54 protein-coding genes, 2 tRNA genes and 1 other RNA gene (2 of these 57 running past the window's edge) are annotated in these 56593 nt (G+C 70.8%); 32 read left to right on the top strand and 25 right to left on the bottom strand.

Annotated elements, in window-relative coordinates; all coding sequences use genetic code 11:
• Both O7601_RS05350 and O7601_RS05345 read left to right on the top strand, forming a co-directional pair.
• A protein-coding gene (locus O7601_RS05350; RefSeq protein WP_281565130.1) for a hypothetical protein crosses the window boundary here: on the top strand, window positions 1-1363 show its 3' portion. It extends 356 nt beyond the left edge of the window; 1363 of the gene's 1719 nt are visible here — the last part of the coding sequence; its start codon lies off the left edge, out of view; its stop codon occupies window positions 1361-1363.
• Entirely contained in the window at window positions 1360-1521 is a 162-nt protein-coding gene (locus O7601_RS05345) for a hypothetical protein (RefSeq protein WP_013736401.1), read from the top strand. Before O7601_RS05350 ends, O7601_RS05345 begins: the two co-directional genes overlap by 4 nt.
• A 126-nt stretch (window positions 1522-1647) precedes the next feature.
• Here the strand turns inward: O7601_RS05345 and O7601_RS05340 are convergent, their stop codons facing one another.
• Window positions 1648-2808: a glycosyltransferase family 4 protein gene (locus O7601_RS05340; protein ID WP_281565129.1), complete on the bottom strand. Its 1161-nt coding sequence runs from the start codon at window positions 2806-2808 to the stop codon at window positions 1648-1650.
• A 245-nt stretch (window positions 2809-3053) separates the two neighbouring features.
• Between O7601_RS05340 and O7601_RS05335 the strand changes: the two genes are divergently transcribed.
• From O7601_RS05335 to O7601_RS05320, 4 genes are all read left to right on the top strand, one after another.
• Window positions 3054-4721, top strand: coding sequence for a substrate-binding domain-containing protein (locus O7601_RS05335; protein ID WP_281565128.1), 1668 nt, complete (start codon window positions 3054-3056; stop codon window positions 4719-4721).
• Window positions 4718-8983 (top strand): alpha-(1->3)-arabinofuranosyltransferase, encoded by a 4266-nt coding sequence (locus O7601_RS05330; protein ID WP_281565127.1) that lies wholly within the window; start codon window positions 4718-4720, stop codon window positions 8981-8983. The genes O7601_RS05335 and O7601_RS05330 overlap by 4 nt, the downstream gene beginning before the upstream one ends.
• On the top strand, window positions 8980-9801 hold the full coding sequence (locus tag O7601_RS05325; protein ID WP_281565126.1) for a class I SAM-dependent methyltransferase: 822 nt from the start codon (window positions 8980-8982) through the stop codon (window positions 9799-9801). The genes O7601_RS05330 and O7601_RS05325 overlap by 4 nt, the downstream gene beginning before the upstream one ends.
• Window positions 9802-9869: 68 nt before the next feature.
• A complete protein-coding gene (locus O7601_RS05320) occupies window positions 9870-11012 on the top strand; it encodes a DUF3068 domain-containing protein (protein WP_281565125.1) in 1143 nt (380 codons plus the stop codon).
• Window positions 11013-11096: 84 nt separating this feature from the next.
• Here the strand turns inward: O7601_RS05320 and O7601_RS05315 are convergent, their stop codons facing one another.
• Window positions 11097-12767: a DUF885 domain-containing protein gene (locus tag O7601_RS05315; RefSeq protein WP_281565124.1), complete on the bottom strand. Its 1671-nt coding sequence runs from the start codon at window positions 12765-12767 to the stop codon at window positions 11097-11099.
• A gap of 49 nt (window positions 12768-12816) precedes the next feature.
• Entirely contained in the window at window positions 12817-13074 is a 258-nt protein-coding gene (locus O7601_RS05310) for a hypothetical protein (protein ID WP_281565123.1), read from the bottom strand.
• 107 nt (window positions 13075-13181) lie between these two features.
• Between O7601_RS05310 and O7601_RS05305 the strand changes: the two genes are divergently transcribed.
• The gene (locus tag O7601_RS05305; RefSeq protein ID WP_281565122.1) at window positions 13182-14165 is read left to right on the top strand and encodes a DMT family transporter; all 984 of its coding nucleotides are present in this window, start codon (window positions 13182-13184) and stop codon (window positions 14163-14165) included.
• Between the two features lie 34 nt (window positions 14166-14199).
• Here the strand turns inward: O7601_RS05305 and O7601_RS05300 are convergent, their stop codons facing one another.
• The 3 genes from O7601_RS05300 to O7601_RS05290 form a co-directional block, all read right to left on the bottom strand.
• Window positions 14200-15264, bottom strand: a complete 1065-nt coding sequence (locus tag O7601_RS05300; protein ID WP_281565121.1) for a PHP domain-containing protein — start codon at window positions 15262-15264, stop codon at window positions 14200-14202.
• A gap of 73 nt (window positions 15265-15337) precedes the next feature.
• Window positions 15338-18256, bottom strand: coding sequence for a glycosyl hydrolase (locus O7601_RS05295; protein ID WP_281565120.1), 2919 nt, complete (start codon window positions 18254-18256; stop codon window positions 15338-15340).
• Between the two features lie 164 nt (window positions 18257-18420).
• Window positions 18421-19176 (bottom strand): M23 family metallopeptidase, encoded by a 756-nt coding sequence (locus O7601_RS05290; RefSeq protein WP_281565119.1) that lies wholly within the window; start codon window positions 19174-19176, stop codon window positions 18421-18423.
• Window positions 19177-19225: 49 nt separating this feature from the next.
• Between O7601_RS05290 and O7601_RS05285 the strand changes: the two genes are divergently transcribed.
• From O7601_RS05285 to O7601_RS05270, 4 genes are all read left to right on the top strand, one after another.
• Window positions 19226-19585 (top strand): hypothetical protein, encoded by a 360-nt coding sequence (locus tag O7601_RS05285; RefSeq protein WP_281566802.1) that lies wholly within the window; start codon window positions 19226-19228, stop codon window positions 19583-19585.
• Window positions 19586-19672: 87 nt separating this feature from the next.
• Complete coding sequence (locus tag O7601_RS05280) at window positions 19673-19840, top strand: hypothetical protein (RefSeq protein ID WP_170863604.1); 168 nt, start codon at window positions 19673-19675, stop codon at window positions 19838-19840.
• 131 nt (window positions 19841-19971) lie between these two features.
• Window positions 19972-20502, top strand: a complete 531-nt coding sequence (locus O7601_RS05275) for a tRNA adenosine deaminase-associated protein (protein WP_281565118.1) — start codon at window positions 19972-19974, stop codon at window positions 20500-20502.
• Between the two features lie 145 nt (window positions 20503-20647).
• Window positions 20648-21142, top strand: coding sequence for a nucleoside deaminase (locus O7601_RS05270; RefSeq protein ID WP_281566801.1), 495 nt, complete (start codon window positions 20648-20650; stop codon window positions 21140-21142).
• 31 nt (window positions 21143-21173) lie between these two features.
• Here the strand turns inward: O7601_RS05270 and O7601_RS05265 are convergent, their stop codons facing one another.
• The 3 genes from O7601_RS05265 to deoD all read right to left on the bottom strand — a co-directional run bounded on the left by O7601_RS05265 (window position 21174) and on the right by deoD (window position 23095).
• The gene (locus O7601_RS05265; RefSeq protein WP_281565117.1) at window positions 21174-21626 is read right to left on the bottom strand and encodes a hotdog domain-containing protein; all 453 of its coding nucleotides are present in this window, start codon (window positions 21624-21626) and stop codon (window positions 21174-21176) included.
• Window positions 21623-22261, bottom strand: a complete 639-nt coding sequence (locus tag O7601_RS05260; RefSeq protein ID WP_281565116.1) for a TetR/AcrR family transcriptional regulator — start codon at window positions 22259-22261, stop codon at window positions 21623-21625. Before O7601_RS05260 ends, O7601_RS05265 begins: the two co-directional genes overlap by 4 nt.
• Window positions 22262-22387: 126 nt before the next feature.
• Window positions 22388-23095 (bottom strand): purine-nucleoside phosphorylase, encoded by a 708-nt coding sequence (deoD, locus tag O7601_RS05255; protein ID WP_099848872.1) that lies wholly within the window; start codon window positions 23093-23095, stop codon window positions 22388-22390.
• A 75-nt stretch (window positions 23096-23170) separates the two neighbouring features.
• Here deoD and O7601_RS05250 point away from each other — a divergent pair.
• Window positions 23171-23257: transfer RNA gene (locus O7601_RS05250), tRNA-Ser, on the top strand.
• A gap of 104 nt (window positions 23258-23361) precedes the next feature.
• On the opposite strand, the gene O7601_RS05245 is transcribed toward O7601_RS05250, so the two are convergent.
• Entirely contained in the window at window positions 23362-23661 is a 300-nt protein-coding gene (locus O7601_RS05245; RefSeq protein WP_281565115.1) for a hypothetical protein, read from the bottom strand.
• A 9-nt stretch (window positions 23662-23670) separates the two neighbouring features.
• Complete coding sequence (locus O7601_RS05240) at window positions 23671-24282, bottom strand: hypothetical protein (protein WP_281565114.1); 612 nt, start codon at window positions 24280-24282, stop codon at window positions 23671-23673.
• Between the two features lie 488 nt (window positions 24283-24770).
• Here O7601_RS05240 and O7601_RS05235 point away from each other — a divergent pair, with 488 nt between their 5' ends.
• Window positions 24771-26000 (top strand): cytochrome P450, encoded by a 1230-nt coding sequence (locus O7601_RS05235; RefSeq protein WP_281565113.1) that lies wholly within the window; start codon window positions 24771-24773, stop codon window positions 25998-26000.
• Between the two features lie 6 nt (window positions 26001-26006).
• Here the strand turns inward: O7601_RS05235 and O7601_RS05230 are convergent, their stop codons facing one another.
• From O7601_RS05230 to O7601_RS05215, 4 genes are read right to left on the bottom strand one after another with little or no spacing between them, the layout of a single operon-like run.
• Window positions 26007-26537, bottom strand: a complete 531-nt coding sequence (locus O7601_RS05230) for a hypothetical protein (protein ID WP_348650228.1) — start codon at window positions 26535-26537, stop codon at window positions 26007-26009.
• Between the two features lie 39 nt (window positions 26538-26576).
• Window positions 26577-27134 (bottom strand): hypothetical protein, encoded by a 558-nt coding sequence (locus O7601_RS05225; protein ID WP_281565111.1) that lies wholly within the window; start codon window positions 27132-27134, stop codon window positions 26577-26579.
• Window positions 27135-27177: 43 nt separating this feature from the next.
• Window positions 27178-27384, bottom strand: coding sequence for a DUF397 domain-containing protein (locus O7601_RS05220; RefSeq protein ID WP_281565110.1), 207 nt, complete (start codon window positions 27382-27384; stop codon window positions 27178-27180).
• The gene (locus O7601_RS05215; RefSeq protein ID WP_281565109.1) at window positions 27375-28142 is read right to left on the bottom strand and encodes a helix-turn-helix transcriptional regulator; all 768 of its coding nucleotides are present in this window, start codon (window positions 28140-28142) and stop codon (window positions 27375-27377) included. Before O7601_RS05215 ends, O7601_RS05220 begins: the two co-directional genes overlap by 10 nt.
• Window positions 28143-28514: 372 nt before the next feature.
• On the opposite strand from O7601_RS05215, the gene O7601_RS29455 reads away from it, so the two are divergent.
• A complete protein-coding gene (locus O7601_RS29455) occupies window positions 28515-28976 on the top strand; it encodes a hypothetical protein (RefSeq protein WP_348650227.1) in 462 nt (153 codons plus the stop codon).
• Complete coding sequence (locus O7601_RS05205; protein ID WP_281565108.1) at window positions 28973-29215, top strand: flavin reductase; 243 nt, start codon at window positions 28973-28975, stop codon at window positions 29213-29215. Before O7601_RS29455 ends, O7601_RS05205 begins: the two co-directional genes overlap by 4 nt.
• A 130-nt stretch (window positions 29216-29345) precedes the next feature.
• Here O7601_RS05205 and O7601_RS05200 read toward each other — a convergent pair whose 3' ends face one another.
• The gene (locus O7601_RS05200; RefSeq protein WP_281565107.1) at window positions 29346-30416 is read right to left on the bottom strand and encodes a hypothetical protein; all 1071 of its coding nucleotides are present in this window, start codon (window positions 30414-30416) and stop codon (window positions 29346-29348) included.
• The gene (locus O7601_RS05195) at window positions 30413-30778 is read right to left on the bottom strand and encodes a PadR family transcriptional regulator (protein ID WP_281565106.1); all 366 of its coding nucleotides are present in this window, start codon (window positions 30776-30778) and stop codon (window positions 30413-30415) included. Before O7601_RS05195 ends, O7601_RS05200 begins: the two co-directional genes overlap by 4 nt.
• Before the next feature lie 152 nt (window positions 30779-30930).
• Here O7601_RS05195 and O7601_RS05190 point away from each other — a divergent pair, with 152 nt between their 5' ends.
• Genes O7601_RS05190 through msrA form a run of 3 tightly spaced genes read left to right on the top strand, consistent with a single transcriptional unit; the run spans window position 30931 to window position 32842 of the window.
• Window positions 30931-31638: a DUF1223 domain-containing protein gene (locus tag O7601_RS05190; protein WP_281565105.1), complete on the top strand. Its 708-nt coding sequence runs from the start codon at window positions 30931-30933 to the stop codon at window positions 31636-31638.
• Entirely contained in the window at window positions 31635-32303 is a 669-nt protein-coding gene (locus O7601_RS05185; RefSeq protein ID WP_281565104.1) for a redoxin, read from the top strand. The genes O7601_RS05190 and O7601_RS05185 overlap by 4 nt, the downstream gene beginning before the upstream one ends.
• Before the next feature lie 26 nt (window positions 32304-32329).
• Window positions 32330-32842 (top strand): peptide-methionine (S)-S-oxide reductase MsrA, encoded by a 513-nt coding sequence (msrA, locus tag O7601_RS05180; protein WP_281565103.1) that lies wholly within the window; start codon window positions 32330-32332, stop codon window positions 32840-32842.
• A gap of 137 nt (window positions 32843-32979) precedes the next feature.
• Here msrA and O7601_RS05175 read toward each other — a convergent pair.
• Window positions 32980-33064 (bottom strand) — tRNA-Ser (locus tag O7601_RS05175).
• An 81-nt stretch (window positions 33065-33145) separates the two neighbouring features.
• On the opposite strand from O7601_RS05175, the gene ffs reads away from it, so the two are divergent.
• Window positions 33146-33235, top strand: an RNA gene (gene ffs / locus O7601_RS05170) — signal recognition particle sRNA small type.
• A gap of 283 nt (window positions 33236-33518) precedes the next feature.
• The gene (locus O7601_RS05165; protein ID WP_281565102.1) at window positions 33519-36245 is read left to right on the top strand and encodes a DNA polymerase III subunit gamma and tau; all 2727 of its coding nucleotides are present in this window, start codon (window positions 33519-33521) and stop codon (window positions 36243-36245) included.
• A gap of 331 nt (window positions 36246-36576) precedes the next feature.
• Here the strand turns inward: O7601_RS05165 and O7601_RS05160 are convergent, their stop codons facing one another.
• Window positions 36577-36840: a hypothetical protein gene (locus O7601_RS05160; protein ID WP_281565101.1), complete on the bottom strand. Its 264-nt coding sequence runs from the start codon at window positions 36838-36840 to the stop codon at window positions 36577-36579.
• 709 nt (window positions 36841-37549) lie between these two features.
• Between O7601_RS05160 and O7601_RS05155 the strand changes: the two genes are divergently transcribed.
• From O7601_RS05155 to O7601_RS05120, 8 genes are all read left to right on the top strand, one after another.
• Window positions 37550-37858 carry a YbaB/EbfC family nucleoid-associated protein gene (locus tag O7601_RS05155; RefSeq protein WP_247674451.1) on the top strand — a complete coding sequence of 103 codons (309 nt, stop codon included), beginning with the start codon at window positions 37550-37552 and terminating at the stop codon, window positions 37856-37858.
• An 8-nt stretch (window positions 37859-37866) separates the two neighbouring features.
• Complete coding sequence (gene recR / locus O7601_RS05150) at window positions 37867-38460, top strand: recombination mediator RecR (protein ID WP_093410030.1); 594 nt, start codon at window positions 37867-37869, stop codon at window positions 38458-38460.
• Between the two features lie 99 nt (window positions 38461-38559).
• Complete coding sequence (locus O7601_RS05145) at window positions 38560-38997, top strand: hypothetical protein (protein WP_210940304.1); 438 nt, start codon at window positions 38560-38562, stop codon at window positions 38995-38997.
• A gap of 262 nt (window positions 38998-39259) precedes the next feature.
• Entirely contained in the window at window positions 39260-40921 is a 1662-nt protein-coding gene (locus O7601_RS05140) for an ABC transporter substrate-binding protein (RefSeq protein ID WP_210940305.1), read from the top strand.
• 77 nt (window positions 40922-40998) lie between these two features.
• Entirely contained in the window at window positions 40999-42003 is a 1005-nt protein-coding gene (locus tag O7601_RS05135) for an ABC transporter permease (protein ID WP_210940306.1), read from the top strand.
• On the top strand, window positions 42000-42968 hold the full coding sequence (locus tag O7601_RS05130) for an ABC transporter permease (protein WP_210940307.1): 969 nt from the start codon (window positions 42000-42002) through the stop codon (window positions 42966-42968). Before O7601_RS05135 ends, O7601_RS05130 begins: the two co-directional genes overlap by 4 nt.
• A 63-nt stretch (window positions 42969-43031) precedes the next feature.
• A complete protein-coding gene (locus O7601_RS05125; RefSeq protein ID WP_281565100.1) occupies window positions 43032-44147 on the top strand; it encodes an ABC transporter ATP-binding protein in 1116 nt (371 codons plus the stop codon).
• A gap of 76 nt (window positions 44148-44223) precedes the next feature.
• Entirely contained in the window at window positions 44224-45327 is a 1104-nt protein-coding gene (locus O7601_RS05120; RefSeq protein WP_281565099.1) for an oligopeptide/dipeptide ABC transporter ATP-binding protein, read from the top strand.
• An 89-nt stretch (window positions 45328-45416) separates the two neighbouring features.
• Here the strand turns inward: O7601_RS05120 and O7601_RS05115 are convergent, their stop codons facing one another.
• Both O7601_RS05115 and O7601_RS05110 read right to left on the bottom strand, forming a co-directional pair.
• A complete protein-coding gene (locus O7601_RS05115; protein ID WP_281565098.1) occupies window positions 45417-45863 on the bottom strand; it encodes a hypothetical protein in 447 nt (148 codons plus the stop codon).
• The gene (locus O7601_RS05110) at window positions 45845-46504 is read right to left on the bottom strand and encodes an HNH endonuclease family protein (protein ID WP_281565097.1); all 660 of its coding nucleotides are present in this window, start codon (window positions 46502-46504) and stop codon (window positions 45845-45847) included. The genes O7601_RS05115 and O7601_RS05110 overlap by 19 nt, the downstream gene beginning before the upstream one ends.
• A gap of 108 nt (window positions 46505-46612) precedes the next feature.
• On the opposite strand from O7601_RS05110, the gene O7601_RS05105 reads away from it, so the two are divergent.
• Entirely contained in the window at window positions 46613-48085 is a 1473-nt protein-coding gene (locus tag O7601_RS05105; protein WP_281565096.1) for an MFS transporter, read from the top strand.
• A gap of 39 nt (window positions 48086-48124) precedes the next feature.
• Here O7601_RS05105 and leuA read toward each other — a convergent pair whose 3' ends face one another.
• The 3 genes from leuA to O7601_RS05090 form a co-directional block, all read right to left on the bottom strand.
• Complete coding sequence (gene leuA, locus O7601_RS05100) at window positions 48125-49882, bottom strand: 2-isopropylmalate synthase (RefSeq protein WP_281565095.1); 1758 nt, start codon at window positions 49880-49882, stop codon at window positions 48125-48127.
• A 238-nt stretch (window positions 49883-50120) separates the two neighbouring features.
• The gene (locus O7601_RS05095) at window positions 50121-50669 is read right to left on the bottom strand and encodes a nitroreductase family protein (protein ID WP_281565094.1); all 549 of its coding nucleotides are present in this window, start codon (window positions 50667-50669) and stop codon (window positions 50121-50123) included.
• A gap of 85 nt (window positions 50670-50754) precedes the next feature.
• Window positions 50755-51570: a hypothetical protein gene (locus tag O7601_RS05090; protein WP_281565093.1), complete on the bottom strand. Its 816-nt coding sequence runs from the start codon at window positions 51568-51570 to the stop codon at window positions 50755-50757.
• A 221-nt stretch (window positions 51571-51791) separates the two neighbouring features.
• Here O7601_RS05090 and O7601_RS05085 point away from each other — a divergent pair, with 221 nt between their 5' ends.
• The gene (locus O7601_RS05085) at window positions 51792-53057 is read left to right on the top strand and encodes an aspartate kinase (RefSeq protein WP_281565092.1); all 1266 of its coding nucleotides are present in this window, start codon (window positions 51792-51794) and stop codon (window positions 53055-53057) included.
• A 5-nt stretch (window positions 53058-53062) separates the two neighbouring features.
• Window positions 53063-54124, top strand: coding sequence for an aspartate-semialdehyde dehydrogenase (locus tag O7601_RS05080; protein WP_281565091.1), 1062 nt, complete (start codon window positions 53063-53065; stop codon window positions 54122-54124).
• A 189-nt stretch (window positions 54125-54313) separates the two neighbouring features.
• Here the strand turns inward: O7601_RS05080 and O7601_RS05075 are convergent, their stop codons facing one another.
• The gene (locus O7601_RS05075) at window positions 54314-55732 is read right to left on the bottom strand and encodes a sensor domain-containing diguanylate cyclase (RefSeq protein WP_281565090.1); all 1419 of its coding nucleotides are present in this window, start codon (window positions 55730-55732) and stop codon (window positions 54314-54316) included.
• Between the two features lie 188 nt (window positions 55733-55920).
• On the opposite strand from O7601_RS05075, the gene O7601_RS05070 reads away from it, so the two are divergent.
• Window positions 55921-56593: the 5' portion of a phosphodiesterase gene (locus tag O7601_RS05070; RefSeq protein WP_281565089.1), read on the top strand. 107 nt of this gene lie beyond the right edge of the window; only the first 673 of its 780 coding nucleotides appear in the window; its start codon is at window positions 55921-55923; the stop codon falls past the right edge of the window.

The following is a 56593-nucleotide window of genomic DNA, read 5'->3' as shown; positions in this document are numbered from 1 at the left end:
GCTGATCGGGCAGTGGGGGCTGCTGGTCGCGTATGCCGCGTTGCCCTGGCTGGTGCGGGCCGCGATCGGGGTGCGGTCCGGCGATCGGGGTGCCCTGCGTCGACTGTTGCTGGCTGCGGCGGCGTCCGCGATCACCCCGACCGGTGGGCTGCTCGCCCTGGTCGTGGTCACCGTGCTGCTGGTCGGGCGGTACCAAGGGACGGCCCGGAGGGCGCTGACCGGGGTGGGTACGACGCTGCTGTTGAACGCGCCGTGGCTGGTGGCCGGGTTCGTCAGCTCGGGTACCGGCCGGTCCGACCCGGCCGGAGTGGCGGTCTTCGCCGCCCGCTCGGAGAACTGGGCGGGGCCGCTGGTGGCACTGGCCGGCACCGGCGGCATCTGGAACGGGCAGGCCACCCCGGCTTCCCGTAGCGGATGGCTGATCCCGCTGGCGACGCTGCTGGTGCTGGCGGTCGCCGGGTACGGCGTGCCGGTGCTGTGGCGTAGCTGGCCGCGGCCGGTCGTCGGTCGGCTCGGGTTGCTGGCGGTCGCCTCGTGGCTGGCCGCCGCGCTCGGGGTGCTGCCCGGCGGTGCAGGTCTGCTGGGCTGGCTGGTCACCGCCGTGCCCGGTGCCGGGTTGCTCCGTGACGGGCAGAAACTGCTGGTGCCGTACGTGCTGCTGCTGGCGGTCGCCGGGGCGCTCGGCGCGGAGCGACTGGCCGGGCGTCTCGCGGACCGGTTCGACCTGGCCACCGGGCGGGTGCTGCTGGTCGGCGCGGCGTTGCTGCCGTTGGCGGTGCTGCCGGACCTCGCCGTCGGCGGCGCGGGACGGCTGCGGCCGGTGGCGTGGCCGGCGGACTGGGACACGGTGGCGCGGCTCGTCGACGAGCAGCCGGGCGAGGTGGTGTCGCTGCCGTTCCAGGAGTATCAGAGCTACACCTGGAACGGTGGCCGGGTGGTGATCGATCCGGCGCCTCGTTACCTCGGCGTGCCGGTCCTGATCGACGACACGCTGCGCGTGGACGGCACCGCGGTCGCCGGGGAGGACCCTCGCGCCGCCCGGCTGCGTGAGCTGCTCGCCGCCGGTGAGCCGGTGGCGGCGGCGGGTCCGCGCTGGGTGCTGGTGCAGCGCGCCGCCGGCCCGCCCCCGGATTCGGCGACGTTGGCCGGACTGCGGCCGGCGTACGCGGGTGATGACCTGACGTTGTACGAGAATCCGGCGTGGCGTCCGGCCACACCGAGGAGCCGCCCCGGCCTTGTGGGCCTGGCGCACCTGTTGGCCGGAACGGTGGTGCTGGTACTCGTTTTTTCGGGCACTGCGCGATGGTGCTACCGCGTGGTAGCGTCCCGGCACGCGAGTCCCGCGGAAGGAGAAGGTGGATGAGGAACCTGCCCGCGTTCGTCGCCGTCGGGGTACTCGGGGTCGTGCTCGGCATGCTCGGCAGCGTCGGTCTGGCGAACGTGCTCAGCCCGTCCGCCAAGGAGGCTGCCAACTCCAAGGTGAGTGAGCAGACCGAGGCCCCGCTGTACGGCACGCGCTGACCTCGAACGGCGGAAAGGCGCCCGCAGCACGCGGGCGCCTTTCGTCGTGCCCAGGATCGATGGCCTGAGCGCAATCGATCGAGCCGGCCGGATCAGCGGGACTGATCGGCCGGCTCGATCGGCTGGTCAGCCGGTGCGAGGAGTGGCCGCCGTGACCAGCTGTGCGAACTGTGCACCGGTCGCCGTCCAGGTGAAACGGGCGGCATGGCTCAGCGCCGCCTCGCCCATCGCCTTGCGCCGGACATCGTCGGCGAGCAGTTCCCGAACGGCCGCCGTGAACTCCTGTTCGTCGTCGACAAGCAGGCCGGTCTCCATGTCGACCATCGCCTCGGCGACCCCGCCCGCGTACCTGAAGGCCACGGTCGGGGTGCTGCGGGCGGCGGCCTCCACGATGGTCAGACCCCAGCCCTCCTTGAGTGACGGGGTGAGTGCGAGCCAGGCGGAGCTGAGCAGGGCGTGCTTCTCCTCCTCGCTGACGAAGCCGGTGAACCGCACCCGGTCGCTGATCCCGAGGGCGGCGCACCGCTCGCGCAGCGGCTCCTCCCACCACCCCTGCCCGGCCACCACCAGCTCCAACTCCGGCAGCTCCGCGGCCAGCTCGGCGACGGCACGCAGGGCGATCTCGACCCGCTTGTGCGGTACGAGGCGGCCGAGCACCAGCAGCGACGGGTTGTGGGTGCGGGGCAGGGACGGGCCGGTCACCGGAGGGGTCCCGTTGGGCACCACGTCGATGCGTTCGGCGTCGACGCCGAGGGTCGCCAGCTCGACGCGGGTCGCCTCGGAGACCGTGACGTAACGGCACCGTCGGTAGAGCCGTACCGCGAGCCACGATTCGATCCACCAGCCGAGCCGGCACATCCACGGCCCGAACACCACCGGCCACTGCTCCCGGTGTACGTGGTGGACCAGCGCGATGACCGGCCGCCCGGCGTAGAGCGGGGCGAAGAACGGCACGCCGTTGCAGACGTCGACGATCAGGTCCGGTCGGCCGAGACCTCGCCGGCTCAGCGGACCCAGGCCGAGCCGGCCGGCGAGGCAGACCAGCGCCGCCCGGAGGTACACGGTCATCCGCGAGCCGCGACGCAGCACGCGTACGCCGGATTCGGTGGTCCCGGCCGGCCCGGCGTTGTCGTGGGCGGCACAGAGCAGAGTCACCTGGTGACCGAAGGTGACCAGCTCGGCGGCGATCCGTTCGATGTAGACCTCCGAGCCGCCGCCCTCGGGGTTGGTGGTGTCTCGCCAGTTGAGGAACAGGACGTGGCGGGAGGGGGTGTCGGTGTTGTCCACGCTGCTCCTACTGGTGAGTAAGTGAGCACGATCGCGCCACCCTAGGGCGGCCCGGCCCGGCTGCGCAATGGGCAGATCTGGCGGCGACGATCCGGTAACGGGTCGTGGACGAGGGGTTTGCCGACGGGCCGAAACCTTGGCAGGGTGTGCAGCGCAACCGCGTGCGATGCCCGATGTCGTCGCGGCAGGTGTTGTGACCTGCGGTGGGACATCGTCCGCAGGCGTGACGAGGAGGTGAGGCGGCGGTGGTTGCCGACCGTCCCGCGCCGGCGCGCGTCCTGTCCCGCCGTTCACCGGTGGTGCTGCTCAGCGCCGCCTTGGTGCTGCTGCTTGCCGGCTGGGCGGCGGTGTCGTACATCCGGGCCGATCGGGGCACCCCGACCTGCGTCGAACAGGTCAGTCTCCGAGTGGTGGCCGCCCCGGTGATCGCTCCGGCTCTCGACCGGGTGGCCCGGGCCAACGCCGGAAGTCAACCGTGCGTCTCCGTCGAGGTGCGGGCCCGGCCGTCGGCGACGGTCGTCCGGGAACTCGCCGACGACGGCGAGGTGGCCGACGCGTGGCTGCCGGAGTCGACGTTCTGGCTGCGTCGGGCCCGCGCCGCCGGTGCTTTCGAGGTGCCCGGACAGGGCACGTCGGTGGCGAGCACCCCGGTGGTGCTGGCCGTCACCGACCGGATCGCGCGTCGATCCGGTTGGCCGGACAAGCCGTTGAACTGGGCGTCGCTCCTGGGTACCCGGGCGAGAGCGGTCCAGGTCGGGCTGCCCGATCCGGCCGCCGACCCGGCCGGGGTCGGTGCCCTGCTCGGCGCCCGGGCACTGGCCGACGACAACCGGGACTCGGCCGCGACCGTGGCGGCCACGATGCGTCGGCTCGCCGAGCGGACCTTCAGCCCGGCCGGGGAAACCAGCTCGTTGACCCCGAACCAGGACCTGCCCGGCCGGGTGAGCGTCGTCGCGGCCAGCGAACAGGCGGTGCTGGAACACAACGCCCTGGCGGCCAGCGGCAAGCTGGTGGCGGCGTACCCGGAGGTCGACGTGCCCTGGCTGGACCTGCCGTACGTGGTGCTGCCCGCCGCACAGGGGCGGGCCCGCGACGCAGCCGGCGCATTCCTCGACAATCTGCTGACCGGCGAGGCCCGCGAGGTCTTCGCCGGTCACGGCTTCCGGACCGCGGCCGGTTTCCCGCCGGCCATGCCGGAGGACGACCGGTTGCGGGCCGAGGAACGCCGGCCGGTGCCGCTGCCCGCCGAGGAGACGGTCAGCGACGTGTTGACCGGTTGGAGCGGCGTCCAGCGCAGCGCCCGAATTCTCACCCTGCTGGACATCTCCGGTTCGATGGCCGCGCCGGTACCGGCCGGTGGCACCCGACTCGACGCCACGGTGCGGGCCGCTCGGGAAGGGGCGGCGCTGCTGCTGGACAACAGCGAACTCGGCATCTGGGCCTTCTCCACAAAGGTCGACGGCGACCGGGACTACCGCGAGGTTCTGCCGGTGCGCCCGCTGGGTGGCCAACGCAAGCAGTTGACCGAGGCGTTGGCTGAGATCCGGGTCAAGCCGCAGGGCGGCACCGGGCTGTACGACAGCACACTGGCCGCGTACCGCGACGCGCGCCGCAACTGGACGCCGGGCCGGATCAACCTGGTGCTCGTGATGACCGACGGGCGCAACGAGGACGACGACAGCATCGGCCGCGCCGACTTCCTGGCCGAACTCAAGCGGTTGCAGGAACCACGCCGCCCCCTGCCGATCATCTTCATCGGTCTCGGCGCGGACATCGACCCGGAGGAGCTGAAGGCCATCACGAAGGTCACCGGCGGGCGGGTCTTCGTCACCGAGCAGCCGGGCGGAATGCGGGGCATCTTCTTCTCGGCGCTGGCCGACCTGAGCTGCCTGCCGCCGGAGTGCCGCCGATGAGCAGAATCCCGGCCCTGCTGCGCCGCTCGCCCGGCACGGTGCTGTCGCTGCTGCTACTCACCGCGATCGCCTTCGGCCAGCGGCCCGGGCAGGTCACCTTCGACACGAAACTCGACCTGGCCGCGAACCCGATCCATTTCATGGCTCGGGCGCTGCACCTGTGGAACCCGGAAGCCACCTCGGGGGAGTTGCAGAACCAGGCGTACGGCTACCTGTTCCCGATGGGGCCGTTCTTCGCCGCCGGGCAGTGGCTGGCGATACCGCCCTGGATCACGCAGCGGCTGTGGACGGCGCTGCTGCTGGCCGCCGCCTTCTACGGGCTGCTGCGGCTGGCCCGGGCGCTGGACATCGGCACCGAACCGACGCGGTACGCGGCGGCACTCGGCTACGCGCTGGCCCCGCGCATCCTCACCGAGGTCGGTGCGCTCTCCTCGGAGACGCTGGCCGCCTCGATGCTGCCCTGGGTGCTGCTGCCGCTGGTGACCGTACGCCGGATCGGTTCTCCACGCCGGGCCGCCGCGCTCTCCGCGCTGGCCGTGCTCGGCATGGGTGGGATCAACGCGGCGGTGGTGCTGATGGCGCTGCTGCTGCCCGGCGTCTGGTTGCTCACCCGACGGTGGGACGCGCAGCACGTACGGCTGGTCGCCTGGTGGTGCGCCGGTGTCGTGGGAGTCTGCCTGTGGTGGATCGTGCCGCTGCTCCTGCTCGGCCAGTACAGCCTCCCCTTCCTCGACTACATCGAGTCGTCCACCACGACCACTGCGGTGGCCTCCCTGTTCCAGGCGGTACGTGGCACCAACCAGTGGGTCGCGTACATCGTGCAGGGCGAGCCGTGGTGGCCGGCGGGCTGGCTGCTGATCGACCATCCGGTGCTTATGGCGCTCACCGCGGTGGTGGCGATGATCGGACTGGCCGGGCTGGCCGGCAACCTGCTGCCGCAGCGGCGTTTCCTGGTGGCCGGGTTCCTCACCGGGCTGACCCTGCTCACCATCGGCTACGTCGGGGCGGTGGACAGCCCGGTCTCCGGGCTGGTCCGCGATCTGCTGGACGGCCCGTTGGCGCCGTTCCGCAACGTGCACAAGCTCGATCCGGTGCTGCGGCTGCCACTGATGCTCGGTTTCGCGCACGGCGTCGACGCGGTGGCCACCCGGATGCATCACGCCCTGGCCCGTCGTAGGCCCGGGATCCGGCTGCGTCCGCTGGTCTTCGTACCGGTGCTGCTGCTCGTGCTGGGTGCCGCCGCCCCGGCGTGGCTGGGTCTGTTGCGTCCCGGCCCCGGCTGGTCCGACCTGCCGCCGCACTGGCGATCGGCGGCGACCTGGCTGGCCGACCGTGACGCGATCGCCCGCACGCTGGTGGTGCCCGGCTCCGGCTTCGGGCAGTACGACTGGGGACGTACCGTCGACGAGCCGTTGCAGGCGCTGGCCGGAGCGCCGTGGGCGGTCCGCCACCAGGTGCCGCTGGGTTCGGCGGGCAACACCAGGATGATGGACACCGTCGAGGAGGTACTGGCCAGCGGCCGGGGCTCGGCCGGCCTGGCCGACCTGCTCGCCCGCTCCGGGTTCCGGCACCTGTTGCTGCGTAACGACATCGACCGGACCCAGGTCGACGCGCCGCCGGTGGCGGTGCTGCGCCGGGCACTGGCCGACTCGCCCGGCATCGCGCGGGTGGCCACCTTCGGCACCACCGACGCGCTGTCCCGGATCCTCGGCAGCCCGGTGGACGACGTCGCGGGTTCCCCGCCGGCGATCGAGGTGTACGAGGTGCGGCGGCCGGTCCCGGCCGCCTCGGCGGTGCTGACCGCCGACGTGCCGACGGTCAGCGGTGGTCCGGAGTCGCTGCTGCCCCTGCTGGAGCAGGGGGTGGTGGAACGGGACCGGCCCGTGGTGCTCGCCGGGGACCGGGACGACTCCCCGGCTGACGCCGTCGGTGACCAGTGGATCGTCACGGACGGTCTGCGTCGCCGGGAGCGCGACATCGGCCGGGTGCGGGACAACCTCTCCCACACGTTGACCGCGAACGAGGCGGGACGACAGGGCCGCGTCGCCCTCGATGTGCTGCCCTTCGCCGGGGAGCAGCACCAGACGACCGCGACCTACCAGGGCATCCGTGAGGTGACGGCGTCCTCGGCCGCGAGCTTCGTGGACAGTCTCGGCCCGGCCGACCCCTCGCACCTGCCGTTCGCCGCCGTCGACGGGGAGCGTCGCACGGCCTGGCACTCCGCGCCGCTGGTCGGGCCGGTCGAGCAGTGGCTCCAGGTCGATCTGGACACCCCTCGCCAGGTCGACAGCGTGCGACTCGCGTTCGTCAGCGATCTCGCGGTGGGCTGGCCGGTGCAACGGTTCCGGCTCACCACGGACCGAGGTTCGGTCGATCATGAGGTGGCGCCCACCCTGGGCGGTCACTCGTACTACACGTTGCCCGGCCCCACCAGCCGGATCCGGGTGACGGTGCTGTCGGTGGCCGGTGGCCGCCTCGACGGTGCCGTCGGAATCGAGGAGCTGTCCATCCCGGACACCGAACCACGCCGCGCGCTGCGGGCTCCGGCGGATCTGCCGGACAACCTGTCGGCGCCGGTCAGTTGGGCTTTCAGCCGGGGGCCGGCGGACCGCTCTGCGTGCTATCCGGCGCAGCAGACCGGCCCGGACCCGGTGCCCGCTGGTGGCTCCGGTGGGGCGTCCACCCGGCCGGACGGCACGGTGATCCGTTGTGACCGCTTCCTCGCCCGGGTCGGTGAGGAACCGCTGGGCCTGGACCGGGTGTTCCGCAACCCGGCCGCCGGCACGTATCGGCTGGAGCTGTCGGCGGTGCCGCGCCCGGGTGGTGAGCTGACGCTGTCCGGTACGAAGGTGCGGGCGGCTTCGTCGTCCCGGCTGAGCGGGGACCCGGCGGTGGCCGCGTACGCGGCGATCGACGGTGACCCGGGGACGGCCTGGCTGGCCGGCACCGGGGACCTGCGTCCCACCCTGACGCTGAGCTGGTCCGGCGAGCGTCGCATCGACCGGTTGCGGCTGCGGGCAAGCGAGTTGCCGATCGGATCGCTGCCCCGACAGGTGGAGATCCACACGCCCGGCCGCGAGGTGCAGGTGCCGGTCGAGGCCGACGGGACGGTCACCTTCCCGGCGGTACGCACCGATCGGCTCGACATCGTGGTGCGGGAGACCGAGCGGCGTTTGGCAGATCTGCGGGGCAACGGCTGGCCCGCCACGGCGGGCATCGCGGAGGTGGAGATTCCGGCGCTGGCGGGCCTGCTGCGTCCGGTCGGCACCGGCACCCGGGTGGTGGAGCGCTGCGGTGACGGACCCGTCGTCGAGCTGGGCGGTTTCCGGTACGACACCTCGATCTCCACAAGCGTGGCTGACGTGCTGGCCGGACGGCCGGTGCCGGTCGACATCTGCGGCGAGGACGGCGCGGTGCTGGATCTGCCGGCGGGCGGGCAGCGGCTGGCCACGTCGCCGTCGGCGGGCTTCGTCGTTCAGGGCGCGACGCTGGGGCCCGAGGCCGACGCGCGCCCCGGGCCCCGGCATCGGGAGGTGACGGTGCTCGACTGGGCGGCGACCGACCGTACCGTCCGGGTCGCCGCCGGTGAGCAGGCGCTGCTGGTGGTGCCGGAGAACGCCAACGCCGGCTGGACGGCCACTCTCGACGGTGAGCGGCTGACCAGCTCCCGGGTGGACGGTTGGCAGCAGGCGTGGGTGTTGCCGGCCGGCGCGGGCGGCGAGGTCAGGCTCGTCTTCGCCCCCGACCGGGCGTACCGGGGCGGTCTGGCCGCCGGGGCGGTGGCGGTGGCCGGCGTGCTGGTGCTGGCCGTCTGGCCGGTGCGGCGCCGGACGGTGGCCGGCGGGGACGCATCGGACGCGATCGCGGCCGAGGCGCCCGCCTGGGCGATCGGGGTGCTGCTGGTGGTGCTGCTCGCCGCGTTGGGCGGGGTGCTTCCGGTGGCCATCGTGCTGGCCGCGATGCTGCTGCGGCAGTTGGCGGTACGCGCCCTGCCGGTGGTGGTGCTCGGCGGGCTGACCGTGGCCACCGTGACCGCGGTGGTCGGGCGGTTGCAGGGCCACGGACAGGACTGGGCGTACCGGTCGTGGGTGCAGGCGGCGATGCTTGTCGCGATCGGTGCGGTGGTCGCCGCGGTCGTTCCGGTCCCCGGTGCACGCCCCGGGCCGACCATCCCGCATGATGTGACGCCGGGCACGTCCGGTGGGCCGCCGGAGGCGGCTGTCGGTCGAGGTGAGGACGAGGACGGGACGGTGGCGCGGTGACGGCAGCGGACGACCGTACGCGGCGGGCGCAGCGACGCCGGTTCGCCTCGCTGCGCCGATCGGTGGCCCTGTTCCGGGCGTTCCTGGTGGAGCAGACCGACCCCGACCACTTCTACGGCCTGCTGGCCGCCGACTCGGTACGTCAGGTGTCCGGCTACACCGAGCTGGCCGGCCGGACGTTGCTCGACGTGGGCGGCGGTCCGGGATACTTCGCGGCCGCCTTCCGAGCTGCCGGTGCCCGCTACCTCGGGCTGGACCCGGACGTCGGGGATTTTTCCGCAGCCGGTGGATCGGTGGCGGGAATGCTGCGGGGCAGCGGCACGGCGCTGCCGATCCGAAGCGGCAGCGTGGATGTGGCGTTCTCGTCGAACGTCGTCGAGCACGTCGCCGAGCCACCCCGGATGCTCGACGAGATGGTGCGGGTGACCCGGCCCGGCGGGCTCATCTTCGTGTCGTACACCCCGTGGTTGTCGCCGTGGGGCGGCCACGAGACCGCGCCCTGGCACTACCTCGGCGGCAACCGGGCCCGCCGTCGCTACGAACGGCGGATGGGACGGCCGCCCAAGAACCGCTACCGGGAGACGCTGTTTCCGGTCTCGATCTCGGACACGCTGCGTTGGGCGCGGGGCAACGGTGACGTGGACGTGCTGGACGCGTTGCCGCGCTACCACCCGTGGTGGGCACGGTGGGTGATCCGAGTGCCCGGCGTCCGGGAGGTGGCGGCATGGAACTTCGTGCTCGTACTGCGAAGGACCGGTGAACGGCAGCCCGGTGCGGTGGAGAAATCAGAGCTGACCGGGGGTCGCGTGGCTATGTGACTTGGTAGTAACCTCGCGGCCATCTCACTTATTGACATCGACGATATTGAGCTCCTCAGGGAGGAAACATGAAGCACCGCGCCGTGGGTGCCGTGCTGTTCGGCGGCGGCGCCCTGCTCCTGGCGCTGGCCGCCGGGTTGGTGTTCGTCGTCAAGCCCGCGATGACCAAACTGCCCTACGACCTGGAGTCGTCGACGTCGGTGGCCGAGGCTCGGGCGGCGACGTTCCTACAGATCACCAACGGCGCGGTCGACATCGTCGATCAGACCGACCTGAGGTCGACCGTCCAGGTCACTCCGGAGCGTGCCAAGACCGCGGCGCTCAGCGGTGACCTCGCCGGTGACGCGGTGGTCTGGCGGGTCGGCCAGACCGTCGAGCGGACCGACTCCAAGGAACTGGTCAGCGCGTACGGCGCCGAGCTGGCACTGGACCGGGTCTCCGCGGCGGCCGTCGAATGGAACGAGCAGTTCCTCGACGAGAGCGGCACGCCGGAGAAGGTTTCGTTCGCCGGCCAGATCTACAAGTTCCCGTTCAACTCCGCCAAGGACAACTACGAGATCTTCGACCGGGATCTGCGGCAGACCCGGATGGCCGAGTTCACGGGAACCGAGGACATCAACGGCATCGAGGCGTACCGGTACGAGCAGGTCATCACCGACGAGAAGTTGCCGCTGGCCACCGACCGGGTGGCGCTGCTGCTCGGTGCGCTCGCCCCCGGCTCCACGTCGGGTGACGTCGTCTACAGCAACACCCGTACGGTCTGGGTGGATCCGGTCACCGGTTCCTACCTGAAGGTCCGGGAGCAGCAGAAGAAGGTGCTCGTGCCGAACACGGGCACCCCGGTGACGCTGCTGGACGCCGATTTCTCCTACAACGAGGAGACCGTGGCGTCCTCGGTGGACCGGGCCAAGGAGAGCCGCAACCAGCTCAACATCCTCGGTGTGTTCGCGCCGCTCGGGCTCGCCGTGCTGGGCCTGGTGCTGATCCTCGTCGGGCTGCTGGTCTCGCGCGGTCGTACCCCGGCCACCGTGGCCCGGCACGCCGCCGCCGACCCGGCACCGACCCGGGCCGACCAGCCGCCGGTCCGGGACGACGCTCGGCAGGGTGGGCCGTTGACCGACGAGATCCCGCCCGCCTCGACCAACTGGAAGTCCGAGGAGTCCACGGTGCCGAGCCAGCGGTCGGCACAGGGCGAGTCGGAGAAGCAGTAGCACCAGGAGTGACGGTGGTGGGGGCGGGCCGATGGTCCGCCCCCACCACCGTCAGCCGGGATCGCCAGCCGGGCCACCCGGGTGTCAGAGTCGGGCCAGCGCCCGGCGGAGCGGGTCGAGACCGAGCGCACCGAGGTCGAGCGCCTGGCGGTGGAACTCGCGCAGGTCGAAGTCGGCGCCCTTGCGGGCCTTCGCGTCCTCCCGCGCCTGAAGCCAGATCCGCTCGCCCACCTTGTACGACGGTGCCTGCCCCGGCCAGCCCAGGTAGCGGTTGAGCTCGAAGCGCAGCATCTCGTCCGGCACCCGGCAGTGCGCCCGCAGGAACTCCCAACCCAGCTCCGGGGTCCAGCGTTCGCCCGGGTGGAAGTCGAACGGGTTGTCCTTGGGAATCTCCAACTCCAGATGCATGCCGATGTCCACGATCACGCGGGCCGCCCGCAGTGCCTGGCCGTCCAGCATCCCGAGCCGGTTGCCCGGGTCGTCCAGGTAACCCAGTTCCTCCATCAGCCGCTCGGCGTACAACGCCCAGCCCTCGCCGTGCCCGGAGACCCAGCAGAGCAGCCGCTGCCAGCGGTTGAGCAGGTCGGCCCGGACGGCGGTCTGGCCGATCTGGAGGTGATGCCCGGGGACCCCCTCGTGGTAGACCGTGGTCACCTCCCGCCAGGTGGAGAAGTTCGTGAGCCCCTGCGGCACCGCCCACCACATCCGACCCGGCCGGGCGAAGTCTTCGCTCGGGCCGGTGTAGTAGATGGAGCCGTCACTGGTCGGCGCGATCATGCACTCGATCCGCCGCACCTGCTCGGGGATGTCGAAATGGGTGCCGTTGAGGTCAGTGATCGCCTGGTCGGCCAGCTCCTGCATCCAGTCGCGGAACGCGTCCCGACCCCGGATGGTGCGCGCCGGGTCGGCGTCCAACGCCGCGACGGCCTCGTCGATGGTGGCGCCCGGACCGGCGATCTGGGCGGCCACCGTCCGCATGTCGGCCTCCAGCCGGGCCAACTCGGTGAACCCCCAGGCGTACGTCTCGTCGAGGTCGATCCGGGCACCGAGGAAGTACTGGGAGGCCAGCTCGTAGCGCTCGCGGCCGGCGGCCTCCTTCTCCCGTCCGTGGGGCGCCAGCTCGGTCCGCAGAAACTGGCCGAACTCGGCGGTCGCCGCCGTGGCCGCCGCCGCACCGCGACGCAGCTCGGCGCCGAGGGCGCTCTCCTCGCCCAGCCGCTCGACCAGCCCGTGGAAGACGTTGTCACCGTCCGGATCGACCCAGGCATCGCACTGCTTGGCCACCTCGATCAGCTGCTTACGCGCGCTGACCCGTCCGGCTGCGGCCGCCTCGCGCAGCGTGGCCTTGTACTCCTCCAACGCGTGCGGGAAGAGGTTCAGCCGGGCGGCCAGATTGGCCCGGGCCTGCTCCCCGTCGGTGGGCATCAGGTCGAAGACCATCCGGATCTCGTGCAAGCCGCTGGTGATGACGCTTACCTCGCTGGCCGTCTCGCCGGTGTCGTACCGGTCCAGTTCGAGGCCCAGACGCTCCTGCATCGCCTCCCGCGCGGTGCGTTCGGCCTCCGTCGCCGGCTCGATGGTGTCGAGCTCGGCAAGGGTGCGTCGGGTCAGTTCGGCGCGTGCGGCGTACCCGTCGGGGGAGAGGTCGTCGAACTTGTCGTCATGGCCGGCGATGCCGACGGAGGTGGCGCCGGTCGGGCTCAGTGCGGCCCAGTCTGCGACGTAACGGTTCGCGAGATCGTCGATTCTTCCCACGCTGCGTACCCTACGCGAGGTGCGCGTCGAGATGATGCCGCCGACGCCGTCAGGGCAGCAGGTCGGCAGGATCGAAGTCGATCGGGAACGGTTCGTCGGCGCGTAGCCGGTCACCGCTGACCGCCTTGGCGAGCGTGTCGTAGCCGCCGAACTTGCCGAGGGCGAACAACTCCACCGCGGCATGCCGCAGCCGGCGCGAGATCTCCACCCGCATGGAGTAGGGCACCCGCCCCTCGGCGCAGCGGATCGGCTTGTCGACGAAGTCCTGCCGGCGGCTGCCGGGGGAGACGAACTCCACGATGTTCACCTCCTCGGTCGGTCAACGCTCTACCAATGTAGGTGGTTTCTGTGGCGCGCGACACGACGGCCGGAAACCGCAGGACAATGTCGTACCCCGGCGGCAGAGTGTCAGGGGTGACAGGCGACTTCACCCCTGACCGGCCGGCGCTGCGGAGCTGGCTGCCCGGCTTCATCGCCCTCGCCGCGATCTGGGGTTCCAGCTTCCTCTTCATCAAGGTCGGGGTGGCCGAGCTGCACCCGCTGCACCTCACCCTCTACCGGGTCGCCTCCGGCGCGCTGACCCTGCTGGTGGTGCTCGCCGTGCTGCGGGACCGGCTACCCCGCGAGCTGCGGGTCTGGGGTCACCTGACGGTGATCGCCGCCTTCGGGGTGGCGCTGCCGTTCACCCTGTTCGGCTACGGCGAGCAGCGGGTCGAGTCGATGCTCGCCGGCATCTGGAACGCGACCACTCCGCTTGTCGTGCTGCCGCTGGCGGTGCTGGTGTTCCGCACCGAGCGGCTGACCGCACGCGGCGCCCTCGGGCTGGGGCTCGGCTTCACCGGCGTGATGGTGGTGCTCGGCGTCTGGCAGGGCGTCGGCGGTGCGCACTTCGTCGGCCAGTTGATGTGCTTCGGTGCCGCCGCCTGCTACGGCTTCGCCATCCCGTACCAGAAAAAGTTCATCGCCGGCAGCACCCTGTCCGGGCTGTCCCTCTCGGCGGCGCAGCTGATCGTCGCGGCGGTCCAGCTCGCGATCGTGGCGCCGGTGGTGGCCGGTGCGCCACCGCTGCCGACCGCGCTGTCGCCGCGGGTGCTCGCGGCAGTGCTGGCGTTGGGCGCGCTCGGCACCGGGCTCGCCTTCGTGATCCACCTGCGGAACATCCGGACCGTCGGCGCGACGACCGCCTCCACCGTGACGTACCTGATCCCGGTGTTCGCAGTGCTGATCGGTGCCGTCGTGCTCGGGGAGCGACTCACCTGGCACCAGCCGGTCGGCGCGTTGATCGTGCTGCTCGGCGTCGCCGTGTCGCAGGGCCTGCTCGGCCGGCGTCGTCGCCGCCGGGTGGCACCGGGTGTGGGCACCCCGACGGCACCCCTGGTCGAGCCCGCCACCCGCTGACCGGAGGCGGGCGGGCCGGGCGGTTGGGCACGCGTCAGTCGCGCGTCCAGGCGACCAACTCGTCCGCCGCCCACGTGTTGATCACGCGGTCCGCGGGGACTCCGCACAGGGCGGCCCGCTCACAGCCGAAGCGCTGCCAGTCCAACTGGCCGGGGGCGTGCGCGTCGGTGTTGATGGCGAACCGGCAACCGGCCTCCAACGCCCGCCGGATCAGCCGCTTCGGCGGGTCCTGCCGCTCCGGCCGCGAGTTGATCTCCACGGCGACGTCGTGTTCGACGCAGGCGGCGAAGACGGCGTCGGCATCGAAGTCACTCTCGGCCCGGGTCCGGGCGCGGTGTCCCCGGTCGCCCGGCCCGGTAACCCCGGCCGGACGGGACGAGACCATCCGACCCGTGCAGTGGCCCAGGATGTCCAGATGCGGGTTGGCGATGGCGGCCAGCATCCGGCGGGTCATCTTCGCCCGGTCGTCGTTCAGGCCGCTGTGCACCGACCCGACCACCACGTCCAGCCGGGCCAGCAACTCCTCGTCCTGGTCGAGCGACCCGTCGGCGAGGATGTCGACCTCGATGCCGGTGAGGATGCGGAACCCCTCCGGCAGCGCCTCGTTGAGTCGTGCCACGTGGTCGAGTTGGCGGCGAAGTCGATCCGCGGTCAGTCCCCGGGCCACCTTCAGCCGGGGCGAGTGGTCGGTCAGCACCAGGTACTCGTGGCCCAGTTCGACGGCGGCCAGCGCCATCTCCTCGATCGGTGAGCCACCGTCGGACCAGTCCGAGTGGGTGTGGCAGTCGCCGAGCAGGGCGGTACGCAGGGCGGTGGCCTCGGCGTCCAGGTCGGTGCCCTCGGTGGCGACCAGCCGACGCAGGTAAACCGGCTCCTCGCCGGAGAGCGACTCGGCGACGCAGCGGGCGGTGACGTCGCCCACCCCGGCCAGTTCGGTGAGCTTGCCGGTGCGGTTCCGCTCGGCCACCTCCTCGGCCGGCAGCGCGGCCAGCGCCTTGGCCGCCGAACGGAAGGCGCGTACCCGGTAGGTTGCCTCGTTCGCCCGCTCCAGCAGGAAGGCGATCCGGCGCAGGTCGGCGATGGGGTCCCGCTCGCTCATGCCCTGCAACCTACGCGGCCGCGCCGCCGGTCGGGGTACGACCGGCGGCGCGGGGGGCGGATCAGGGACGGGATCAGGCGTACGGCAGCCGCACGACGGAGCGGTCACCGACACCGAGAGTGGTGGGGTTGTTGCCGATGGCGGACCAGACCTCCACCCGGACCGTGCCACCACGCAGGTTGCCGAGCGAGCCGGTGCTGGAGTGCAGCCCGGCGGCCTGGGTGTAGTGCTCCCAGCCCGGTACCGGGTCGGTGGCGAAGTAGCGGTACGTCTCCACCCGCTCCCAACTGCCGTCACCGGTCAGGTCGTACGAGACGCGGGCCTGCACCCCGTTGCCGACCGCCGTGCCGGCGTCCAGGAAGAGATCGAACGCGGTCTGCCCGCCGTTGTGGTTGAGGTTGAGTCCGGTCGCGGTGAAGACCACCGGATTGCGTGGCGTGCCGTCGTGGTTCGCGCCACCGGCGCTGGCCACGGTGGTGGTGCCGGCGCTGCCGGAGGCGCCCAGACCGCCGCCGGACAGCAGGTAGCGCACCGGCGAGCTGGACGGCGGGTCGGTCGGCGTCGGTGTGGGAGTGGGCGTCGGGGTCGGCGTCGGCGTCGGGGTGGACGTCGGCGTCGGCGTCGGGCTCGGGGGCGTACCCCCACCGCCGCTGCCCCCGCTCCAGGCGTGCGCCCCACTTGTGGTGGTACGCCCGGCCGCCACGGTCAGCTGCGTACCGTCGGAGAACCGTACGGTCAGCGGCGAGCCGGAGATGTTGCTGGCCACGTACGTCCGGGCTCCGTTGCGGTTGAACACCGCGGCCAGTGGGTGGTCGGCGGTGATCCCGGTGTCGACCCGGCCGAGGGCGGCCAGGTTACGGACCCAGTGGAAGGTGTGCGCCCGACTTTCGCCCTCCTCCGGGGTGTAGCCGGGATTGGCCCGCAGCTTGGCCAGCGCCGCGTCGGCGTCACCGAGGGCGAGGAACTGCCAGTGGATGTCCTGCCACACGGTCGGCTCGCCGCCGTTGTTGCGGACCAGTTCGGCGTACTTCACCGAGTTGTAGTCCGGGTGCTGGCCCAGGTAGAGGTGCCCACCGGTGATCGGCAGCAGGTTGATGCCCTGGATCATCTCGGGCTCCGCGCTGAACCAGGTGGCGTACGCGCCGCCGTCACCCCAGACCATGCCCACGTTGGAGTGCCCGAACTCGGCGGGGAAGTTCTCCCCGGTGACGTCGAACCAGTACTCGTGGATCGCGGCGGCCTGGGTGGTGTACAGGTAGATGCCGGCGTCGCGTACCGCGGTGTTGCCGGTGGCCTGCCCCCACTGGATGAGGGCGTTGGCGAAGTTCATCCCCTCCGACGACGACTCCTGGTTGTTGCCGCTGGCGAACGCGCCGTGTCCGGAGGCCCAGTCGTGCCCGGCGTAGATGTCGAAGTCGCGCAGGTAGGGGAAGCGGGTGTCCGACCTGTCGTAGTTGTTCGCGTCCCGGATGAGCAGGTCGATCATGCCGCCGTACTGGTCCTGCCGGGCCCAGGCCGGGTCGAACTTGGCAAGCGTCGCGGCGGCGGCGATGTAGTAGCCGTAGTGGAAGTGGTGGTCGTTGAGCTCCTGGTCGGAGCCGTACGACGCCGGGTAGCCGATGAGCGTGCCCCACCGCTGGTCGTAGTAGAACAGCCGCTGGGTCTCGCCGGACGAGGCGGTCAGCCAGTCGTTGAGGGTGGCGCGGATGGCGTTCAGCGCCGAGGTGCGGGTCTCGGTGTCGCCGACCAGGTCGGCGATCTCGGCGATGCGGGCCGCCCGGCCGAGCCCCTTGCCGGTCCAGTAGGTGTCGCCACCGCGCTGGTCCATCGGGTTGCTCCGCACCGCCGCCAGCTGCTGCCGCAGCGTGGTCAGGTCGCTGCCGGCTCCGGTGGCGACGGCGGGCAGCTCCGGCAGTACGCCGTTGAACCGCATCGAGGTGCGGAACTCGCCGACGCCGGTGACCACCTTCATCCGCCCCCGGGCGGACGGGTAGGTCGGCGTGATCGGGGTGGCCCCGGTCAGCGCCCGCCACTGGTGCGGGTAGAGGCTGACCACGGTCCGTGTCTCGGTGCCCTCGCGGGGCGTGGTGGTGAAGGTGTACCGGGTCTCCACCCGGCTGGTCGCCGCGTTGTAGCTGTAGCTGACCCGGGTGCCGGTGATGTGGGCGTGCGCGTACTGGCCGTAGGTGTTGGCGAGCTGGGTGCGGGCGGTGCCGCCACCGGTGGCCGGCAGCAGCGCGACGCTGAAGTAGCCGCGTCCGGCGAGGTTGGAGCTGATCCGGCTGCCGCTGACAGTCCAGGTCGCTCCGGTCGGCGCGTACGCCACGTAGTCGTGGCCGCGCACGGTGAAGCCGATGCTGCTTCCGTTGTTGGACCAGACGGTGGGGCTACCGCCGGTCGCGTTGATCACCGCGTCGCCGCCGCTGGTGCGGAAGTAGGCCAGCGGCAGCCCGTGGCCGATGGTGGCGCGCATCGTCCGCGCCCCGTCACTCCAGTACGGGGTGACAGTCCAGTCCGTCCAACCGTCGACAAGTGCGTTGGGGGCGGCCAGTCCGGCCACGCCGACCCGGATGTCCTCGACGTACGGGTACTTGAACTCGCCCACCCCGGTGGCGGTGCCGGAGATGGCCGGGGTCGAGGTGGCGGAGAAGCCCAGCCCGTCGGTGACGGGTTGGTAGGAGACCGGATGTGCGTGCAGGGGCTCGCTGAAGGTGCAGTTCAGCCGCTTCCACAGCAGCGACGACCACCAGTCGTTTGTGGGTACGGCCCCCGATGGCGCGGCGGCGGTGACGTACTGCCGGGGGTTGCTGGCGATGTTGCCGCAGCCGCCCGGGAGTGGGCCGACGGGCGTGGTGGTGTAGCTGCCGGCGCCGACCGGCGCGGCCTGCGCGGGGGAGCCGGCGATGACGGCCAGCCCGCCGAGGCCGAGGGCCGCGGCGGCGGTGGCGGCCAGGATTCGGTGGTGGGTGCGGCGTGGGACGGGAGGTCTCATCTTTCCTCCAACGCGTGCCGGGCCGGCCGCGCCGGTCGGCGCACGCTTCGTCGGTATTGTGAACTTAGCTACCCGAGAGAGCGCTCTCTTCGGTATGCCGGACGGTAGTTCACCGGCTAGACCTGCGTCAATGTTTCGGACTGATGAAACCCGGATGACGCCGATCAGCGCCCGGGCGGCTTCCTCGGGCAGCCGTGCTTGCGATGCCACGCGGCCACCTCGGCCGCCGGCTCCCGGTTGCCGCCCTTGCGCCACGAGTCGAGGTACGGCGCGGGCCAGACCACGCCCCGGCGGATCCACCAGCCATCCTCGCCCAGGCACGGCGGGGAGATGCCGAAGTGCAGATGGCAGACGTTGTTGGCGTTGCCCGTCCGGCCCACCGTGCCGAGCCGTTGACCGGCCCGTACCCGCACCCCCGCGTCGATGTCCTCGGCGATCTCGGTCAGGTGCGAGCCGTAGTAACGCACCCCGTCGTCACCGATGACCGACACGGAAAGGCCGCCGTTGTAAGGCCCCTGCGGACCGCTCTTCTGGTACCGGTCACGCCGGCTGACCTCACCGATCGTGCCGTCGGTTACCGCGACGACCGGCTCACCACAGTCGGCGAAGAGGTCCGTCCCCGGGTACGCCGAATGGGTCGGGTGGTAGGACACCTTCCTGGCGCGTACCGGAAAGATGTGGGGAAGGCCCTTGCGCGGCGTCGCCGCCGGCTGGTCCGTGAGGTCGGGCGCCGCGCTGGCCGCGGGCGCTGCGCCGGTGGTCGCCGCGGCGGTCGGTCCGGGCGCGGCGCTCGGGCTGGTCACGACGCTCGGGCCGGCGTCCGTCGGCGTGCCGGGCGTGCCGCAGCCGCTCGCCGCGAGCACCGGCACGAGCAGCAACAGGGCGTACGCGCGCCGGCGTCCGATCGTCAGCGGAACCATCCGGCCATCCTGACAGACTCGATACGGTGGTGAGACAGCGTCCGTGCGTGTGGAGGTGTGGGTACCGGTGTTGCCGTACAACCCGTCGGGCCTCTTCCCCTCCGGACGACCGCCGCGCCCCGCCTACCGCGAGCCGAACCCGGTCGGCGGCGCCGGTGTCGCGGCGGGAGCGGCCGGCACCCTGGCCTGGCTGGTTCTCTTCGGCCTGCTCGGTGGCAGCCTCGTCGGGTACGTCTGGTGGACCCTGCTCGGCGGTGCGCTGGCCTGGCTCGCGGCCCTGGCGTTGGTCAGGTACGGCGACCGGGGGGTGGCCGCCGGCATCGCGATCGTCACCGCCGGAGGGTGGAGCATCGCCACCGCCGCCGTCGCCACCCGCTGGATGAGCAGCGGTGACTGGCCGCTCTGGTGACCCGTGCCGGCGGCGACTGCGGTGCGTCGTCGCGCAGACACCGAAACCCGTCTTGACTGGATCGCCGTAACTCGGCACTCTCCCGGTATGGCCTGGACCACTCCGCGGCTGGATCCCGATCGCAGCCGCCGCCGCCTTCAGCTTCTGGCGCAGTTGGCGGACGCGCGCGCGGTACGCGAACGCGAACGGCCGCAACGCGCCCGAACCGCACAGCTCCGCCAACTGATCGCCACTCGCCGACGCCTCGCCGGCTGAGCGGCTCGGAGATCCTTCCCCAGGAATGACCGGCCCTTCGGGGCGTTGACCGGTCGCCTGCCGACCCGACCGGCTAACGTGCACGCGTAACGGATCGGCGAGTGCTGTGCCGAGGCAACTTGGGGGAAAACGTGTCGTACTTCGCTGCGGCCGTCGTGCGCGAGAAGGGCGGCTGGACAGCCGCCGAGCTGAGTCTGCGGGGTGCCGCCGATGTCGACGAGGTCGCCGAGCGCCTCCGCGACATCGCTCCCGACGCGGATCTGTCGCTGCTGTTCGTCGAGGCGGACGACACCTACCTGGTCATCCTGCGTCTTGACGAGGGCGAGGACCTGCGGGTCTTCGGCTCCGACTCGGCGTACGCGGAGGAGTCCCGGCTGGGTGCCCTGCTGGTCGGTGACCTGAAGACGTCGGTGACCGGGCTCGACGACGCCGAGGAGGTGCGTCCGACGACCACAGGCGACGGTGAAGACGGCGACCAGCCGGCCGTCGACCCGGAGGCGGACCCGGTGGGCGAGGCGGACCTCCTGACCGACCTGGGCATCCCCGCGCAGCGGCTGCTCGCCCTCTGCGCCCACGAGGGGATGATGCCGGCCGACGTCACCGCCGAGATCTGCCAGGTGCTCGGCTGCGTGGACGACGTCGAGGAACTGCGTGAGGTCTGAGCCCTCCGACGTCACCGATCCGGCCCTGGAGACGGTTCGGCCGGGGCAGCCCACGCCCGGTTCCGTCGGCCGGCGCGGTCCGGGAGCGGACGAGGGCCTGGCCGACCCGACCGGCACCGGCCGGCGACAGCGCCACGAACTCTGGATGCGTCGCGCACTCGAAGTCGCGGTGACCGGCCCGGCGGGTCCGGGCGGAGGCGGCGGTCCGGCCGCCTCGGCGAGCGGCGACGCCGTCGCCGCTGGTGAGCCCGGCCAGGCCGGCGACGTGCCGGTGGGCGCGGTGCTCTACGGGCCGGACGGCAGTGAGCTGGCGATCGGTCGCAACGAGCGCGAGCTGACCGGCGACCCGACCGCGCACGCCGAGGTGCTCGCGCTACGCCGGGCCGCCCAGCGGCTGGGCCGCTGGCGGCTGGACGGCTGCACCCTGGTGGTGACCCTCGAACCCTGCACGATGTGTGCCGGGGCGCTGGTGCTGGCCCGGGTCTCGACAGTGGTCTTCGGCGCCTGGGAACCCAAGACGGGCGCCGCCGGTTCGCTCTGGGACGTGCTGCGCGACCGCCGGCTCAACCACCGTCCCGAGGTGTACGGCGGCGTCCTGGAAGCCGAGAACGCCGCTGTCCTGCGCGCCTTCTTCCGCTGACGTCGTCCGCACCGCTGCCCGGCCCGAGGGCTCAGGAGCGCAACAGCGTGGTGGCGACCGCGCGGGCGGTGTCGGTCCAGGGGGCCGGCCGCAGGGTGGCCGGGTCGAGACGGACGATCGCGCGGTGCCCCTCCGCGTACGTCGTGGTGCCGTCGAGCGAATGGAAGCGGAAGGCGTACCGGGCGCTGCTGGTGCCGAGGTGCTCCAGCCAGAAGTGCACGGCGACCGGGCCGGTGCCGGTGACGGGCGCGAGGTAGCTGATGGTGAACTCGCGTACCGCGTGGAACACGTCGGGCGTGCTGGCCCGTCCGGCCTGGTAGGCGACGCCACGGTCGGACCAGTAGGCGGTGAGCGCCCGCTCCAGCAGCAGCGCGTACCGGGCGTTGTGCAGGATGCCGAGGGCGTCGAGATCGTCGAAGTGGACCATGGCGCGCTCGACGTGGCCGTACTCGACGGCGGGCTGTTCGGCGACTGCGTGACTCATGACGGGCCTCCCGGTAGCAGAGCGGGATCGGGGCAGAGTGTCCGTAGGCGGTTCAGCACGCCCAGGCGGGCGTGCCGGTAGGTGACCTCCGGGTCGAGCAGGCGGGAGCGCATGGCGGCGGCGATGCCGTGCGCGTCGATCTCGTACGCCAGCAGCGCGACATCAGTGCCGGCGGGCAACTCGCTCAGCTCGACCGCCTCGGTGACGAGCCGTTCCAGGAACCTCGTCCAGGCGGCGAAGACGTCGGCGAGACGGTCGCGGACGGCGCCGGGTCGGGCGTTGAACTCAAATTCCGTGGTGGCGAAGAAGCAGCCGCCGGGCAGCACCCGACCGGCGTAGAAGTCGATCCGGGCCTCGTGCAGGGCGTGGATCCGGCGTACTCCCCGGGGAGTGCGCAGCGCCGGGCCGATGATCTGTTCCTGCCACTGGGCGACGGCCCGGTCGATGGTGGCGAGCTGCAACTCCTCCTTGGAGCGCCAGTGCGCGAAGAGGCCGGACTTGCTGACTCCGAGCGACTCGGCGAGATGCCCGAGGGAGAGCCCGTCGAGGCCGTTGGCGGAGGCCAGGCTGACGGCGGCGTCCAGCACGGCGGTGCGGGTGCGCTGCCCCCGGGCGAGCCGGCCGTCGACGGTCATGGGGCGAGACTACTAAATAAGAACGACCGGTCGTATAAATTTACCGAGTGGAGGCCGTCACACCGACCCCGACACAGCGCGTCCCGCCACCGCACGGGGGGTGGCGGGACGTCGGGCTCGACCGGATCAGGCGGTGATGGTGTCCAGAGCGATCTCGACCATCTGGCTGAAGGTCTGCTCCCGCTCCTGGGAGGTGGTCTTCTCGCCGGTCTTGATGTGGTCGCTCACCGTCAACAGGGTCAGGGCGCGGGCCTTGAACCGGGCCGCGATCGTGTACAGCGCCGCCGATTCCATCTCCACCGCCAGCACGCCGTACTCCGCGAGGCTGTCGTAAAGGTCCGGCCGGTCGGTGTAGAAGGCGTCCGCGGCCAGGATCGGCCCGACCCGCATCGCGATGCCGCGCCGCTCGGCCACCTCCACCGAGGTACGCAGCAGCCCGAAATCGGCGACCGGGGCGTAGTCGATCAGCCCGTCGAAGCGCATCCGGTTCATGTTCGAGTCGGTGGACGACCCGATCGCCGCGATCACGTCACGCAGCTGGAGATCCTCGCTGAGCGCGCCGCACGAGCCGACCCGGATCAGCGACTTCACGCCGTACTCGTTCACCAACTCGTGGGCGTAGATCGACGCCGAGGGCATGCCCATCCCGGAGCCCTGCACGGAAACCTCCACGCCGTTCCAACGGCCGGTGAAGCCCAGCATGCCCCGGACCGTCGAATAGCAGTTCGCGCCCTCAAGGTAGGTCTCCGCGATCCACTTGGCCCGCAGGGGGTCACCCGGCATCAGGACCCGCTCGGCGATCTCGCCCGGCTTCGCGCCGATGTGCGTACTCATGGCGTTGATCCTGCCAGGCCGGCCTGGCCGGGACCGGTTCGGCGTCGGAACCTGTGGTCCTGTACCCTCGTCGGCGGTGGCGTGTCCGAGCGGCCTAAGGAGCACGCCTCGAAAGCGTGTGAGGGTTTACGCCCTCCGAGGGTTCAAATCCCTCCGCCACCGCTCGTGAGCAGCGCGAACGCCCGGCAGGTCCGCGAGGACCGGCCGGGCGCTGCGCAATCGGTCTCAGCCGGTGCTCAGGGGGGCGGTCTGCGGCCCGCCCGGAGTCAGCCCGGAAAATCCTGCAGGTACTCCTCGAACGGGATGTCCGGCGCGGCGTCACCGCCGATCTCGATGAAGTGTTCAAGGTCGTCGTAGCCAGGCTGGCCTGTGACGAGCACCCGGAGTGGGTGGCCGGCGTGGTCGGCGAGGAATTTCCAGAGCGCTCGGGTCAGGTCGGACTGGGCGGAGTTCGCCATGTATCCCACCTGGAAGTAGCGGATGTTGTCGCCATCGGGTCGGATCGGCTTGCCCAGGGCGAGGCACATCCGGCACTCGGTGCACGCCAGCCAGCCGTCCAGCGACATCAGCCCTCCTCAGAACACCATGCCGCGAAGGCCCAGCATCGCCGCTGCCACCCGCTTACCGCTTGGGTCGTGAACTACCACCCACACATGCCGGAACTTCAGCAGCTGCTCGTCGGTCCGGGCACCCCAGAAGCCCTTGATCATGCCATTAACCCGGACGCTCGCCGGCACCTGCACGAAAATCTCACCGTCGTATTTGACCTGCTTGGCGGCTCTGGTCAGCACCTTCTGGAAGTTTGGACCGTCGGTGCACTTGACTTCGCGGCGGAACGTGCCGGTGCCGTCCGGGTGCACGAAGGTCACATCCGCGCCTGCCCCGCCCGGCCCGGCGACCTTAGGTACCGTCCCCTCTGGCCCCCGCAGGGCGAGATCCGCATTGGTCTTGGTGAGTTGGAAGTCCGGCTTCGAATCCTTGATCATCTCTTCGATGGCTGCCGCGCGTTCTGCGGGGGGCAGATTGACCTGCTGCTGACCGCCGCACCCGCCGCATGCGTCGTGCGCGATGCGAAGGTTCCTTTTGAAGATCTCCAGCCAGTCCGAGCTGGATGGGACAGCGGAATTCAGCGCCGCAGAAGGATCGGATGGGATGGGAGACGCGTCGACCGTGGCGTCAGCCGTCACGCTCGGCGACTTTCGATTGTCAGGGGCTGTAGGACGTTCGTCGGCCGGCCCGCAGCCGGCTAGCACCAATGCGACAGCCACTGCAACAAGCCACCGCCGCGCCCGACCACGGAGCTCCATGCCGGCACCCCCCGTACACCTAGCCGGTCCGGCCCCACCCTAGTGGGCCGAATGCCCTACGTCGATGTCCGGGCAGCTGTTGGACGGTGATCGTGGACCTCGGAGGCGGCGGCTTCAGGCAGGTCGTCGCCACTGCGGCAGGTAGAGATGCTCCCGGCGTCAGTTCCGGCCGTAGAGTCCGGCATCTCTGGCCGACCGGACATGGAGCGGCCTGAGCATGCGTACCGACTTCGTCTGGCGCAAGTGGTACGGCCGCGAGCCCGCTACATCTCAGAGCGGTGGCCTCTGACCTCTAGGTGGGATACCTGGGCGTGGGTTACTCAAAGTGATCGATTGCCTTCACTGAGAAGTAATGCCATGGTATTTGCATGGTGGCGGTCGAGGGCGGTCCAGTACGACACCCGTTGAACGTCGACGCGGATGGCATCGACCGGACGCGCGGCCCGGACAAGCACCCCTACTACGCGCAGCTCGCCGCTTCGGAATCCGGCGTCCTGCCGGTGGTCCGGCAGGTTGGCGGGGAGTGGTTGCCGGCGCTGCTGATCTGCCGGTACGACGACGTCCGGGAGGTGCTCCGCCGACAGGATCTGTTCTCCCGGGCCGCCGCCGCCCACGCCGACCAGGTCGATGTGTCCGGGACGATGCTCGGCATGGACGGGGCGGAGCACGCCGGGGTGCGGGGAACGGTGAAGGACAGCTTCACCAAGCCTGCCGTGTCCGGGCTACGCGACACGGTCCGCGCCGGTGCCGAGGCACAGCTCGCCGCACTGGCCGCCCAGGGCGGTTCGGCGGACCTGGTCGGCGACTTCGCCGTACCGTTCGCCCTGAACGTGATCTCCGATCTGCTCGGCCTGCCGGAGCCGGACCGGGCGCAGTTCCGCCGCTGGGGCGACATGTTCATGGGCACCGCCGACCTCACCCGGGCCGAGGCCGCCCGGTCCGCCGAGGAGATGGGCGGCTACCTGTGGCAGCAGTTGGACGGGCGGCGCGGTTGCCCACGCGATGACCTGATGACCCGGATCGCTACGGCGGCGGCGGACCAGCCGATGGACGTCCAGGTCAAACTGCCCCTCTCGTTGATCGTCGGCGGATGGGAGACCACGGCCAGCTCCATCTCGACATTCGTGTACCTGTTGCGCACCCGCCCGTACGGTGGGCACGACCGCGCGTGGGACTACCTGTTGGATCATCCGGAGCAGGTCGACGGGGCGGTCACCGAGTTGGAGCGGCTGCACTCGACCTCCAACGGCGACGAGATGCCCCGGCGGGTGATGGCTGACGTGACGCTGCCCAGCGGCGCGCGGCTGACCGAGGGCGACATCGTCATCCCGTCGCACGACGCCGCCAACCGGGATCCACGGGTCTTCGCCGACCCGGAGCGGATGGACTTCGGCCGGGACCCGAACCCGCACCTGTCGTTCGGGTACGGCCCGCACTACTGCGTCGGCGCGCACCTGGGCGCCCTGGAGGTCCGGGTCGCGTTGGCGCTGCTGCTGCGCGAGCTGCCGACGTTGCGGCTGGCCGTGGCCGCGGACGAGGTGCGGTGGAAGCAGGGGCACGCCATCCTCGGCCCGGTGGAACTGCCGGTCAGGTGGTGACGCGGCTCAACAGGGGGCGTGACCCTCGATGAAGAGGCGGTGCGCCCAGTCGGCGTACCCGGCGATGATCTTGTGTACCGTCTGGCCGTCGTGCAGGAACAGGTAGGCGCGGTCGCCGTCGCGGGCGAGCAGGCCGTCGAAGCGGTACGTCCCCTGTGGAGCTTGCAGTTCGCGTACGGTCGGATAGCTCGCCCGGACCTCGGCGACGGGTGAGCCGGCCGCGATGCCCTCCGGGGTGCGGACCGGGTCGCCGGCCCAGAGCAGCACCAGCCGATCCTCGATGAAGATCGGGCTTATCTCGTCGTACCCGGCCAGCGTCGGGCCGCAGGCGTCGACGTCGGTACGCAGGATGCCGCGCCGGGTCAGCTCGCTCTCCGAGTCACCGAAGTCCACATCGGCCACTCCGTCGAGATCGACGACGCTCACCGACGCGACGGGCTCGCGGACGGCGATGGTGTCCGGTGGCATGACTCCGCTACCCGATGCCGAGGCAGCCAGAAGCAGTGCGGCGATGAAGCCGAATTGTCGCATTTTCATCAGAATCCCCCAGTCCCCAACGTGGCGGGGGCGCTGAGGTTATTGCCGAGCCTCCCATTCGTCGGCCAATTCGTCCCAGTAGTCGGCGCTGAGCCCTCGCCGCCCGTGCGCGAGCCATCCCTCGGTGCTCCGCTCGACGTGCAACCCCAGCTCGGCGAAGGGGTCGATCCACCGGCCCGGCTCCACGCCCAGCTCGATGAGTGCCGCGTTGATCGGCCACTCCGGGCGCGGCCCGTCGAACGCCGGGTCGAAGCGCGGCCCCCAGGTGAGGGCACCGTCGAGCCAGACCGCCGCGGCCTGGTGCCCGGCCCCACCGGCGAACTCCGCCTCGACGTACGCCAGCGGGCCGCGCAGCGACCAGCGGGCCAGGACCTCGGTGAGCGCGGGGGAGAGGATCAACTCGAACGGCTGCGCCGGGCCGGGGTCGTCGGTGAGGTAGTCCGGCGGGGTGCCGGTCAGCTCCAGCACGAGCTGCGGCGTGACCGGCAGCAACGCGAAGTCCTGCCGCAGCCCGCCGAGCACGGCATGATCCAGCTCGCGGGTCTCCTCGCGTAGCAGTTCGGCGTCCGCGACGACCGCGCTGAGCTGGTAACTCACCCGGCGTCCACAACCTGTGGATAGAACATGTGTACGACGGTGGTCAGGTCTTGTCGACGGTGGCGACGAAGGCACGCCACGCGGCCGGGCTGAAGACCAGTGCCGGGCCGGTCGGGTCCTTCGAGTCGCGTACGCCCACCACGTCGGGCAGGTTGCCGGCGACCTCGATGCAGGCGCCGCCGTTGCCGCTGCTGCGGCTGCTCTTGTGCCACCGGGCGCCGGCCAGCGCCGGGGTGTCGTTCAATGCCATGACTCCGCCACCTCCCTGATCAGGTCAACCGACTGCCAGTGTGAGAGCGTCTCGCCGCGCACGTTCTCCCACGCGGCAAGTATCGCCGCGATCTCGGCCTGCTCACTTACCACCTGACCCTGCAACTGGTTGTCCAGGTAGCCGGCGAGGCGGTGATCGGACGCGGTTGCGATGATGAACGGGCCGTTTAGCCCAGCGTATTCGCCCACTGTGGACGGCACCACATGTATCCGGATGTGCGGCCGGGTGGACGCCTCGGCGAGTGCCAGTAGCTGCTCGCGCATGACGGCCGGACCACCGACCGGCCGGCGCAGCACCGCCTCGTCCAGCACGGCGGTGAGCAGCGGCGGTTCCTCGCGGTGCAGGATCAACTGGCGGGACATCCGGTGGTCGACAAGCCGTGCCACCTCGCTGCGCGGGATCAGGCCGCCGCCGGCGAGGACCGCGCGGGCGTACGCCTCGGTCTGGAGCAGGCCGGGTAGGACGTTTGGCTCGAACCAGCGCAGCGTGGTCGCCTCGCGTTCGATCTCCTGCCAGGGGCGGAACCAGACCAGCGCCCGACGTCTCGAAATGTCCGGCCAAATGTCCGAGACATTCTTCTGGAGCGCGTCTGCCGCCGTGAGCCGGTGCCGGGCATGCGGGATCCGATCTTCGAGCAACCAGCGGCTCACCGTCTTCGGGTCGACACCGACGCGCTCGGCGAGCGACTCGATCGTGTGCCCGGTGTCCCGCAGCGCCACCCGCAGCGCGTCGTTCATGGCCGCCTCCCATCGGACGTCTCGAATATCCGCCGACCATACCCACACGCCATGTAGTTGTCCCGTTACCTACGGGAAGTTGGGGTATCGATGGCGCGGCCGGTGGAGGTTCATCCCCCTTGACCCGGCGGTCGTGACATCGGGGGGCCGCCGCCGGGCGAGCAACCACGGCGGCCCCCATCCACCACTGCTCGGCGGCGAAGTCGGGGTGAGCGGGCGCGGACCTCGCGGCTTCAACGAGCCGGCGCGGGGGAGGCACCCGCACCTGTATCGCCGGTCGAGCTGAGACCGCAGACGACTCAGCCCGCCCCCGGGACGCGGGCCGGGTGACCAGTGCAGACAGTTCGACCGCCGGACGGAGCGAGGTGACCAGTGCAGCAGCACAGCGCGAGCCGCCGGCCGCACCGTCGTCAGGTTGGACACGCTGCCGGCCGAGATGCTGCCGGCCGCGACGCCGTGGGTCGGGACGTCGTGGGCCGGGACGCCGGCGGTCGGGACTTCGTCGGCCGGGACGTGGTCGGGCCACATCCGTGCCGCCGGCCCGGTCCGTGCGTGTGCGCTGGCTCGATCAGTCCCGGGCAAGTTCTCCTGCTGACCCGCGCGGCATCTCCGCAGTTCGTCCGCCCGATCACGGTCCGGGTCATCCGGCACCGCACCGACCGGACCACCTATGACGGGTGGACCTGGATCGAGTGTTACCGGCTCGATGCCCGGGGCGACGCTGTGGAGCGCCGCGAGCTGTTCGTGATGCCGGCCGGCCTGATCCGCAGCGGTGATCACCGGCCGGAATCTCGCACCTGGTCAGGTCGTTCGGTCGAGGCGGTCCGTCGATGAGTCGCCGTCGCCCGGAGCACGTGCCGTCGCGACCGACGTGGCGTTGCCGCAACTGCGGCGTCAGGTGGCCGTGCAGCGCGGCCAAGCTCCGGCTGTTAGGCGAGTACCGGGAGGACCGGGCCGCGTTGCTGGTGCACCTCGCGGCACTGTACGTACAGGCCAGCGCGGAACTCGGTGACCCGACGTCAGCGGTCGGGCTGTTCGACCGCTTCGTGTCCTGGGCGCGTGTGCGAGGTTAGGAGGCTGTCCGCGTACCGCCAAGGGTGTCGGACGCCGTCGCCAGCGGAACTGGCGGGCGGCGGCGCATCGACCGGAGGCCGCGCGGCGTTGCCTGCGGCCTCCGTCCCCGTGCCGATCGGGTCGCCGTGCTCAGTTCGCCACGGCGACCTGATGTGGTGGTTGCTTGCCGGGCCGGGCGACGAGCACCGTCGCTACGGCGACCGCGAGACCGGCGATGGTCAGCCCGAGGATCAGCCAGGACGGTCCGAAGGGGTAGTAGTACTCGCCCGGGGTGAAGGCGCTGTGCACGGTGAGCAGGCCGCCGTCATCAACGCCGCCGTCGGCGCGGATCATCCGCACGGCGTTGCCGTACAGCGCGAGCGTCGGTAGCGCCAGCGCCAGCAGAGAGGTCCTCCAGAGCCCACCGGCGGTCATCCGCCGTCCAGGCGGCGCTGCCGCCATCTGGTACGCGACGGCCGCCGCGACGAGCCAGCCGACGACCAGCCCGACGGCCGTGCCAATGGCGACCAGGGGCAGGAAGGCTGTGGTACGGGTTGGCGTGGCGTCGATCGAGACTTGGCCGCCGTCGTCGGCGACATACGCGCGTACCTGGATGAGCAGGCCGTCGGACTCGGCGTCGAACCGGCTGCCACGCAATGTGGTCTCGGTGGTGGTGCCGTCCGAGTTGGCGGTGACCCGGCTCCCGGAGAGCGGAGTGGACCCGGAGACGGACCAACCCTCGTCGGCGAACCGCTGCCGGACCTGCTCGCCGTTCCAGGTGGCGGCGACAGACGCGGTCGCGTTGCTCCGGTCGGCGTGCCAGTTTGTCTGCACGCGGTACCGGCTCGCCCCGTCGAGCCCGCCGGCCAACTGCGTCAGGCGCGCCGCACTGTCGTCGTCGGGCAGGTCGGCGAAGGTCTGGGCGCCGAGCCAGGAGCCGGCGGCGGCACCGAAGCCGCCCATGACCAGTGCGGTGAGCAGCGCCGCGATCGCCATGAACGGCCGGCCGGCGGGCAGCCGGAAGCGCAGCCGCAGGCCGCTGATGATCAGGTGGAGAGCCTCACCGGCCCGGGGGCGACGCTGGCCTGGTTCCGCCATCTCCAGCAGCGTGGTCACCACCTCGGTACCGTGCCGCCGCCGGTGTCTGCGCGGATAGGCGAGCAGCAGCCTGTGGTAGCCACGCTCCAGGCGGTCGTCGGCGTTCGGCCAGGCCGCCGTCATCCGGTCACCGTGCCGAAGGTGGAGGTGCTCACCAGGCCGAAGCTCAGCGCGCCGCCCAGGCGCCTGCCCAACTGGATTTCGGCTGCGGCGGCGTGCCGGCGCAGCCGCTCGACCTGTGCCCGCAACGCGGCGGCCCCGGCGTCGCTGAGCCGGTAGTAGCGGCGCAGCCGGCCCTCGACGGCCTCTTCCCGGTCGACGGTGACCAGGCCCTGCTCGGCCAGCCGGTCCAGCGCACCGTAGAGGGTGCCCGGCCGCAGCTTGACCTCGCCCGCCGACAGCTCGTCGACCGCCCGGATCACCCCGTAACCGTGCAGCGGCTGCGCCGCCAGCGCGGTGAGGATCAGAAATGTGGGTTCCTGCATGAGTGGATACTACGTCAACCGTTATATAACGTCCACCGTTTTATCTGAGCTGTCCCTGCCTGGACGGTTGGGCTCTTCGCGGTTCGGACATGAACGCAGGCGTGGCGGGAAGGCAGTACGGCCAGCGAGACCGGACCGAGAGGACGCATGCCATGGCGGACGCATCGCGATCCGCAGCGGTGGACGGCGGATTCGCCGTCGTGGAGATGTTCACCTCCCAGGGCTGTGACAGCTGCCCGCCGGCCGAGGAGGTGCTGTCCGAGATCGAACGCACCGCCCGGGAGCGGGGCCAGCGTGTGTTCACCCTCGGCTTTCACGTCGACTACTGGGACCACCTGGGCTGGGCCGACCCGTACGGCGATCCGGCGCACACCCGTCGCCAGGAGGATTACGCACGCGCGTTCGGCGCCGGAGGGCTGTACACGCCGCAGATGGTGGTCAACGGCACCGTCGAGTTCGTCGGCTCCAACCAGCAGGCGGCGTCGTCGGCGATCACCTCCGCCCTGTCGGCAGCGCCTGTCGCGTCTCTGACGCTGTCGGTGGCGACCAGCGATGGCGGACGTCGGGTGGCGGTGGACTACCAGGTGGATCGGCCGCCCGCGTTGGGCATGGTGAATGTGGCGGTCGTGGAGGACGGATTGGAGAACGACGTACCCCGGGGTGAGAACGCTGGGCGGCGACTCCGGCAGGACGGCGTCGTCCGTACCTTCGCATCGGCGAATCTCAACCTGACCGACGGGCGGGTGGAGCTCGACGTGCCGGCGGAACTCGATCCCCGCCGAGCCATGGTTGTCGGCTACGTCCAGAACGACGGCGACCGGGCCATCGTCGGCGCCACGGCGGTGGAGGTGCCCGCATGACCATCGGCGTGACCGAGCAACTCCCTCCGATCACCGTCGATCGGTGGGTGAACTCGCCGCCGCTGACGCCCGACCATCTGCACGGCCGGGTGGTCCTGATCGACATCTGGGAGTACACCTGCGTCACCGACGGGCGACTCGTCGACAGGTGGGTTGGCGAGGGTGCCTACGAGCAGGTCGAGTCGGAGATCCGGCGGCTGCTCGGGATAAGGACACCGGGTATCGAGCTGCCGCCGGTCAGCGGTGAGACGACGGAGTTCGCCGCCACCGGCGAGCCCTCCTACCTCGGCATCACACCCGAGACCTACCTCGGCACCGACCGGGGCGTGCCGGGCAGTTACGCGGCGGCCGGCGACTGGCGCAGCGAGGGAGATCACGTCGAGCTGGCCAGTGGCGGCGGGGAACTCGGGTTACCTTTCGACGCCGGCGAGGTGAACCTCGTCGTCGACCCGGGGCCGGCCGGGCCGGCCAGCGTCCAGGTGCTGCTCGACGGGAACCCGATCGGCCCCGAGCGCGGCGCCGACGTCGGCCCGGACGGCGTGGCACCTATCGACCGGGCACGCATGATCCGACTCGTCGCCGGTGCGTCCCGGGGCGACCGGCTGTTGACGATCGTCGCCGACCAACCGGGTCTGCGTGCGTACGTCTTCACGTTTGGCCCGTAGATCTCTTCAGTGCAGGGAGGAAAGCGATGACGACGCAGAAGGCGATCCTGGCTGGCGGTTGCTTCTGGGGGATGCAGGATCTCATCCGCAAGCGGCCCGGCGTGGTCGACACCCGCGTCGGCTACACCGGCGGAGACGTGCCGAACGCGACGTACCTCAACCATGGCACGCACGCCGAGGCGATCGAGATCACCTATGACCCGGCGCAGGTGTCCTACCGGGACCTGCTGGAGTTCTTCTTCCAGATCCACGATCCGACCACGAAGAACCGGCAGGGCAACGACATCGGGGTGAGCTACCGGTCGGCCATCTTCTACTGCGACGACGAGCAGCGGAGCGAAGCCGAGGACACCATCGCCGACGTCGACGCCTCCGGCCTGTGGCCCGGCAAGGTGGTCACCGAGGTGAGCCCGGCCGGTCCCTTCTGGGAGGCCGAGCCGGAGCACCAGGACTACCTGGAGAAGCACCCGGGCGGCTACACCTGCCACTTCCCGCGGCCGGACTGGAAGCTGCCTCGGCGAGCTCAAAGTCGCACCTGACGCCCGGCGAGACCGATCCGACCGAGCAGTCCCGACGGTGCCGCTGGAGACGACAAGCGGGACGAGAGCGACGGTAGGGACGTTTCAGGGCCGGTCCCCTGAGGGGCCGGCCCTGTCGTTTTTCCTGCTCAGGTGAGCGGAGGATACGAGATTCGAACTCGTGAGGGTGTTAACCCAACACGCTTTCCAAGCGTGCGCCCTAGGCCTCTAGGCGAATCCTCCGCGAGTCAGGATACAGGTCCGCGCCGAGCCGCCCACCCCACCACCCCCTGAAGATCCATGGTCGGTCGGGTAGGCTGGGGGCACCTCCCGTGCGGCGGTATCTCGTGAACCTCCCCAGGGCCGGAAGGCAGCAAGGATAAGCGAGCTCTGCCGGGTGCACGGGGGGCCTTTCTGTCTCTGGCACCCTCGGGCGTTCTCGGGTGCTCTCCGGCGCTCGCTGGGTTCACCAGTTGCGGCATCTGAGGGCTTCCTGGCCGCCGGAGGCCGCGAGATGCCGCAACCGGAGTGGATCATCCCGGCAGCGCGCCCGTCGCGGCCTGCCGCAGCGAGAGCGGGTCACTCACCGGCGCGGCCTGCCGCAAGTCGGGCGGAGCACCCGGAGCAACCGGCGGGGTGGGTGGTCAGGCGGGCGAGGTCGGCGCAGAATGGCTCGGTCGAGAGGAGGCGGGACGCCGTGGCACTGGCGCTCTACCGCAAGTACCGGCCGCGTACCTTCGCCGAGGTCATCGGGCAGGAGCACGTCACCGAGCCGCTGTCGCAGGCGCTGCGTAGTGGACGGCTCAACCACGCGTACCTCTTCTCCGGCCCGCGCGGCTGCGGCAAGACCTCAAGCGCCCGCATCCTGGCCCGCTCGCTCAACTGCGAGCACGGACCCACCCCGGAGCCCTGCGGCACCTGCGACTCGTGTCGCTCGCTGGCCGGTGACGGGGCCGGCTCGATCGACGTCATCGAGATCGACGCGGCCAGCCACGGTGGCGTGGACGACGCCCGTGAGCTGCGGGAGAAGGCGTTCTTCGCGCCGGCCAACAGCCGCTTCAAGATCTATGTCATCGACGAGGCGCACATGGTCTCGTCGGCCGGCTTCAACGCCCTGCTCAAGCTGGTCGAGGAGCCCCCGGAGTACGTCAAGTTCATCTTCGCCACCACCGAGCCGGAGAAGGTCCTCGGCACCATCAAGTCGCGGACCCACCACTACCCGTTCCGACTGATCCCGCCGAAGGTGCTGCGGCCGTACCTTGAGCAGCTGACCCAGGCCGAGGGGGTGCCTGTCGAGCCGGCGGTGTTCCCGCTCGTGGTGCGCGCCGGTGGCGGCAGCGCCCGGGACAGCCTCTCCGTACTCGACCAGCTCATCGCCGGTGCCGGCCCCGACGGGGTGAGCTACGCCCGGGCCGCCGCGCTGCTCGGGGTGACCGACGCGGCGCTTATCGACGAGATGTGCGACGCCCTCGCCGCCGGGGACGGCGCCGCCGCGTACGCCACCGTCGACCGGGTCGCCGAGGCCGGGCACGACCCCCGCCGGTTCGCCGCCGACCTGTTGGAACGGCTCCGCGACCTGATCGTGCTCCAGCAGGTGCCCGACGCGGTGACCAAGGGCCTCATCGACGGGCCGGACGACCAGATCGAGCGGATGGCCGCGCAGGCCCAGCAGCTCGGGCCGGGCACCCTGTCCCGCTGCGCCGACATCGTGCACGACGGCCTGGTGGAGATGCGTGGCACCACCGCGCCCCGGCTGCTGCTGGAGTTGATCTGCGCCCGGATGCTGCTGCCCGGCGTCGACGACGGCACCGGCGGCCTGCTCCAGCGTCTCGAACGCATGGAACGCCGGCTCACCCTCGCCGGCACCGACGCGCCGCCGGCCACCGCCGGCTCCGCGCCCGCCACCAACCCCCCGACGGTACGGACCCAGCCTCCCGCCGCGCCCGCGGCTGCCGCCGCGAACCGGGCCGGGACCGGCGCTGCCGCGCCGGCTACCGCCACCTCGTCGAGCGCCGCCCCGCCTCCCGGTCGCGGCAACGCATCCTCGTCGGCCGATCGCGGCAATGGCCATTCCTCTGGTCACGATGCGTCGGCCGGTCCCGACGGCACGACTCAAGACGCCGGTCGTGACAGGGTGACCTCGACGGCCGGGGCGGGTACGGGAGGTACCACAGCCGGTGAGGGGGCCGACGCTGGTCGCCATGCCGGCATGAACGGGACCGCTGACGGTCCGGCCGTCGGCCCCAGTGACGGTCATCCAGGATGGTCGGGTGGCACTCAGGACGGTGCGACCAACGGTAGGGCCACGCCCCGGCGACCCGTGCCACAGTCGGCGGTCATGCCCGATCCGGCGACCCCGGAGCCGCCCCGCCCCGGCGCGGTGAGCCCCGGCGTACTGGACGCGGTCGCGGTGCGCCGGGTCTGGCCGGAGGTGGTCGGCAAGGTCAACCGGAGCAACAAGCGGATCGCCGCGCTGATGCGCGACGCGGTCGTCCGTGACCTCGACGGGGACACCCTCGTGCTGACCGTGAAGTCGGCAGTGTTGGCCCGGATGATGTCCGACCACGCGCAGGTGCTCACCGACGCGCTCTACGAGGAGTTGGGCGGACGCTGGCAGATCCGCTGCGAGGTCGCTGGCCAGGCCGGCGCGGCCGCGCCCGCCCCCCGCCCGACGCCCGCCCAGGCCGCTGTTCCGAGCAGTCCCGCGCCCGCCGAGGATCGCGGCATCCGGCGGCCACCGTCGGCCGCCGGACGCACGGGACACTCCGGTGATACGGCTGCGTCCGAGGAGGAGGATTGGCCCGAGCCGGCCCGCCCCGGCGGCTCCGCCCCGAGTACCGGGATCGCTAAGGGCACGGGGCAGGAGAACTCGGGCGCCGGCGGGACCGGTGCGTCGCAGGGCGACTGGCCGAAGACGGCCCCTCTCGGCGGCGCGGCCTCGGCCGGCCCGCCTCGCTCAGCCACCGCACCTGACGCGGGCCCCCTACCGCCGGGACAGAGTGCTGGGCCATCCGGGGGACAGAGTGCTGCCGCAGCGTCGGCGGGGCGGATGCCATCCGCCCCGCCACAGCCTTCCACACCGGCAACTAGAGGCTCAGGGGCAGCCCCGGCGAGCAATGCACTCGCGGCGGCGCGGGCGGCTGCTGCGGGGCGTGGCTCGCGTGCTGCGGCGACTTGGCAGGCTGCGGACGCCGATTGGGCGGGCGAGCCGCCGTACGACCCGGACTACGACGGGCCGGTGACCGGGGGCAAGATACGGCCCTCCGCTGCTCCCACCTACGAGGGGTTCGACCCGGGCGATGAGCCGCTGGACGAGGTACTGGACGAGCGAACGGCCCGGGAGTCCAGCGAGGAACAGGCGGTACGGCTGTTCAAGGAGGCATTCGGCGGCGCTGAGAAGATCGACGAGACCAACGCTCGATAGTAGCCATATTGGGTTCCCGGCGGAATCGTCTCCGGCGCTTCCGCTCGGTGCGGGAACGGACTCTTTGAATTCGTCCGTCCGAATCGGGAGGGCGTCGAGTGGCAGTGGGTAGAGAGAGAGCAAATCTCCGAAGCTGTCTGATCTCCGCGTATTGAGAAGTTCTCAGGGTAGTGGAACAGAACCGCCTAGTGGGCGCAGCGGGCGAGCTGGCATTATTTATGATCGGGCGGCGGCGCCGCGCTGGCGGGAATGCAATCCCCGCCAGCGCATCGGGCCTGGCTGTCGATCGGGACCGATGTAATGCGGAACCCGGTGAATCGCCGAAATCAGATCACGGGCCGCCCGTGCAGCTCACGTGAGTGACCTTCGCCGTCTGCAGATTGGTGATCTTGTACCACCCCGAACCCCTGATGTAGCTGGTCCCGTTGACCGTCACCCACAACGTGCAGCCGCTCGGTACGCCGTAGGCGTCTACGTCGACGCTGCCACCACCCAGCTTGCCGCCGGGAGCGACCCGTCTCTTGTCCTTGACGCAGGTCGCGGTCCAGGAGGCGTACGTCGAGTCACCGCAGGTCCAGTTGAGCGAAGCGTCCACCCACTGGCTTGAGTTGTTGTGGACCTCCCCGCACGGAGTCGGCGGGATCGAGCTACAGCCACCCAGTGTCCCGATCGGCTGCTCGGGTGCCGGACTGCTCTCTTCGGCGACTGTGGCCGCACCATCCACGGACGGTGCGGCGCTCACCGGCGTCTGAGCGAGGAACAACGATGCGGCACCGAGCCCGGCTACGATTAGATACCTGGCAAGTAACTTCAAAATCCTGATCCCTTCGCGTTTTCCTTGATTGTGGACGCGCTAGAGGCGCGCGCGTTAATCGTCCAAATGCGGGCGCGCGCCAGCATTTGAACGGTAATGAAAGGAGATGGAGATCGCCTACGCATTTGTGTCGGTCATGACCGATTCGCTCGCGTTTTGGCGGCTTTCGAAGTTGCTGCCAATGAATCACCTACCCCCGTAGTTAAATCGACCATAGTCTTCGTTTAGTTGGAAGTCAAGCGCGTTTGATGTGGCCTTTTAGTGAGCCCGGTATCGGCGTTGCCTCCCGCCCTGTAATTGATCAGCCACCGCGATCATCGCGAGTGGCTGGTCCGGCTGGTGCCGCGGCGCCTTGGGCGGCTTTGAGTCGCGAGGTCCGGCCCGCCGAGGATGTCCGGCGCGGCATCGCCCCCCTCACCTGGATAGGCTGAGCGGCGGCCGAGCAAACGAGACGAAGGAGCGATCCGTGCGCCCTGGTGGACAGCCGAACATGCAGCAGATGCTGAAGCAGGCGCAGAAGATGCAGCAGCAGATCGCCAAGGCACAGGCGGAGCTGGCCGAGGCCGAGGTGACCGGCACCGCCGGCGGCGGCCTGGTCACCGCTGTCGTCACCGGTTCCGGTGAGGTCAAGAGCATCAAGATCGACCCGAAGGCTGTCGACCCGGACGACGTGGAGACCCTGGAGGATCTCGTCGTCGCCGCGCTACACAACGCCACCGAGGCGGCTCGCGAGCTGACCGAGCAGAAGATGGGCCCGGTCGCGGGCGGGATGGGCGGCCTCGGCCTGCCCGGGTTCTGAGCCCACAGATGTACGAGGGCGCCATCCAGGATCTGATCGACGAGCTGGGCCGACTGCCGGGCGTGGGCCCCAAGAGTGCCCAGCGGATCGCCTTTCACGTGCTGTCCGCCGACCCGGCCGACATCAACCGGCTGGCCGGCGCGCTGCGCAAGGTCAAGGAGCTGGTGCGGTTCTGCACCAGCTGCTACAACGTCGCCGAGTCCGACCAGTGCCGGATCTGCCGCGACCCGCGCCGCACCGACGAGGTGATCTGCGTGGTCGAGGAGCCGAAGGACGTGGTGGCGATCGAGCGGACCGGTGAGTTCCGCGGCCGGTACCACGTGCTCGGCGGGGCGATCAATCCGCTGGAGGGCATCGGGCCGGACAATCTGCGCATCCGCGAGTTGATGACCCGTCTCGGCGGCGGCGCGATTCGTGAGCTGATCCTGGCCACCGACCCGAACACCGAGGGCGAGGCGACTGCGACCTACCTCGCGCTGATGGTGAAGCCGATGGGGATCGCGGTGACCCGGCTGGCCAGCGGGCTACCGGTCGGCGGCGACCTGGAGTACGCCGACGAGATCACCCTGGGCCGGGCGTTCGAGGGCCGCCGCGCCGTGTGACGGATCCGCCGAGCGGCGGCCCGTGGGGGTTGCCCGTCGGCGGTGACGTGCTGGTAGTGGCCGGCCCCACCGGTTGCCTGCGGCGCGAGGGAGGTCGAGGTGCGGCAGGAACGGGACGAGCGGCCTTGGGCACCCTCGGTGCTGGCTGCTCTGTTGGTGCTTGCCGTGCTGGCCGGTTGGTGGTGTGTCGCGGGAAAGATGCGCCAGTTCCGCGAGGCGAGCGACCGCGGCGAGACGGCGGCTGCGGCGGAACTCGACCGACGGGCTGGCGACTACGCCGAGGCGGCGGTCGCCGCCGGGGCAGGGACGTCCGACGACCGGTTGCGCGACCTGGCCGCCGAGCGGCAGGTGGAGATCTGGGAGATCCGCCGAGAGCCGGCACTGTCGCTGGTCGTCCAGTCGACCGAGGCCTACGGTCCCTGGCCGGACGGACTGTTGCAGCTGTGCCATCGACTTGATTTCCGGGGGCTGGGCACCCCGGATGCCGGCTTCGATCTGGTACGTCTGCCCTCGTGCCCAGCCCCGCCGACGCCGTAAGAGGTGCCGGGTCGACGGTATGACACACTGCTGATGTTCTGCCCAATCGATGTAACAGAATGATATCGATTGTTTGGGGCTATTGAGCGCTTTTGTCCGTGCGCCTGCTGGTCCGCGTGACCGGGGCCAGGCACTAAGGACACGATCCGGTACCAAGAGCTTCCAGCGCCGTTTCCCGCCGGTCCGAACGGGAGCTAAGGTCACGGCCATCGGTGACCCTGTCACCACGTTGTCCGTACCCCCAAGGACGAGGTGAAGCACCATGCGTGCATCCAGGCCGAAGGTCGCTATCGCGGCCGTGGCGGCCGCGGCCCTCGCGGTTGCAGGCTGTGCCGAGAGCGACCGCGAAGGTTCCGGCGGTAGTAAGAACGAGACGCTCGTCTTCGGCGTCGCTTCTGACCCGAAGGTGCTCGACCCGAGCTTCGCCAGTGACGGTGAGTCGCTGCGCGTGGCCCGCCAGGTGTTCGAGACGCTGGTTCGCCCGGAAGAGGGCGGCACGACGGTCAGCCCCGGCCTCGCCGAGTCGTGGGAGCCGGACGCCGCCGGTACGACCTGGACGTTCAAGCTGCGGTCCGGCGTGAAGTTCCACGACGGCACCGACTTCAACGCCGAGGCCGTCTGCGCCAACTTCGACCGTTGGTACAACGCCAAGGGCCTGATGCAGAGCCCGGACGTGACCGCCTACTGGCAGGACGTCATGGGTGGCTTCGCCGCCAACGAGGACGACACCCTCGGTGAGAGCCTTTTCAAGTCCTGCTCTGCCACCGACCCCACCACGGTCGCGCTGACCTTCAGCCGGGTTTCCAGCAAGATCCCGGCCGCCCTGATGCTGCCGTCCTTCTCCATGCACAGCCCGAAGGCGCTCCAGGAGTACGACGCCAGCAACGTAGGCGGTAGTGCGGACGACATCAAGTACCCCGTGTACGCGACCGAGCACCCGACCGGTACCGGCCCGTTCAAGTTCAAGACCTGGGACATCGCGAACAAGACGCTGACCCTGGAGCGGAACGAGGACTACTGGGGCGACAAGGCCAAGCTGAAGAGCCTGATCTTCAAGACCATCTCGGACGAGAACGCCCGTAAGCAGGAGTTGAGCTCCGGCGGCATCCAGGGTTACGACCTGGTCGGCCCGGCCGACGTCGAGCCGCTCAAGAACGAGGGCTTCAACGTCCTGACCCGGCCCGCCTTCAACATCCTCTACCTGGGCATCAACCAGAAGGGGAACCCGAAGCTGGCCGACCTGAAGGTCCGGCAGGCGCTCGCCCACGCCATCAACCGTCAGGCGCTTGTCGACTCGAAGCTGCCCCCGGGCGCCCAGGTCGCGGTGAACTTCTTCCCCGACACGGTCGAGGGCTGGAACGGCGACGTCACCAAGTACGAGTACGACGTCGAGAAGGCCAAGTCGCTGCTGGCCGAGGCCGGCGCGTCGGACCTGACCCTGCGGTTCCACTACCCGACCGAGGTCACCCGGCCCTACATGCCGAACCCGAAGGACCTGTTCGAGCTGGTCTCGGCGGACCTGCAGGCGGCCGGCATCAAGATCGAGCCGATCCCGCTGAAGTGGAGCCCGGACTACCTCAACGCCACCACCTCCGGGGACAAGCACGACCTGCACTTCCTCGGGTGGACCGGTGACTACGGCGACGGCTACAACTTCATCGGTACGTTCTTCGACCGGCAGAAGGACGAGTGGGGCTTCAACAACCAGGCCCTGTTCGACAAGTTCCGTCAGGCGGACACCACTGCGGACCAGGCGGCCCGGGTGGCGCTCTACAAGGAGCTGAACGCCGACATCATGAACTTCCTGCCCGGTGTGCCGATCTCGCACTCGCCGCCGGCCATCGTGTTCGGCAAGGACGTGACCGGGGTCAAGGCGAGCCCGCTCACCGACGAGCGGTTCGCCACCGCTGAGTTCAAGTCCTGATCTGACGCACCGACCACGGGCGGGCGCTGTGACCCACAGCGCCCGCCCGTGATCCCTTGCCCCCTTCCGAGGCCGCCGTGTTCCGGTTCATCGTCAGACGCCTGCTTCAGCTGATACCCACGCTGTTCGGGCTCTCCATCCTGTTGTTCATCTGGCTCCGGCGACTGCCCGGAGGCCCCGAGACCGCCATTCTCGGCGAGCGGGGCACGCCCGAGATGCGCGCCGCGATCCGCCGCAATCTCGGTCTCGACGAGCCGATCCTGATCCAGTACGGCCGGTTCGTCCGCCGGATGATCCGCCTCGACCTGGGTACGTCCATCTCGACGAAGCGCGAGGTGACGACGGAGTTCCTGCAACGATTCCCTGGCACCGTCGAGCTGACCATCACCGCGATGGTGATCGCGATCGGCATCGGCATCCCGCTGGGCTACCTGGCCGCCCGCCGGCGCGGCCGGTTCCTCGACCACGCCTCCGTCGGCGGATCGCTGATCGGCATCTGCATCCCGGTCTTCTTCCTGGCGTACATCCTCAAGGCGATCTTCTCGGAGAACCTCGGCTGGTTCCCCTCCAGCGGCCGGCAGGACCCGACCATCGACGCCACCCGGATCACCAACTTCTTCGTGCTCGACGGGCTGATGACCCGGGAGTGGGACGCCGCCGCCGACGCGCTCATGCATCTCGTGCTGCCAGGGGTGGCGCTGGCCAGCATTCCGCTGGCGATCATCGTCCGGATCACCCGGGCCAGCGTGCTTGAGGTGCTCAACGAGGACTTCGTGCGTACCGCCGAGGCCAAGGGCCTGACCGAGAACGTGGTCCGTCGCCGGCACGTGCTGCGAAACGCCATGCTTCCGGTCGCCACCTCGATCGGTCTGCTCACCGGTGGTCTGCTCTCCGGCGCGGTGCTCACCGAGACTGTGTTCGCGTTCAGCGGGATCGGCGCCTTCCTCGCCGATTCGATCGATCAGCGCGACTATCCGGTGCTGATGGGCTTCATCATGATCATCGCGGTGGTCTACGTGTTGGTGAACCTGATGGTGGACCTCTCCTACAGCCTGATCGACCCGAGGGTGAGGGTCCGATGACGACCATCGGCGGGAAGAAGCGCGAGAAGATCGACCGGCTCGCCGAACTCGCCGCCCGCGACGAGGAGCGAGGGGTCAGCCTCTGGCAGGACGCCTTCCGCCGGCTGCGGCGCAACCCGGCGGCCATCGTCGGCGCGGTGATCCTGGCCATCTTCGTGCTGGTGGCGGTCGTCGGCCCGTTCTTCGTGCCGTACGGCCCGAAGGACACCATCGGCATCCGCGAGGGCGTGGTCCGGGTGGGGCAGGGGATGATCCCCGGTCACTCGGCCGAGCACTGGCTCGGCTACGACCACCAGGGCCGGGACGTCTTCAGCCGGATGATCGTCGGGGCCCGACAGACCCTGCTGGTCGGCGTGGTCGCCACCCTGATCGGTCTTGCCGTGGGTGCGCTGATCGGTGGCGTCGCCGGTGCCGCCGCCGGCCTCGGTGGCCGGTTGGGCCGCTGGGTGGACACCGTCCTGATGCGCTTCATCGACATGCTGCTGGCCATGCCGAGCCTGCTGCTCGCGGTGAGCATCGCCGCACTGCTCGGGCCGAGCCTGACCACCGTGATGATCGCGGTCGGGATGGTCTCGGTGCCGGTCTTCGCCCGGCTGCTGCGTGGCTCGATGATCGCCCAGTCCAACAGCGACTACGTGCTGGCCGCCACCTCGCTCGGCGTCCGCAAGTCCAAGATCGCGCTGGCCCACGTGCTGCCGAACTCGCTCGCTCCGGTCATCGTGCAGGCCACCCTGACGCTGGCCACCGCGATCATCGAGGCCGCCGCGCTGTCCTTCCTCGGACTCGGCAACCCCGACTCGGCCACCCCCGAGTGGGGCGTGATGCTTGCCGACGCGCAGCAGTGGCTCGGCATCCGGCCAGCCCTCGCCATCTACCCGGCGGTCGCCATCATCATCACCGCGCTGGGGTTCACCCTGCTCGGTGAGGCGATGCGTGAAGCCCTCGACCCGAAGCTGCGGAAGTAGGTGTGCCTAGCATGAACAGTGCGTATGCGACTTCCGGGTCCGTGAACGAAAGGGCGGTGCGGTATGGCACTGCTTGATGTCGAAGACCTGTCCGTCACCTTCGCCCGGCGCGGTCAGCGGACCGTACGGGCCGTCGACGGAGTCTCCTTCTCCGTGGAGGCGGGTGAGGTGGTCGGCCTGGTCGGCGAGTCCGGCTGCGGCAAGTCGGTCACCTCACTGGCGATCATGGGCCTGTTGCCCAAGCAGCCCGGCCTCCAGGTGGCCGGTAAGGCCGTCTTCGACGGCACCGACCTGCTTCAGCTCGACGATCGGTCGCGGCGGGACATCCGGGGTCGGGACGTCGCCATGATCTTCCAGGATCCGCTGTCGTCGCTGAACCCGGTCGTGCCGATCGGGCTTCAGGTGACCGAGGTGCTGAGTCGGCACCGTGGGATGAGGGGGGAGACGGCAGCGAAGGAGGCCGCGCAGCTGCTGGACCGGGTCGGCATCCCCGACCCGAAGCGGCGGCTGAAGGAGTACCCTCACCAGCTCTCCGGCGGGATGCGCCAGCGCGCCCTGATCGCCATGGCGGTGGCCTGTCAGCCCCGACTGCTCATCGCCGACGAGCCGACGACCGCGCTGGACGTCACCATCCAGGCGCAGATCCTGGAACTGCTGAAGGATCTGGTCCGGGACTCCGGCACCGCGCTGGTGATGATCACGCACGATCTGGGCGTGGTGGCCGGCATGTGCGACACCATCAACGTGCTCTACGGCGGTCGGGTGGTGGAGACCGCCCGGCGGCGTCCGCTGTTCCGTCAGCCTCGGCACCCGTACACCGTGGGGTTGCTCGGCTCGGTGCCGCGCCTGGACGCGGGGCGCGGTGAGCGGCTGAACCCCATTCCAGGCTCGGTGCGTGACCTGCTTCCCTGGCCGGACGGCTGCGCCTTCGCCCCGCGCTGCGCCCGGCGGGTGGATGCCTGCGTCGGCGAGCCGCCGGAACTGGTGCTGACCCACGACGGCCGCAGCTACCGTTGCGTCAACCCGGCCCCGCTGCCGGGTCTGACCCGCGGCGACGACGTTCGGGAGACGCAACCGGGACAGGCCACGCCGGGTTCGGTGCCCGCGCAGGCGGTGCCGGACGACCCGCCGGCCGTGCCGGGCCTGGCCGCCGCCCCCAGCGAGGAGGAGACGCCGTGAGCGAGCGCAGCGAGCGAATCAATCGGCTCAGTGTGGTGGTGCCTCATGGCGGCACGCAGCGAAGCGGAGTGCCGTCATGACCGGAGAGGACACCCTCGTCGAGGTACGGGACCTGAAGGTGCACTTCCCGATCAAGCGGGGGGTGCTGTTCGACCGTACGGTCGGCCACGTCAAGGCGGTCGACGGCGTTGACCTGCGCATCACGCGCGGCCAGACGTACGGCCTGGTCGGCGAGTCGGGCTGCGGAAAGTCCACGCTCGGGCGGGCGCTGCTCCAGCTCACCCCGCCGACCTCGGGCGAGGTCAGCTTCGACGGGGTCGAGCTGACCACGTTGGCACCGAACAAGCTGCGCACGATGCGGCGTCGGATGCAAATGATCTTCCAGGACCCGATGTCCAGCCTTGATCCCCGGCAGAACGTCGAGTCCATCCTCACCGAGGGGCTACAGGCGCACGGTATCGGTGGTGACCGGGACAGTCGTCGCAAGATCATCGCCGAGACGTTGGACCAGGTCGGGCTGCCGCGTTGGTCGCTGTCCCGTTACCCGCACGAGTTCTCCGGCGGCCAGCGGCAGCGCATCGGTATCGCCCGGGCGCTGGTGCTGGGGCCGGAACTCATCGTCGCGGACGAGCCGGTCTCCGCGCTCGACGTGTCGATCCAGGCCCAGGTGGTCAACCTGCTCGACGAACTCCAGGACAACCTCGGTCTGACCTACCTGGTGATCGCGCACGACCTGGCGGTGGTCCGGCACATCTCGGACACCGTCGGCGTGATGTATCTGGGCGCGTTGGTCGAGGAGGCGCCGAGCGACCGGCTCTACACCGAACCGCTGCACCCGTACACCCGGGCGCTGATGTCGGCGGTGCCGGTGCCCGACCCGGACGTGGAGGACCGCCGGGAGCGCATCCTCATCGCCGGTGACCTGCCCTCGCCGGCCAACCCGCCGTCGGGCTGCCGCTTCCACACCCGGTGCCCGTGGGCGCAGCCGACCCGCTGCGCGGACGAACGGCCGGAACTGCGGGAGATCGGCGGCAGTCGGGTCGCCTGCCACTGGGCCGAGCAGATCGCCAGCGGGGAACTGCGTCGGCACAAGGTCAGCGTGGAGATCACCCGGCCGCCGGGCGAGGGTGAGGAGCCCTCGGTCGTCTCCGCCCCCACCGAGCCCGGCTCCTTCGTGTAGGTCGTGCGCGCGAGGGTCCCTTCCGCACGCCCGAGCTGCCGGAAGGGGCCCTCGCCGGCTTGTTGCCGGAAGCGGGGTGGTCAGGGTGGTCAGCCCTCGGGGCGGTGCAGCAGGCCGAGGGCGATGGTGTGTACCGCGTCCAGCCCGGAAGCGTCGGCCAGCGGCGCGCTGCCGCCGGTGACCGCGTACCACTCGTCGGCGTCCTTGTACTGCACGTGCAGACTGACCCGGCCGTCGGCGAAGTCGGTGCGCAGGGTCAGCTCGCCGGTCACCACGCCGACCTCGTCGGTCATCACCCCGCCCGGTCCCGGCACGATGTCGGCGGTGCGGCTCTGCGGGCCGGTGGCCCCGCCAGCGTCGGCGGTCATCCCGGCGCCCGGCACCTCCACCTCTCCCGCGGCGGCACCGTCCGCGGTCATACCGGCCGTGGCCGGGCCGGGGCTGCCGGTGGCCGCCGCCGCGTCCTCGCCACCCGGGTCCGGCGTACGCTCGGGCGCCGGTGCCCCGTCGGCGCCGGTCACGGCTTGCTCTCCCATGTGCAGCCCTCCAACATGTCGGCCAGCTCGGCCTGCTCGGCACTGGTCACCGTCAGCTGCCAGTGGTGCTTCACCGCCACCCAATCCCCGGCATATTGGCACCAGTATGACCGGTTTGATGGCTTCCACTGGGACGGGTCCTGGTCACCCTTTGCCCGGTTGGAGGATGCGGAAACCGCGAAGAGCTGCGGCCGGTCGAGGTCGTTGGCGAAGTCGCCGCGCTTCGAGTCGTCCCACTCGTCGGCGCCGGAGCGCCAGGCGTTGGCCAGCGGAACCATGTGGTCGACGTCCACGTCGGAGGGGTCGGTGAAGGTGCGGCCGTCGTAGACGCTCTCCCAACGCCCACCGACCACGTTGCAGCCGGAGTGCTCGATGGACTTGCCGTCGCGCTCCAGCACGGTGTCGCGGACGTCGCAGTTCTGGCCGGTCTTGCGCCAGTGCGGGAAGCGGTTGCGGCTGTAGCCGCGCATCGAACCCGCCTCGGCGACGGTCAGCTCCGAGAGCATCTGGTTGATGTTGCCGCTGCCGCTCGGCGGCGTGACCGGCTCCTCCTCAAGCGGGACGCAGCCGGCGGCGCCGAGGGTCAGCGCCGCGATGAGCGCGAGCGCCCCCGGGACGCGCGGTCCTGATCTGGTACGCACAGACGACACCTCTCCAGCTTGCGGGCTTCCGGCGATCCCGCACAGTACCCGGCTAGGGTTTCGGTGTTTCTTGGTGTCTGACGGATGGCGCACGGCAGATTGGTAACCATGCCCGAACCCTCGTCCGCCCTCCGCCTGCGCAGCAGCGCCGGCCGGGGCACCCTGGCCGCAGCCGTGCTCGCCTCGGGCATGGTCTTCCTGGACAGCACCGTGGTCAACGTGGCGCTGCCCCACCTCGGGGCCGACCTCGGCGCGTCGGTGGCCGGTCTTCAGTGGACCGTCAACGGCTACCTGCTGACGCTCGCCGCGTTCGTCCTGCTCGGTGGGGCGCTGGGCGACAGGTTCGGGCGTCGACGGGTGTTCCTGCTCGGCGTGTTCTGGTTCACCGCCGCCTCCATACTCTGCGGGCTCGCCCTGCGCACCGACTGGCTGGTGGCCGCGCGGTTCCTTCAGGGCGCCGGAGGTGCCCTGCTCACCCCGGGCTCGCTGGCGTTGCTTCAGGCGAGCTTCCATCCCGACGACCGAGCCAAGACGATCGGAGCGTGGTCGGGGCTCTCCGGTGTCTCCACCGCGCTCGGTCCGTTCATCGGCGGGTGGCTGATCGACGCCCTCTCCTGGCGGTGGATCTTCTTCCTGAACGTGCCGCTGGCGGCGGTGGTCGTACTGACGACACTGCGCTGGGTTCCCGAGAGCCGGGACGAGAACGCGTCCCGGAAGCGGGGCACCCGCCAGTTCGACGTGGCCGGTGCGCTGCTCGGCGCACTCGCCCTGGCCGGTGTCACGTACGCCCTGGTCGACGCCCCCGATCGGGGCCTGGACTCGCCGGCGGTGGTGGTGGCGGCCCTGGCGGGGGCGGTCGCCGCGGTGGCATTCGTGTTCCTGGAGCGACGCCGGGGGGAGACCGCGATGCTGCCCACCGGCCTGTTCGGCAGCCGGCTGTTCTCGGTGCTGAACCTCTTCACCGTGCTGGTCTACGCCGCCCTCGGCGGGTTCACCTTCTTCATCGCCGTGTACCTACAGAACGTGGTCGGCTGGTCAGCCCTGCTCACCGGCCTCGCGTTGCTGCCGATGACCGTGCTGCTGCTGGTGGGTTCGCCGGTCACCGGTGCGCTGTCGACGAGGATCGGACCCCGGTTGCCGCTGACCGTCGGGCCGCTGCTGGCCGCCGTCGGGCTGCTGATGCTGCGCGGGATCGAGCCGGGGGCATCGTACTGGCGGGAGGTGCTGCCCGGCGTGGCGATCTTCGGACTCGGGCTGACCCTGGTCGTGGCGCCGCTGACCGCCTCGGTGCTGGCCGCCGTCGCCGACCGCTTCGCGGGAGTGGCCAGCGGCTTCAACAACGCCGCCTCGCGGGTCGGCGGGCTGCTCGCGGTGGCGGCCCTGCCGCTGCTGGTCGGGCTCACCGGCACGGGGTATGAACAGTCCGCGGAACTCACCTCGGCCTACCGTGGCGCGTTGCTCTGGTGCGCCGGTCTGCTGGTGGCCGGCGCTCTCATCGCCGCCCTGCTGGTCCACCGGCCGGCCCGCCGCCCGCCACCGGCCCAGCCCTGCCACTCGTTGCCGGTCTCCACGCCGAAGTGACGCGGGGCCTCGCGCCGGCGCGAGGCCCCGCCTGTCGTCTCAGCCTCGGGCGCGGTTGACGGCGCTGGTGACCGCCTTGATGGAGGCGGTGATGATGTTGGCGTCCATGCCGACGCCCCAGACGGTCTCCCCCTGCACCTCGCACTCGACGTACGCGGCGGCCTGGGCGTCCCCGCCGGAGGAGAGCGCGTGCTCGTGGTAGTCGAGCACGCGTACGCTCACACCGGCCGAGCCCAGCGCGTTGACGTACGCGTCGATCGGGCCGTTGCCGATCGCGGTGATCGAGCGATCCTGCCCGCCGGTGTGGATCCGGGCGGCGATCTCGACCTTCCCGTCGGCGGTACCGATCGTGTACTCGGACAGCGCCACGGCAGGGTCGCGCTGGTGGTCGAGCAGGTAGTGCCCGGCGAAGATCTGCCACATGGTGGCCGGATCGACCTCACCGCCGTCGTGGTCGGTCACCTGCTGCACCACGCCGGAGAACTCGATCTGGAGCCGGCGGGGCAGGTCGAGCTGATGCTCGGTCTTCATGATGTACGCGACGCCGCCCTTGCCGGACTGCGAGTTGACCCGGATCACCGCCTCGTAGCTGCGGCCCAGGTCCTTCGGGTCGATCGGCAGGTACGGCACCGCCCAGGTGAACTGGTCGACCGGCACCCCGGCCGCCGCCGCGTCGGCCTCCAGCGCGGTGAACCCCTTGTTGATGGCGTCCTGGTGGGAACCGGAGAACGCGGTGTAGACCAGATCGCCGGCGTACGGGTGGCGCTCGTGCACGGGTAGTTGGTTGCAGTACTCGACGGCCCGCTTGATCTCGTCGATGTCCGAGAAGTCGATCATCGGGTCGATGCCCTGGGAGAACAGGTTCAGGCCCAGCGTGACCAGGTCGACGTTGCCGGTGCGCTCACCGTTGCCGAACAGGCAGCCCTCGATCCGGTCGGCGCCGGCCAGCAGGCCCAGCTCGGCGGCGGCCACCCCGGTGCCCCGGTCGTTGTGCGGGTGCAGGCTTAGCACCAGGCTGTCCCGCCGGGGCAGGTGCCGGTGCATCCACTCGATCGAGTCGGCGTACACGTTGGGCGTGGCCATCTCGACGGTGGCCGGCAGGTTGATGATCAGCTTGCGGTCCGGGGTGGGGTCGATCACGTCGATGACCTTTGCGCAGACCTCCAGCGCGTACTCCAGCTCGGTGCCGGTGTAGGACTCCGGCGAGTACTCGTAGAAGATCTCGGTGTCCGGGGTGTGGATCTCGGCGTACTTCTGGCAGAGCCGGGCGCCGCTGGTGGCGATGTCGGTGATGCCGTCCCGGTCCAGCCCGAACACGACCCGGCGTTGCAGGGTCGAGGTCGAGTTGTAGAAGTGCACGATCGCCCGGCGGGCTCCGCGCAGCGAGGAGAAGGTGCGGTCGATCAGGTGCTCCCGGCACTGGGTCAGCACCTGGATGGTGACGTCCTCGGGGATCAGGTCCTGCTCGATCAGCTGCCGGACGAAGTCGTAGTCGGTCTGGCTGGCAGACGGGAAGCCGACCTCGATCTCCTTGTAGCCCATCTGCACCAGGAGCTGGAACATCCGGCGCTTGCGCTCGGGCGACATCGGGTCGATCAGCGCCTGGTTGCCGTCCCGCAGGTCGACCGCGCACCAGCGCGGGGCGGCCTCGACGTGTCGGCTCGGCCAGGTGCGGTCGGGCAGGTCTATCCGGAACTGTTCCCGGTACGGCTGGTAACGGGTGTGCGGCATCCGGCTCGGGCGCTGACGCGCGAACGGATCGGAGTCGATGTCGGTGGTGCCGGCTGGGTGAGCCATCGCGGAGTTCTCCCCTGGTCATGTGACGTCAGCAGTGGAAGGTCGGCGGGAAGGCCGAGCGGGATCCGGGAAATGCTGGCGGCGCGGTTCAACTCCGCGACGAGGTGCCGGCCGTCAGGCCTCGTCGCGGCGACCAAGGAGAAGGTGCGCCCGCCACATGACAGAGTGACACTACGTGATGGACCTCAGGTATGGGAAGGCTCGTCCGGGATTTGGGACAAGACTCGCCTTCGTTGCTTCAGCGCGAAGCGTTCGAGCAGCTCAGGACCAGTTCTGGCAATGGTTGGCGGTGGCGTAGTGACGTCTCGTCACGCAACAGGTCGGCCGGGAGGCTGAACGGGTCACCGAGTTGCCCGACCGCCGTCACCACGTACGGTCGCACGTCGGATGGTAGGTCGAGGTCGGCGACCAGGCCGGGCCGGTCGAGGTCGGCGACCTGACGCACGTGCAGCCCCAGCGCGGTGGCCTGCACGGTCAGATGGGCCACCGCCTGACCCAGGTCGTACACCGCGAACGGGTTGTCGGCGGGCTGGTACGCGGCGAGCAGCAGGACGCTGGCCCGCCCGGCCCACCGCTGCTCGCCCGCCGGCAGGTTGACCAGGATCCGCTTGAAGGTCTCGTCCTCGCGGTGCCCGACGGCGAATCGCCACGGTTGGCGGTTGCCGACCGACGGTGCCCACCGTGCCGCCTCCAGCAGGGTCGTCACCTCGGCTGGAGTCAACTCCGCGACCGGGTCGAAGGAGCGGGGGCTCCAGCGGAAGGCGAGCAGCGGAGTGAGGTCGGTCATGGGGCAAGTGTCCCGTATGAGCGTTTTGGTCGTGCCGGCCGGGCTGGATGAATGTGGGCAATGACACCCGTAACGGGACAGGTCGTCAGGGCGTTCCCGCGCGCTCGTCCGCACCTGTCGGCGCTGTGCCCACGGGCGTGGTGGGTTCCACCGGCGCGGTCATGCCCAGCGGCTCACCCTCGACCACCGGGGCGGGAAGTTGCACAGTGCCCGGGGCCGGCTCGGGTGGGGCGGCCAGCGTCAGCGTGCCGAACGCCGCCCGTACCGCCGTCGGCGTGCCATCGGCGTCGAAACAGTAGATGCCGACGTCCAGCGGCGGGTTGATCGATGCCGCCGTGGTCTCCACCGAGTAGCAGCTGCCGGTCGCGTCGGCGGGCGCCATGGCCGGCGACACCGCCAGCGGGGCGCGCCGGTCGGTCAGCACGTCGAGCCAGTCGGTGAACGGGTGCTGCACCCGGGGATCCAGTCGGCGGGGCAGCGTGTCGTCCGGTTCACCGAGGCGTACGCAGCTCGCCGGCTCGGGTCGGGCGGCGGATGGCAGCCCGCACTGGAACAACCCGTCGGCGATCGCGGCCAGCGTGATGTCGGCGGTGCCGCCGAGCGCCCCGCCCGGCACGTCCATCCGCCAACTGCCGTCGTTCGCGCTGGTGAAGACGACCACCCGGTCGGCGGTCCCGTCCGACCTCAAGGTGTACCGAGCGACCAGGTGCCGGTCCTGTGCGGCGGCGGCGAGGGCGGCCAACTCGTCCCGGGCCGCATCCGGACCGGCCGGGCGGGGCGCGGCGGTCGGCGGCGGTGCGGGGTCGGTGGGCGGGTCGGACGAGCAGGCGGCGAGTAGTGCGGGCGCGGCGAGCGCGAGCGCGACGGTCAGCTGACGGTTCGGATGATGGGCGGCGGGCACCCGGCCATTCTGAGTGTTGAGCGGGGATCGGCACAGCCCCGGAAAGGCCGGCCTTTCCGCGTGTCGCAGGCCACTCCGGCCGCGTCTGCGGGCCGGATCGTGGGATCTCCTGACCTGGCGGTCAGAGACGCCCGATACCCTGAGGTCGTCCGACCCGCGCCGCCGGCCCCGGTGCCGGCGGCGTCGGCACGCTCAGGGCAACCGGGAGGGAGTGCGCCGTCGTGGCACTCGTGGTGCAGAAGTACGGCGGGTCCTCCGTCGCCAACGCCGAGCGGATCAAGCGGGTGGCCGAGCGCATCGTCGCTGCCCGCAAGGCCGGCGACGACGTGGTCGTGGTGGTCTCCGCGATGGGTGACACCACCGACGAACTGCTCGACCTGGCCAACCAGGTGAGCCCGTTGCCGCCCGGGCGGGAGCTGGACATGCTTCTCACCGCCGGCGAACGGATCTCCATGGCGCTGCTCGCCATGGCGATCCACAACCTGGGGTACGAAGCCCGCTCGTTCACCGGCTCCCAGGCCGGCGTGATCACCACGTCGGTGCACGGCCGGGCGCGGATCATCGACGTCACCCCGGGCCGGCTGAAGGGCGCGCTGGACGAGGGTGCCGTGGTCATCGTCGCCGGTTTTCAGGGCGTGTCGCAGGACACCAAGGACGTCACCACACTCGGGCGGGGCGGTTCCGACACCACCGCCGTGGCGCTGGCTGCGGCGCTCCGCGCGGACGTCTGCGAGATCTACACCGACGTCGACGGGGTGTTCACCGCCGATCCTCGGATCGTGCCCAACGCCCGGCACATCAGGCAGATCACCTACGAGGAGATGCTGGAGCTGGCCGCCTGCGGCGCCAAGGTGCTGCACCTGCGTAGCGTGGAGTACGCCCGGCGGGCCGGGCTGCCGATCCATGTCCGTTCGTCATACTCGACAAACACCGGCACCATGGTCACCGGATCGATGGAGGAGCTCTCTGTGGAGCAGGCACTGATCACCGGGGTCGCCCACGACCGTAGCGAGGCCAAGATCACTATCGTCGGGGTGCCCGACGAGCCCGGCGCCGCCGCGAGCATCTTCGACACCGTCGCGGGCGCTGAGATCAACATCGACATGATCGTGCAGAACGTCTCCACCGAGGGCACCGGTCGCACGGACATCTCCTTCACCCTGCCGAAGACCGACGGTCCGACGGCGATGGCCGCCCTGAGCAAGATCCAGGAAACCCTGAACTTCAAGGGCCTGCTCTACGACGACCACGTCGGCAAGGTCTCCCTGATCGGCGCGGGGATGCGGTCGCATCCGGGGGTGGCCGCCAGCTTCTTCGCCGCGCTGGGCCAGGCCGGGGTGAACATCGAGATGATCTCCACCTCGGAGATCCGGGTCTCGGTGGTCTGCCGGGACACCGATCTCGATGCGGCGGTCCGCGCCATCCACGAGGCCTTCGACCTCGGCGGCGACACCGAAGCCGTGGTGTACGCGGGGACGGGGCGGTAGCCCGGGTGGCCAGGCTGCCCACCCTGGCCGTGGTCGGGGCGACGGGGGCCGTCGGCACGGTGATGTGTGAGCTGCTCACCGGGCGGCGCAACGTCTGGGGTGAAATCCGGTTGCTCGCCTCCGAACGCTCCGCCGGTCGGAAGGTCCGCTGCCGGGGCGAGGAACTGACCGTTCAGGTCCTCACCGAGGAGGCGCTCGACGGCGTCGACGTGGCGATGTTCGACGTGCCGGACGAGGTCGCCGCGCACTGGGCGCCTATCGCGGTCGGTCGTGGCGCCATCGTGGTGGACAATTCCGGTGCCTTCCGGATGGATCCCGAGGTTCCGCTGGTGGTGCCCGAGATCAATCCGGAGCAGTTGCGCAACCGGCCTCGGGGCATCGTCGCCAACGCCAACTGCACGACGCTCGCGATGATCGTCGCGGTCGCCCCGCTGCACCGCGAGTACGGGCTGCGGGAACTGGTGCTCGCCTCGTACCAGGCGGTCTCTGGAGCCGGTCAGGTCGGCGTGGACGCGCTGCACGACCAGTTGACCAAGGTGGCCGGCGACCGGCTGCTCGGCTCGCGTACCGGCGACGTCCGGCAGGCGGTCGGCGACGACCTCGGCCCTTTCCCCGCGCCGCTGGCGCTCAACGTGGTTCCCTGGGCGGGCTCGCTGGCCGATGCTGGCTGGTCGTCCGAGGAGATGAAGCTGCGCAACGAGTCGCGCAAGATCCTCGGTTTGCGTGACCTCAAGGTCTCCGCCACCTGTGTGCGGGTACCCGTGGTGACCGGCCACTCGGTTGCGGTGCACGCCGTCTTCGCCACCGAGATCGACGCCGAGGGCGCCCGTGGTGTGCTGCGCAACGCGCCCGGTGTGATCGTGGTCGACGATCCGGCCGCCGGTGAGTTCCCGATGCCGATCGACGCGGTGGGCACCGACCCCTCCTGGGTCGGCCGAATCCGCCGCGCCATCGACGACCCGCGCGCGTTGAACTTCTTCGTCACCGGCGACAACCTCCGCAAGGGCGCCGCCCTCAACACCGCCCAGATCGCCGAACTCCTCGCCAAAACCCTCACCCACCCCTAACTCCCCCCACCCCCACCCCGCCCCGCCCCCCACCGCCTCACCCCCGCCCACTCGGGTTGATCATGAAGTTGTTGTCGGCGGGAAACGCTCTCCGGAGCAATAACCTCATGATCAACGGGAGCGGCGCGGGGCGGCGCGGGAGCGGCGCGGGAGCGGCGCGGGTGGGTGGGGGGGTGGGGGGGGTGGGGGTTAGGCGGCGGAGAGGTGGACGCCGTCGCGGCCCTGTCGTTTGACCGCGTAGAGGGCTTGGTCGGCGCGGCGTAGGGCGAGTTCGGGGGACTCGCCGGGCCGAGGCAGAGCCACTCCGACGCTTATCGTGCGGCCCACCCGGCGAGCTGCCTCGGTGAGCCGTTCCGCGACGCGGACCGCCTCCTCGGGGCGATTCACCTCGATCACCGCGACGAACTCATCCCCGCCGATCCGGTACAACTCGTCGCCCTGGCGCAGCGCATCCTCCAACGCCCGGGCGAGCCCGATCAGCACCTGGTCGCCCGCCTGGTGGCCGTACGTGTCGTTGACTATCTTGAACCCGTCCACGTCGATCGCCAGCAGGGCGGTGCGACCCGGCGTCACGGTGGCGATCCGCTGTCCGAACGGACCGGTGTGCCGCAGCCCGGTCAGCGGGTCGGAACTGGCCTGCTCGCGCAGCCGTTCCAGGGTGCGTAGCCGATCCAGGCAGCTCCACGCCTGCCCGGCCAGCAGCTCCAGCAGGTTGACGGTGGTCGGGTCCGGCCGCAGCAGCCGCTCGTCGGCGACCAGCAGCACACCACCCCGCTCCGGCGGCCCGAAGGGCACCGCCACCAGCGTGCTGACGCCGGCCCGGACCAGTGGTTGATGCTCGTCGGTCGGTGGATGACCGGCCTCACCGAGGGTGTAGCCCGCGCCGTAGCGGTGGGCCCGGTCGATGATGCGCCCGATCGCCGGGGCGTCCAGCTCGGCCAGTTCGCGACGCATCCGGGTCTCCAACCCGCCCGGAGCGACCGTCGGGGCACCGAGTCGCGGGCCACCCCGGCCACCGAGCAGCAGGACGGCCGCGGCAAGGGTCGACACGTCCCGGGCCGCGGCGATCGCCGCCGTCATGAGGTCCCACTCGGTGCTGGCGGCGGTCATCGCCGAGACGTGCCGGAGCAGCTTCTCGCTGCGGCTCTCCACCGGCCCGCCGAGCGCCGAGATCCGGGTGCCGAGGCGGGCGGCGATCCGCTCGGCGACCAGCCGCCACGAGCCGAGGTCGGCCGGCCCGGTCCACTGCAGGTCGAGTACGCCGACGGTCCGCCCCGCCGGGTTCAGCACCGGTACGCACACCTCGGCGGTGACGTCGGGGCGTACCGGGATGTGCGCGGCGTCGGCCGCGACATCCGGGACGACTGCGGAACGCCCACCGGTGTAGACCCGCCCGACGATGCCGGCGTCCGGGGCGACGGTGGCGAAGACCTGCCAGGATCCGGTGGCGGCGACGCAGCGGAGCCGGCCGTGCACGTGCAGCAGGACGGCGATCGTGGCAGGGGTGTACCGGGCGAGAGCCTCGACGGCCGCTTCGCAGACCTCGGTGACGGTCGACGCCATGGGCAGGCGGACCGTGACGTCACGGATGACTCGCTGGTGATCCACTCGCACGTCGTTCCAGGTGGGATCGGTTCCCGGTGGCGCCGGGCCGCGGATCAAGCGTACTCACGCGGGGCGGAGAGCCGGCTGTGGTCGTACACATGTGCTATCCACAGGATGTGGACACGGCCTGTGAGGCCACGCGGCGGGCGCGGCGGCGATAGCGTGGGGATCTCCGGTCGAGTGGAGGCCCGATGCTCATCGCCCACCTCAGCGATCCGCACCTGACCACCGGCGTCCTCGGCGCCGAGCCGGCGGCCGGCCTGCACCGGGCGCTCGGCCGGGTGTTGGCGCTGAACCCCCGACCCGACTGCGTGGTCATCACCGGCGACCTGGCTGATCACGGCCGTCCCGACGAGTACGCCGTGCTGCGCGAGGTGCTCGGCCGGTTTCCGTTGCCGGTGCACCTGGTCACCGGCAACCACGACGACCGGGAGTCGCTGCTGGACGCCTTCGGGGGCACGCCCTGGCTCGGCGGCGGCTTCTCCGCTTACTACCAGGTCGATCACCCCGGAGCGACCGTGGTCGTGCTCGACTCCCTGGTCCCCGGCTCGGACGGCGGGCGGCTCGGTGCGGAGCAGCTCGCCTGGCTGGACGGGGTGCTGGCGGCGCGCGCCGACGTGCCGGCCGTGGTCTGCCTGCATCATCCACCGGTCGAGGTCGGCATCCCGGCCGCCGACTCGATCCGGCTCGCCGACGGTGCCGAGCTCGCCGAGGTGCTGCGCCGACACCCCCATGTGGTACGCGTCGCCGCCGGCCACCTGCACCGCCCGGTGAGCGCCGCCTTCGCGGGCACGGTGCTGTCGGTAGCACCGAGCACCTGGCGGCAGTCGACGTTGACCATGAGCGACGACGAGCGGATCGGTT

Origin of the sequence: Verrucosispora sp. WMMD573 (assembly GCF_027497175.1) — a bacterium.
GTDB lineage: Bacteria > Actinomycetota > Actinomycetes > Mycobacteriales > Micromonosporaceae > Micromonospora.
This window is presented reverse-complemented; position numbering and strand designations above follow the sequence as displayed.

Excerpts from the sequence above, each read along its gene's own strand:
- O7601_RS05345 (WP_013736401.1), top strand. The coding sequence starts at position 1,360 with ATGAGGAACCTGCCCGCGTTCGTCGCCGTCGGGGTACTCGGGGTCGTG.
- O7601_RS05330 (WP_281565127.1), top strand. The coding sequence starts at position 4,718 with ATGAGCAGAATCCCGGCCCTGCTGCGCCGCTCGCCCGGCACGGTGCTG.
- O7601_RS05320 (WP_281565125.1), top strand. The coding sequence starts at position 9,870 with ATGAAGCACCGCGCCGTGGGTGCCGTGCTGTTCGGCGGCGGCGCCCTG.
- O7601_RS05300 (WP_281565121.1), bottom strand. The coding sequence starts at position 15,264 with ATGAGCGAGCGGGACCCCATCGCCGACCTGCGCCGGATCGCCTTCCTG.
- O7601_RS05295 (WP_281565120.1), bottom strand. The coding sequence starts at position 18,256 with ATGAGACCTCCCGTCCCACGCCGCACCCACCACCGAATCCTGGCCGCC.
- O7601_RS05290 (WP_281565119.1), bottom strand. The coding sequence starts at position 19,176 with ATGGTTCCGCTGACGATCGGACGCCGGCGCGCGTACGCCCTGTTGCTG.
- O7601_RS05280 (WP_170863604.1), top strand. The coding sequence starts at position 19,673 with ATGGCCTGGACCACTCCGCGGCTGGATCCCGATCGCAGCCGCCGCCGC.
- O7601_RS05270 (WP_281566801.1), top strand. The coding sequence starts at position 20,648 with ATGCGTCGCGCACTCGAAGTCGCGGTGACCGGCCCGGCGGGTCCGGGC.
- O7601_RS05265 (WP_281565117.1), bottom strand. The coding sequence starts at position 21,626 with ATGAGTCACGCAGTCGCCGAACAGCCCGCCGTCGAGTACGGCCACGTC.
- O7601_RS05260 (WP_281565116.1), bottom strand. The coding sequence starts at position 22,261 with ATGACCGTCGACGGCCGGCTCGCCCGGGGGCAGCGCACCCGCACCGCC.
- deoD (WP_099848872.1), bottom strand. The coding sequence starts at position 23,095 with ATGAGTACGCACATCGGCGCGAAGCCGGGCGAGATCGCCGAGCGGGTC.
- O7601_RS05245 (WP_281565115.1), bottom strand. The coding sequence starts at position 23,661 with ATGTCGCTGGACGGCTGGCTGGCGTGCACCGAGTGCCGGATGTGCCTC.
- O7601_RS05235 (WP_281565113.1), top strand. The coding sequence starts at position 24,771 with ATGGTGGCGGTCGAGGGCGGTCCAGTACGACACCCGTTGAACGTCGAC.
- O7601_RS05230 (WP_348650228.1), bottom strand. The coding sequence starts at position 26,537 with ATGAAAATGCGACAATTCGGCTTCATCGCCGCACTGCTTCTGGCTGCC.
- O7601_RS05220 (WP_281565110.1), bottom strand. The coding sequence starts at position 27,384 with ATGGCATTGAACGACACCCCGGCGCTGGCCGGCGCCCGGTGGCACAAG.
- O7601_RS05215 (WP_281565109.1), bottom strand. The coding sequence starts at position 28,142 with ATGAACGACGCGCTGCGGGTGGCGCTGCGGGACACCGGGCACACGATC.
- O7601_RS05205 (WP_281565108.1), top strand. The coding sequence starts at position 28,973 with ATGAGTCGCCGTCGCCCGGAGCACGTGCCGTCGCGACCGACGTGGCGT.
- O7601_RS05200 (WP_281565107.1), bottom strand. The coding sequence starts at position 30,416 with ATGACGGCGGCCTGGCCGAACGCCGACGACCGCCTGGAGCGTGGCTAC.
- O7601_RS05195 (WP_281565106.1), bottom strand. The coding sequence starts at position 30,778 with ATGCAGGAACCCACATTTCTGATCCTCACCGCGCTGGCGGCGCAGCCG.
- O7601_RS05190 (WP_281565105.1), top strand. The coding sequence starts at position 30,931 with ATGGCGGACGCATCGCGATCCGCAGCGGTGGACGGCGGATTCGCCGTC.
- O7601_RS05185 (WP_281565104.1), top strand. The coding sequence starts at position 31,635 with ATGACCATCGGCGTGACCGAGCAACTCCCTCCGATCACCGTCGATCGG.
- msrA (WP_281565103.1), top strand. The coding sequence starts at position 32,330 with ATGACGACGCAGAAGGCGATCCTGGCTGGCGGTTGCTTCTGGGGGATG.
- O7601_RS05155 (WP_247674451.1), top strand. The coding sequence starts at position 37,550 with ATGCAGCAGATGCTGAAGCAGGCGCAGAAGATGCAGCAGCAGATCGCC.
- recR (WP_093410030.1), top strand. The coding sequence starts at position 37,867 with ATGTACGAGGGCGCCATCCAGGATCTGATCGACGAGCTGGGCCGACTG.
- O7601_RS05140 (WP_210940305.1), top strand. The coding sequence starts at position 39,260 with ATGCGTGCATCCAGGCCGAAGGTCGCTATCGCGGCCGTGGCGGCCGCG.
- O7601_RS05130 (WP_210940307.1), top strand. The coding sequence starts at position 42,000 with ATGACGACCATCGGCGGGAAGAAGCGCGAGAAGATCGACCGGCTCGCC.
- O7601_RS05125 (WP_281565100.1), top strand. The coding sequence starts at position 43,032 with ATGGCACTGCTTGATGTCGAAGACCTGTCCGTCACCTTCGCCCGGCGC.
- O7601_RS05120 (WP_281565099.1), top strand. The coding sequence starts at position 44,224 with ATGACCGGAGAGGACACCCTCGTCGAGGTACGGGACCTGAAGGTGCAC.
- O7601_RS05115 (WP_281565098.1), bottom strand. The coding sequence starts at position 45,863 with ATGGGAGAGCAAGCCGTGACCGGCGCCGACGGGGCACCGGCGCCCGAG.
- O7601_RS05105 (WP_281565096.1), top strand. The coding sequence starts at position 46,613 with ATGCCCGAACCCTCGTCCGCCCTCCGCCTGCGCAGCAGCGCCGGCCGG.
- leuA (WP_281565095.1), bottom strand. The coding sequence starts at position 49,882 with ATGGCTCACCCAGCCGGCACCACCGACATCGACTCCGATCCGTTCGCG.
- O7601_RS05095 (WP_281565094.1), bottom strand. The coding sequence starts at position 50,669 with ATGACCGACCTCACTCCGCTGCTCGCCTTCCGCTGGAGCCCCCGCTCC.